Genomic DNA, 55,965 nt, shown 5'->3' on the forward strand with positions numbered 1-55,965 from the left:
TTCGTCGGCCATCTGCCGCAGGCGCAGGCGGCGCGCTGCGGCGAGCGAGATCTCGGCCATGGAGAAGAAGGCGCTGGCTGCAATCAGCAGTCCGATGACAAAGAGGCTTTGGGAGAGGGTCATGAATGGCGACGGAGCGTGGCGCTGCGGCACACCGGATGACTGAGTGTATCTGGGCGTTCCGCAGGCACCTACCCCAGGTGTGCACACACCGGGGGGGGGCTGGTGGGCCTTCGGGGTTGGGGCCCCGAAGGCCAGTCCTGCGGGCGAGCGCAGGACTGGCGGCGGGGGCCTTGTTATTGCACGAAACCGATGCGGCTGCGCCCTGACGCCGCCTTGGGCAGATCAGCAATCTCCACGGTGGACCGGCGGTCCAGCCGCGCATTGCCAAAGCCCGTCATCAGCGCACGCCGCATCTCACGGGGGGGCATCTGTGCCAGGTGGTCCAGCACGTCGTCCGTCGGCTCCGGATCCAGCAGGCGGCCCCAGTCGTGCCCTGCGCGGATGCCCTGGTACAGGTTGCGGGCAATGGTGCGCGCCTGCTCCAGCGTGGGCGCCTCCACCTCGAACACGTTCATGCGGTTCAGGATGGGGTCGGGGATGCCGCGCGTGTCGTTGGCGGTGGTGATCCAGATCACCTGGCTGGCGTCGATGGCCACCTCCGCAAACTCGTCGGTAAAGCTCTGGGCCGTGTCGTACTCCAGCAAGCTGTACAGCGCACCCAGCGGGTCGTACTGCGCATCGCTGCTGGCCTTGTCGATCTCGTCCACCACGATGACCGGATTGGCGTATTCGCCCTCCACCAGCGCCTCGAACACCTTGCCCGGGCGCGCGCCCTTCCACTGCGCCGACGAGCCCGACAGCAGCCAGCCTGCGGTCATGGAGCTCATGGGCAAGAGGTTCATGCCCGTGCCCAGCAGCTCGGCCAGGTGGCGCGCAAAGTGGGTCTTGCCGATGCCGGGCGGGCCCAGCAGCAGCATGGGCGTGACCTCCAGGCCATCGCTGCTGTCCTGCGCCAGCGCCACGTGGCGCTTGACGTCGTCCAGCACCTCGGTGAAGTTGGGCAACTGCTCATAGAGGCTGGCCATGTCGGGGATGCCCGAGGGCTTGACCTGAAAGCGCTCCGGACCACGTTCCAGCATGCGTTCGTACACGGTGCGCAGGGTTTCGTATTCGCGCTGGTTGCCCGACTCCTGCAACCGTGCGAGCTTGCGCTCGACGTCGCCGGGGTGGAACACATTGCGCATCTGGGCCACCGGCAAGCGCAGGGCGGGTGGCTGGGGAACAAGGCTATGGCTGGTCATTGCATGCTCCTGTGATGGTTACGTCACGCAACCATTCAAGCACACAACATGCCCGCTTCAGCACCGGAAAAGCCCCTGATTGGTGCCACTGTTGCGGGCAAACAAAAAGGCCGCCCGAAGGCGGCCTGGTTTGCACGGGGTAGTGGCCGCGTCGATCAGCCTTCGGTGCCCAGCACCTGCTTGAGTTCGCCCGACTCGTACATCTCCATCATGATGTCCGAGCCACCGATGAACTCGCCCTTCACATACAGCTGCGGGATCGTGGGCCAGTTGCTGTATTCCTTGATGCCCTGGCGGATTTCGTCGTCTTCGAGCACGTTGACGGTGACCACGCTCTTGGGGTCCACGCCGCAGGCCTTGAGGATCTGGATGGCACGGCCGGAGAAACCACACATGGGGAAGCTGGCGTTGCCCTTCATGAACAGCAGGATGTCGCTGGATTTGACGAGGGTGTCGATGCGTTGTTGGGTGTCGCTCATGGGAATACTCCTTGAAAGGGGCTGGCGGGCGTGAGGTTTTGAAAGCCCGCAATGGGGTGGATTATTTCACTGTCTGCGCCAGCGCCCACTGCCCGCCCGTGCAACGCGCAATGCCCGCGAGGTCATTGCGGCTTTGTACCAGGGCAAAACCCTGGGTGGCGAGCAGGGCCTGCACGGCTTCGGCCTGGTCGTAGCCATGCTCCAGCAGCAGCCAGCCGCCCGGCTGCAGGTGCGCGGGCGCCTGGGCGACGATGGTGCGGATGTCTTCGAGGCCGTCTGCGCCGCTGGCCAGGGCCTGCAGGGGTTCGTGCGTCAGCGCGGCCAGGTGGGGGTCGGTACTGGCGATGTAGGGGGGGTTGGAGATGATCGCGTCAAAAAAACCATCCACGCCTTGCAGCCAATCACTGCGCTGAAACCGCGCCGGCAAACCCAGCCGCTGTGCATTGGCCTGGGCCACGGCCAATGCATCGGCACTCGCGTCCACCCCCAGTACCCTGGCGTCAGCGCGCTGGCTTTGCAACGCCAGTGCAATCGCGCCGCTGCCGGTGCCCAGGTCCACCACGCGCGGCGATGTCAGCGGGGCGATCACTTCCAGGGCCCAGTCCACCAGGGTTTCGGTGTCGGGGCGTGGGTCCAGCACGCGGGCGTCCACCTGCAGCGGCAGGCCGTAGAACTCCTTGCGTCCGGTGAGGTAGGCCACTGGCTCGCCCGCCAAGCGGCGCTGGCACAGGGCGATGAACTGGGCATGTGCTGCCTCTTCCATCGCATCCGTGTCGTGCGCCAGCAGCCAGGCGCGGCCCGCGTCGTGGCGCGCCAGGGTGTGCAGCAGCAGCAGTTGCGCGTCGATGCGCGCCAGTCCCAGGGTGTGGGCTTGGTTCAGGGCCTGGGCGAGGGTGGGGGATGTGTTGGTCACTATTGATTTAATAGCGGCTAGCGCATGACAGATAAGCGCTAGAGGCCAATATTGTTCAAATTCTGAATATGGTTCAGCTTGCGGTACCCATCTCCAGCTCTTCGAGCTGCTCGGCCTCGCGGGCGTGGGCCAGGGCCTGCAGCACATCGCCCAGGTCGCCTTCCATCACCTGCAGCAGCTTGTACAGCGTGAGGTTGATGCGGTGGTCGGTGAGGCGCCCTTGCGGGAAGTTGTAGGTGCGGATGCGGTCGCTGCGGTCGCCGCTGCCGATCAGGCCCTTGCGCAGCGCGGCCTCCTTGGCGGCGCGCTCGCTGCGCTCCTTCTCCTGGATGCGCGCCTGCAGCACTTGCAGCGCCTTGGCCTTGTTGCTGTGCTGACTGCGACCGTCTTGGCATTCGGCCACGATGCCGGTGGGCAAGTGCACCACGCGCACGGCCGAATCGGTCTTGTTGATGTGCTGGCCGCCAGCGCCGCTGGCGCGGAAGGTGTCGATGCGCAGGTCCGCCGGGTTGAGCTTGATGGCCTCGTGCTCGTCGGGCTCGGGCATCACGGCCACGGTGCAGGCGCTGGTGTGGATGCGGCCTTGCGTTTCGGTGGCGGGCACGCGTTGCACGCGGTGGCCGCCCGACTCAAACTTCAGATGGCCGTAAACGTGGTCCCCCTCGATGCGCAGCACGATTTCCTTGTAGCCACCCAGCTCGGCTGCGTTCTCGCTGACGATCTCTACCTTCCAGCCCACGCGGTCGGCGTAGCGGGTGTACATGCGGGTGAGGTCGCCTGCGAACAGGGCGGATTCATCGCCGCCCGTGCCGGCGCGGATTTCGACAAAGGCGTTGCGCGCGTCGTCGGGGTCTTTGGGCAGCAGCAGGCGCTGCAGTTCGTCTTCGAGCTGCAGCAGCTCGGCCTCAGCGCCGGTGATTTCCTCCTGCGCCATCTCGGCCATGTCGGGGTCGGCCAGCATCTCGCGCGCACCCGCCAGGTCGGCCTCGCGCTGCTGGTAGCGGGCGTAGCGGCCTGCGACCTGCGTGACCTCGGCGTGCTCGACGGAGATGCGGCGGTACTGCGCCATGTCGCTCATGATGTCTTCGCGCGAGAGCAGGAAGTCGAGTTCGCCCAGGCGCTGTGCGTAGCGCTCCAGTTGGCTGCGGAGAAAGGGTTTCATGGAATTCTGGAAAAATGGTTTGCTACATATTTGGTAGCTGGTGGCGCTTGTGTATCAAGCGCTAGGGGCCGATTTTGATGAAAACCGGGGCGGCTGCGGAGCGGGCGAGCGCCGCTACAGGCCGTTGTTGCTGGGCGTCTTGCTTTGCGAGCGCAGGAACAGGCGCGAGACGGTCTGTGCCGTCTGGGCGCGCATCTCGGCGTCGCCCGCCCGCAGCTCGGCCAAGGTGCCGTGCAGCATCTTCTGCGTGAGGCCGCGTGAGAGGGCTTCGAGCACGGCGTCCACATCCTCGCCCTTGGCCAGCAGCTTCTTGGCGCGCGCGATTTCCAGCGCACGCCACTCGTCGGTCTGGGCGTTGAGCTGCTGAATCAGAGGTACCACACCACCGGCTTGGCCGACAGGGCTGCGCAGCTCCATCCAGTGCATGAAGCTCTGGACGCCCGCGTCGATGATGGCCTCGGCCTGGGCCACGGCGGCCTGGCGGTTGGCCTGTGCGGTTTGCACCACGGTGGCCAGGTCGTCCACGGTGTAGAGGTACACGTCGCCCAAGGCCTTGACCTCGGGCTCGATGTCGCGCGGCACGGCCAGATCGACCATGAACATGGGGCGGTGGCGGCGCTTCTTGAGGGCGCGCTCCACGGCACCCAGGCCGATGATGGGCAGGCTGCTGGCGGTGCAGCTGATGACGGCGTCAAACTCGTGCAGGCGCTCGGGCAGGTCGGCCAGGCGCATCACCTCGCCGCCAAAGCGGGTGGCGAGCTTTTCGCCGCGCTCCAGGGTGCGGTTGGCAATGGCGATGGCCTTGGGGTTCTTGGCGGCGAAGTGCGTGGCACACAGCTCGATCATCTCGCCCGCGCCGACGAACAAAATCTTGGTCTCGGAGATGTCTTCAAACAGCTGACCCGCCAGACGCACTGCGGCGGCGGCCATGCTGATGCTGTGCGCACCAATCTCGGTGCTGCTGCGCACCTCTTTGGCCACGGCAAAGCTGCGCTGGAACAGCTGGTTGAGCGTGGTGCCCAGGGCGCCAGCGGTTTCGGCGGCGCGCACGGCGTCTTTCATCTGGCCGAGGATCTGGGCCTCGCCCAGCACCATCGAATCGAGCCCGCTGGCCACGCGGAAGGCGTGGCGTGCAACGAGGCTGTCTTCGAGTGTGTAGGAGTGCGAGCGCAGCAGCGCGGGGCTGACGCCGCCGCTCTGGGCCAGCCAGCCCAGCGTATGGTCCATGGCTGCCTGCTCGCCCGCGCAGTAAATTTCGGTGCGGTTGCAGGTGGAGATGATGGCTGTTTCCACCCCGGGGTGGCGGCTGGTGGAGCCAAGCGACTGGCGCAAACCGTGCAACGTGGGGGCAATCTGGTCGAGCGCGAACGCGAACCGGCCACGCAGATCGAGCGGCGCGGTGGTGTGGTTGATGCCGAGGGCCCAGACTGCCATAAGCTGCGATTATAAAATTGTTGGCCCGAACAGGCGGCCTTGCTTGTTCAAGCCTTGATTTGGGTCAATTCCATGGGTCCACTGGACATCGCCAACCACCTTCTCAACTTTGTTGCACCCGCCGCCGCCATGGCGCTGGTGTTGGTGCTTTCGGGCCGTCTGGTGGGCTCCCGCAGTGCCTCGGCGATGTCGGTGTGGCTGCGCTGGGTGATTCTGTTTGCCGTGGGTGTGGCGGTGCTCGCAGCGGGGCTGGTGCTGTGGGGGCGTGACGGCAAGATGCTGACCTATGCCGCCCTGGTTGTGGCCTGCGCTACCTGCCAGTGGGTGCTGGTGCGGGGCTGGAAGGCTTGAAGCTTTCAGCAAGCCGTCACGTGTTTTGAGGGTTTGCGAGGGGTGGTTTTGGGGGCTCTGGCGCCCTTGTGTCTGATAGCCTTGGTGCCGCCCCTATGGCGTGCCATGTCATGGGTATTGGCGGTTTGACCCGCCGCTGACGAAGCCCCCTACACCGACTGCTGGAGACATTCCCCATGAAGCTGCTGCGTACCTGGATCACCCTGGCTGCGGGCTTGGCCCTTTCCGCTGCCGTGCACGCACAGGCTTTTCCGTCCAAACCCATACGTGTGGTCGTGGGCTTCCCGGCTGGCGGGCCTTTGGACCAGCATGCACGCCTGCTGTCCGATAAGCTGCAGGCCGTGCTCGGCCAGCCGGTGGTGCTGGACTACAAGGCCGGTGCCGGTGGCACCGTGGGCGCGCAGGACGTGATGAAAGCACCGCCCGACGGCCACACCATCATGCTGGCCAACACGGGTGTGATGGTGATCAACCCGGGGCTCTACAGCCGGTTGCCGTATTCGACTCTCAAGGACTTTGTGCCGATTGCGCGCACCGCCATGCAGCCACTGGCGCTGCTGGTGAACCCCAACGTGCCTGCCAAGAGCCTCAAGGAGTTCATGGACTACGCCCGGGCCAAGCCGGGCCAGGTCAACTTTGGCTCGGCGGGCAATGGTGGCATCAGCCACCTGGTGCCCGAGATGTTCAAGACCGCCACGGGTCTGTTCATGGTGCACATCCCCTACCGGGGCAGCGCCCCGGCGTTCACCGACCTCATGGGCGGGCAGGTGCAGTTCATGGCCGAGAGCATCCCGCAGGCCGCCGCGTACCACAAACAGGGCAAGGTGCGCGCCCTGGCGGTGACCAGCAAGGAGCGCAACCCCGCACTGCCCGATGTGCCCACGGTGATCGAGAGCGGCATCAAGGGATTCGAGGTGGTGGGTTTCTATGGTTTTCTGGCCCCGGCCGGCACGCCCAAGGAGGCTGTGAACAAGCTCAGCGAGGCCTTCGGCCAGGTGCTGCAGATGCCCGATGTGCGCAACCGCATGGTGAGCCAGGGGGCCGACCCGGCGTTTCTGGGCTCGGAGGACTTCGCGAAATTCCTGGCGTCCGAGATGCCACGCTGGGCCGAGGCGGTGAAAAAGTCGGGCGCGAAGCTGGACTGACCCCCTGAGGCGCTGCGCGCCTTCCCCCTGAAGGGGGACGCCACCCCTGGCCCGGCGAAGCCGGTTCCACGGTGGCACTGGCTTGGGGCGTGGATGGTTTGAAGGCGCGCCCTATGGCGTGGCGGGCGAAAAGAAGTCCACGCGGTCGGTGATGATGCCGTCCGTGCCGAGGGCGATGAGCCGCTGTGCGGCCCAGTCGTCGTTCACCGTGTAGCTCAGCGCGCGCAGGCCGTCGCCGTGGACGCGCGCAACCAGTGCCGCATCCCACAGCGCGTGGTTGCAGACGATGGCCACGCAGCCCAGCTCGCGGGCCGTGTTGTGCCAGCCGTCCCACAGCGTGTCCAGCAACAGGGCGCGGGGGATGTGGGGTGCTGTGGTGCGGGCGCCAGCCAGCGCTTCGGGTCGGAATGACGAGAACAGGGGCAACACCGCCTGGCCGTGCCACAGCCGCGCCGCATGCTCGCCCACTACCTGCCCAGTCTTTTCCTCCACGCCGGGTGTTGGCTTGATCTCGATGTTCAGCAAGAACCCGTTGGCAATGCAGTAGTGCGCAATGTTCTCCAGCGTGGGGAGCGGCTCGCCGGCGTAGCTGCGTGAATGCCAGGCGCCAGCATCCAGCTGTGACAGGGCCGCCCAGGGGTGATCGCCCCCGACCGCGCTGGCTGCCGAGCCCAGTGCCTGCGCGCCATTGGTCGTGCGGTCCAGCGTGGCATCGTGCATCAGAAACGGTACGCCGTCGGCACTCAGCTTGGCATCGCACTCGAACATGCGATAGCCATGCTGTGCTCCCAGCCGGAAGGCGGCCAGGGTGTTTTCAGGGGCGAGCTTGCCAGCGCCACGGTGGGCGATCCAGCGGGGGTAGGGCCAGAGGGCGAGGGCGGGCGAGGGTACGCTCATGCGGGTTCACCAAATTTCAGCAGGTTGCCGTGGGGGTCGATGACGAACATCTCCTTCATGCCCCAGGGCTGGACAACAGGTGGCGCCAGCTGCAGGCCGCGCGCCGTGAAATCCGCGTGCAGCGCTTCTGTGTCGGCACGCACATAACACGAGGTGTTCTCTGCAATGTGGCGCTCGGTGCAGGGCCAGAAGTGCAGCTCGCAGCCATCGCGCTGCAGGATCAGGTAGTTGTCCATCTCCAGCAGCGGATCAAAGCCCAGGTGCCTGGTGTAGAACCGCAGGGTTTCTGCAAGGTCCAGAGACGCCAGCACCGGGACTGTGGCCTGAACCTTGCCCCCGGCACTGGCAGCTGGCTTGGGTGGCATCGGCTCAGGCCGCGATGCGCTTGCCGGTGGTGGCATCGAACGCGTGCAGGCGATCTGCGCGGGGCTGAACATGGATCACGGAATCGGGCGCAGGGGAGTGCGTGCCTTCTTCAACGCGCACGATGATCTGCTCGCCATTGATGCGGCCATAGATCAGGCGCTCGGCGCCCAGCAGCTCCACCGTCTCGACCGTGACCGCCCAGCCTTCGCTGCGCACATCCAGGTGCTCGGGGCGGATGCCCAGGATGGTGCCGGGGGCGGCGCTCGGCGCGTTCTTGAGCAGATTCATGGGCGGCGAGCCGATGAAGCTGGCCACGAAGGTGGAGGCGGGCGTGTGGTAGACCTCTTCGGGCGTGCCGAACTGTTCCATGTTGCCGGCGTTCATCACGATCATGCGTTCGGCCAATGTCATGGCCTCGACCTGGTCGTGCGTGACGAACAGGCTGGTGATGCCCAGCTCGCGGTGCAGCTTCTGGATCTCCAGGCGGGTCTGGGCGCGCAGCTTGGCGTCCAGGTTGGACAGCGGCTCGTCGAACAGAAACACCTGGGGCTGGCGCACGATGGCGCGGCCCATGGCCACGCGCTGGCGCTGGCCGCCCGAGAGTTCGCGCGGCTTGCGCTCCAGCAGGTGGCCCAGTTCGAGGATCTTGGCGGCCTTGTCCACGCGCGCTTTGATCTCGTCCTTGGGCACCTTGGCGATCTTCAGGCCATACGCCATGTTGTCGAAGTTCGTCATGTGCGGGTACAGCGCGTAGTTCTGGAACACCATCGCGATGTCGCGCTGGGCAGGTTCCAGGTTGTTCACCACACGGTCGCCGATGCGCAGCTCGCCGCCGGAGATTTCTTCCAGGCCGGCGACCATGCGCAGCAGGGTGGATTTGCCGCAGCCCGAGGGGCCGACGATCACGATGAATTCACCGTCCTTGACCTCGGCGTTCACGCCGTGGATGACCTGGTTGGCCTTGGGGCCGTGCCCGTAGCGCTTGATGATGTTGCGAAGAGAGATGGATGCCATTTTGCTATTAAATATGTAGCTGCTAGCGCAGATGTATGAAGCGGTAGGGCCCGTTTTATCTTTATTTTTCAGTGTCCACCAGGCCCTTGACGAACCAGCGCTGCATGACCACCACCACAAAGGCAGGTGGCAGCATGGCCAGCAGGGCCGTGGCCATCACGATGTTCCACTCGTTGCCTGCGTCGCCGCCGGCCAGCATTCGCTTGATGCCGATCACCACGGGGTACATGTCTTCGGACGTGGTCACCAACAGGGGCCACAGATACTGGTTCCAGCCATAGATGAACTGGATCACGAACAGCGCGGCAATCGAGGTGCGCGACAGCGGCACCAGGATGTCCTTGAAAAAGCGCATCGGACCGGCGCCATCCACACGCGCGGCTTCGACCAGTTCATCGGGCACCGTGAGGAAGAACTGCCGGAACAGGAACGTGGCCGTGGCCGAGGCGATCAGCGGCACCGTGAGGCCCGCGTAGCTGTTGAGCATGCCGAGGTCCGACACTACCTGGTAGGTGGGGCCGATGCGCACTTCCACCGGCAGCATCAGCGTGATGAAGATCAGCCAGAAGCAGATGCCCTTGAACGGGAAGCGGAAGTACACGATGGCAAACGCCGACAGCAGCGAGATCGCGATCTTGCCCACGGTGATGACGATGGCGGTGACAAAACTCACCCACATCATGCGGGCCACCGGCGCCGTGGAGCCCGCGCCCGTGCCGCCGCCAAACAACGCGTCGTGGTAGGTCTGCCAGAAGTTGTCGCCGGGCAGCATGGGCATGGGCACCTGCACGATGTCCTGCGCCGTGTGCGTGGAGGCCACGAAGGCCAAGTACAGCGGGAAGCCGACGATGAGCACGCCCAGCACCATGATGAGGTGCGAGAGTGCGGTGAGGTAAGGGCTGCGTTCGACCATTTTTAGTATTGAACCTTTTTCTCGACGTAGCGGAATTGGATGACGGTGAGCACAACGACGATGGCCATCAGCACCACCGACTGCGCGGCTGAGCCTCCCATGTCCATGGCCTTGAAACCATCGTGGTAGACCTTGTAGACCAGGATGGAGGTGTCACGGCCCGGGCCGCCCTGGGTGGTGGCGTCGACGATGGCAAAGGTGTCGAAGAACGCGTACACGACGTTGATGACGAGCAGGAAGAACGTGGTGGGCGACAGCAGCGGGAACTGGATGCTCCAGAAGCGGCGCCAGGGGCCTGCACCGTCAATCGCGGCCGCCTCGATGAGCGACTTGGGGATGGACTGCAAGCCCGCCAGGAAGAACAGGAAGTTGTAGGAGATCTGCTTCCATACCGCCGCAATCACGATCAGCGCCATCGCGTGGTCGGCGTTGAGCATGTGGTTCCAGTCGAAACCCGACTGGCGCAGCATGTAGGCCACCACGCCCAGCGAGGGCGAGAACATGAACATCCACAGCACGCCCGCCACCGCAGGCGCCACGGCGTAGGGCAGCAGCAGCGCGGTCTTGTAGACCATGGCGCCCTTGATGATGCGGTCGGCAAAGATCGCAAGGAACAGCGACAGCGTGATGCCGCTCACCGCCACCAGGATCGAGAAGAAGGCCGTGGTCTTGAACGATGCCAGGTAGCCCGGGTCCTGGAACAGGTCCCGGAAGTTGTCGAAACCGACCCATTCCTTCGAAAACCCGAAGGAGTCCTGCATCTGGAACGACTGCACCAGGGCCTGGCCGGCTGGCCAGAAAAAGAAGACGCTGATGATGGCCAGCTGGGGTGCCAGAAGCACCCACGGCAGCCATGCAGAGCGGAATAAAACGCGTTTTTCCATGTCGAAACTCTCAAAAAGAAAACCCCGCCGCCCCGTGAACCAATAGGGTTGACGGGGCGGCGGGCTTTCGATGCCACCCGGCAGTGCTGCTGGGCGGTATCGGCAGATGTTCGGCAGTGTTTACTTATTGGCGCGGGCGAAGCGGCCCAGTTGCTCGTTGCCACGGGTCACGGCGGTGTCCAGTGCTTCCTTGGGCGACTTCTTGCCCGACCAGATCTGTTCGGTTTCCTCGTCGATGATGGCGCGGATCTGCACGAAGTTGCCCAGGCGGATGCCGCGCGACTTGTCCGTGGCCTTCTTGATCATCTGCGTCACGGCCACGTCGGTGCCGGGGTTCTTGGTGTAGAAGCCCGAAGCCTCGGTCAGCTGGTAGGCGCCCATGGTCACAGGCAGGTAGCCCGTGCGCTGGTGGCTCGCAGCCTGCACCTTGGTGTCGTTCAGGAAGTTCAGGAAATCGGCCACGCCCTTGTATTCCTCGGCCTTCTTGCCAGACATCACCCACAGGCTGGCACCACCAATGGCGGTGTTCTGGGGGGCACCCTTCACGTCAGGGTAGTAGGGCAGGGCCGAGATGCCGTAGGCAAACTTGGCTTCCTTGGCCACGCGGGCGTACAGGCCCGAGGAGCCCGTCATCATGGCGCACTCGCCCGAGGGGAAGGATGCGTCCGGCACGTTGCCACGGCCCTTGTAGACGAAGCTGCCGTCCTTGGAGGCCTTGGCCAGGTTCTCGAAGTGGCGCACGTGCAGCGGCGAGTTGACCTGCAGCTGGGCGTCGTTGCCGTCAAAGCCGTTGTTCTTGGACGCGAACAGCGTGTTGTGCCACAGCGAGAAGCTTTCAAGCTGCGTCCAGCTGATCCAGCTGGTGGTGAACGGGCAGCTGTGGCCGCTGGCCTTGAGCTTGGACGCGGCGGCAAACACTTCGGGCCAGGTCTTGGGCGGCTTGTCGGCGTCCAGGCCGGCCTTCTTGAAGGCGTCCTTGTTGTAATAGAACACCGTGGTGGAGCTGTTGAGCGGGTAGCTCAGCATCTGGCCATTGGGCGCGGTGTAGTAGCCAGCCACAGCCGACACGTACTGGGTGGGGTCGAACTTGAAGCCGCCGTCGTTCAATACCTTGGCGACGGGAACGATGGCGCCCTTGCTGGCCATCATGGTGGCGGTGCCCACTTCAAACACCTGCAGGATGTGGGGGGCGTTGCCCGCACGGAAGGCGGCGATGGCGCCTGTCATGGATTCGTCATACGTGCCCTTGTAGGTGGGCACGACCTTGTACTTGGTCTGGCTGGCGTTGTACTGCTTGGCCAGGTCATTGACCCAGTCGCCCAGCGCTGCGCTCATCGAATGCCACCACTGAATCTCAACTTGCTGCGCCTGGGCTTGCGCAGGTGCGCAGACCGACAGGGCAATGGCAGCGCAGACCGCCAGATGCTTCGTTTGCATGAATATTTCCTCCGAGGATGACGAAAAGCACAAAGGCTGGATGCTATGCAGCCGATGTGACATTGATATGTCGTTGTCGCATGACCCCAGCGCTTGCAACAACCGGGAAACCCCTTGGGTAACCCGCAAGGGGAGCGATTGTGACTCTTTTGTGACAAGGTGTGGCGCATTTGCCGAGGCTTGCAAGGTTTTGTGCAATGCACCATGCTGGTGACTGTTCGCGGGTCCCTGTCGCACCGGTTCGTTCGCGCCGCAGCGCGCCGGTTTGTTTTCTCCATTTCCTTCTTTCTTATTGCCATGGCCACCAATTCGCTGGACAAGAACAAGATCAAATTTCTGCTGCTCGAAGGCATCCACTCCTCTGCGGTGGACGTGATCCGTGCGGCGGGCTACACCCAGATCGAGACGGTGTCCGGCGCGCTGCCGGACGAGGAGCTCCAACGCAAGATCGCCGATGTGCACTTTGTGGGCATCCGCTCGCGCACCCAGCTCACCGAAGAGGTATTTGCCCAGGCCCACAAGCTGGTGGCCGTGGGCTGCTTTTGCATCGGCACCAACCAGGTGGACCTGAACGCGGCGCGCGAGCGTGGCATTGCCGTCTTCAATGCGCCGTACTCCAACACCCGCTCGGTGGCCGAGCTGGTGCTGGCCGAAGCCATCCTGCTGCTGCGCGGCGTGCCCGAGAAAAACGCTGTGGCGCACCGGGGCGGCTGGCTCAAGAGCGCTGACAACGCCTACGAGATCCGGGGCAAGACGCTGGGCATCGTGGGCTATGGCTCCATCGGCACGCAGCTGTCGGTGCTGGCCGAGGCGCTGGGCATGCAGGTGGCGTTTTTCGATGTGGTCAACAAGCTGCCGCTGGGCAATGCGCGCCAGGTGCAGCACCTGCACGACCTGCTGGGCCAGAGCGACATCGTGAGCCTGCATGTGCCCGAGCTGCCGTCCACCGAAGGCATGATCGGCGCGGCCGAGATCGCCGCCATGAAGCCGGGCGGCATCCTCATCAACGCCGCGCGTGGCACGGTGGTGGATATCGAGGCCCTGGCCGGGGCGCTCAAGGCTAAAAAGCTGCTAGGTGCGGCGATTGACGTGTTCCCCGTGGAGCCACGCACCAACAAGGACGAGTTTGTGTCTCCCCTGCGCGGGCTGGACAACGTGATCCTGACCCCCCACATCGGCGGCTCCACCATGGAGGCCCAGGCCAATATCGGCCTGGAAGTGGCCGAGAAGCTGGTGAAGTACAGCGACAACGGCACCAGCACCTCGTCGGTCAATTTCCCGGAGGTGGCGCTGCCCGCCCACCCCGGCAAGCACCGCCTGCTGCACATCCACCGCAACGTGCCGGGGGTGTTGTCCGAAATCAACCGCATTTTTTCGGACAACCAGATCAACGTCTCGGCCCAGTACCTGCAAACCAACGAGAAGATCGGCTACGTGGTGATCGACATCGACGCCGCCTCGTCCGACCTGGCGCTGGACAAGCTGGCCCGGGTCCCGGGCACCCTGCGCAGCCGCGTGCTGTTCTGACGCTGGCGCCGGGCATTGCCCGGCCGTTTGGCGTTGTGCGGCCTCCCCCTGCCGGCAGGGCGGAGGCCGGTGGCTTAAAATCGCGCCCCCACCCCAGGTAGACCCCCATGAATGTACCGATCGCGTTGGCGGCCTTGCAGACGCAAGCCGCCGAGCCTGCCCGTCTGCGTGAAATTCCCTATAACTACACCTCGTTCTCCGACCGGGAGATCGTGATCCGCCTGCTGGGGTCTTCATCCTGGGAGGTGCTGGACCAATTGCGCAAAGAGCGCCGCACCGGCCGCTCGGCCCGCATGCTGTATGAAGTGCTGGGCGATATCTGGGTCGTGCAGCGCAACCCCTACCTGCAGGACGACCTGCTGGACAACCCCAACCGCCGCAAGCTGCTGGTCGATGCCCTTCAGCACCGCCTGGGCGAGATCGAAAAGCGCCGCACCCCCGCCGATGACGCCGGACGTGACCGTCTGGTGGGTGAACTGGTCGTCGCTGCGCGCCGCGCAGTGGCCGAGTTCAATGCCACCTTCGAGCAGGCCGCGCAGCTGCGCCGCCAGATCCAGAAGACTCTGGGCCGCCTGACGGCCAAGGACAACATCAAGTTCGACGGCCTCTCGCGCGTGAGCCATGTGACCGATGCGACCGACTGGCGCGTCGAGTACCCGTTCGTGGTGCTGACCCCCGACACCGAGGTCGAGATGGCGGGCCTGGTCAAGGGCTGCATCGAGCTGGGTCTGACCATCATCCCGCGTGGGGGCGGCACCGGCTACACCGGCGGCGCGATCCCGCTGACCTGGAAGTCGGTGGTCATCAACACCGAAAAGCTTGAAGCCATGACCGAGGTGGAAATGCGCCGTCTGCCGGGCATGGACCGCGAGGTGGGCACGGTGTGGACCGAAGCCGGCGTGGTCACCCAGCGCGTGGCCGATGCGGCCGAGCGTGCCGGTTTTGTGTTTGCGGTGGACCCGACCAGTGCCGAGGCTTCCTGCATTGGCGGCAACATCGCCATGAACGCGGGCGGCAAGAAGGCCGTGCTGTGGGGCACGGCGCTGGACAACCTGGCCAGCTGGCGCATGGTCACGCCCGACGCCCAGTGGCTCGAAGTGACGCGCCTGGACCACAACATGGGCAAGATCCATGACGTGGAGACGGCCACCTTCGAGCTGCAGTATTTCGAGGCCGATGGCAAGACGCCCGTGCGCACCGAGCGCCTGAGCATCCCGGGCAAGACTTTCCGCAAGGAAGGCCTGGGCAAGGACGTGACGGACAAGTTCCTGGCGGGCCTGCCCGGCATCCAGAAGGAAGGCTGCGACGGCCTGATCACCAGCGCACGCTGGGTGGTGCACCGCATGCCCGAGCACACGCGCACCGTGTGCCTGGAGTTCTTTGGCAACGCCAAGGACGCCGTGCCCAGCATCGTCGAGATCAAGGACTTCATGTTCGCCGAGCAAAAGCGCAGTGGCGTGCTGCTGGCGGGCCTGGAACACCTGGATGACCGCTATCTGAAGGCAGTGGGCTACGCCACCAAAAGCAAGAAGGGCAACGGCGGCCTGCCCAAGATGGTGCTGATTGGCGACATCGCGGGCGACAACGCCGACGACGTGGCCCGCGTGACCAGCGAGGTCGTGCGCCTGGCCAACACCCGCAGCGGCGAAGGCTTTGTGGCCATCACGGCCGATGCGCGCAAGAAGTTCTGGGCGGACCGCAAGAAGACGGCGGCCATCAGCCGCCACACCAACGCCTTCAAGATCAACGAAGACGTGGTGATCCCGCTGCCGCGCATGGCCGAGTACACCGACGGCATCGAGCGCATCAACATCGAGCTGAGCCTGCGCAACAAGATCAAGCTGTGCGATGCGCTGACCGAGTTCTTCGAGCGCGGCAACCTGCCCCTGGGCAAGCATGACGCCGACGACGAAGTCCCATCGCCCGAGCTGCTGCAGGAGCGCGTAGCCCAAGCCATCGCCCTGGTGGAAGAGGTGCGCGCGCTGTGGCAAGGCTGGCTGCACGATGTGGAAACGCTGTTCCCCCAGCTGCAGGACCACACGCTGCGCGCCAGCTGGAAGACCCAGCTGCGGGCGCCGCTGCAAGGCATCTTCACCGGCGCGGCGTTCAAGCCCATCCTGGACGAGGCTGTGGCCATCCACAAGCGCGTGCTCAAGGGCCGGGTGTGGGTGGCGCTGCACATGCATGCGGGCGACGGCAATGTGCACACCAACCTGCCCGTCAACAGCGACGACTATGAGATGCTGCAGACCGCGCACGAGGCCGTGGCGCGCATCATGGTGCTGGCGCGCAGCCTGGACGGCGTGATCTCGGGCGAACACGGCATTGGCATCACCAAGCTGGAGTTTCTGACCGACGAAGAGCTGCGCCCCTTTGCCGAGTACAAGCGCAAGGTGGACCCGGAAGGTCGTTTCAACAAGGGTAAGTTGCTCCGAAATCAGGAGCTGCCAGCGATTGATGGACAAGCGCTGCAGGCCAAAAATGCTTCGAATGCTTCAAATGCTGCGTTGATGCACGCCGATTTGACGAATGCCTACACGCCCAGCTTCGGGCTGATGGGCCACGAGTCGCTGATCATGCAGCAGAGCGACATCGGCGCGATTGCCGACAGCGTCAAGGACTGCCTGCGCTGCGGCAAGTGCAAGCCCGTGTGCTCCACGCACGTGCCACGCGCCAATTTGCTCTACAGCCCGCGCAACAAGATCCTGGCCACCTCGCTGCTGGTCGAGGCGTTTTTGTACGAAGAGCAGACCCGCCGGGGTGTGAGCATCAAGCACTGGCAGGAGTTCGAGGACGTGGCCGACCATTGCACGGTGTGCCACAAGTGCGAAAGCCCCTGCCCGGTGAAGATCGACTTCGGCGACGTCACCATGAACATGCGCAACCTGCTGCGCAAGATGGGCAAGAAGACGTTCCGGCCTGGGAACGCGCTGGCGATGACCATGCTCAACGCCACCAACCCGGACACCATCAAGTTCATGCGTTCGGCCATGGTGGATGTGGGCTTCAAGGCTCAGCGCCTGGCCGTGGACCTGCTGCGCAAGGTGGGCCGCAAGCAGACGGCCAAGCCGCCTGCGACGGTGGGCACCGCTCCGATCAAGGAGCAGGTGATCCATTTCATCAACAAGAAGCTGCCGGGCGGCCTGCCCAAGAAGACGGCGCGCGCGCTGCTCGACATCGAAGACAAGGACTACGTGCCGATCATCCGCAACCCACAGGCCACCACGGCCGAGACGGAGGCGGTGTTCTACTTCCCTGGCTGCGGGTCAGAGCGCTTGTTCTCGCAGGTCGGTTTGGCGACCCAGGCCATGCTGTGGCACGCGGGCGTGCAGACGGTGCTGCCGCCTGGGTACCTGTGCTGCGGTTACCCGCAGCGCGGTTCGGGCCAGTTCGACAAGGCGGAGAAGATGATCACGGACAACCGTGTGCTCTTCCACCGCGTGGCGAACACGCTCAACTACCTCGATATCAAGACCGTGGTGGTGAGTTGCGGCACCTGCTACGACCAGCTGCAGGGCTACGAGTTTGACAAGATCTTCCCGGGCAGCCGCATCATCGACATCCACGAGTACCTGCTGGAAAAGGGCATTCAGCTGCAAGGCAAGGGCGCCTACCTGTACCACGAGCCCTGCCACAACCCCATGAAGCTGCAGGACTCGATGAAGACCGTGAAGGCGCTGGTGGGCGAGCAGGTCTTGAAGAGTGAGCGTTGCTGCGGCGAATCGGGCACGCTGGGTGTGACCCGGCCCGACGTGTCCACGCAGGTGCGCTTCCGCAAGGAAGAAGAGATCAAAAAGGGCGAAGCCCAGCTGCGTGCCAGCGGTGCTGTCGGCGCGCAGGACAACGTGAAGATCCTCACCAGCTGCCCCAGTTGCCTGCAGGGCCTGAACCGCTACGAAGGCGATCTGAACAACGGCCTGCTCGAAGCCGACTACATCGTGGTCGAGATGGCGCGCGAGATTCTGGGCGAGAACTGGATGCCCGACTACGTACAGCGTGCCAACAACGGCGGCATCGAGCGGGTGCTGGTCTAGAAATGAAGCCCCCCCCTGAGTCGCTTCGCGCCCTCCCCCTCTCTCGCTGCGCGGGAGGGGGGCGACACCCTCGCTGCGGGGCGGCCCTTGCTCGGTGTCCCTGGCTTGGCGCCGCGCCGGTTTCAATCGATGCGGATGGCAAGCAGCGCCATGGAGTCGTGCCAATGAGTTGCCCACTGTGCGCTGAAGATGGCGGTGCGCTAGTCTGGCGCGGTGAGCGCCTGCGTGTCATCCGTGCGCAGGAGGCGGGGTTTCCTGCCTTCTATCGCGTGGTGTGGAATGCACATGTGGCCGAGTTCTCGGACCTGGCCGCTGCTGACCGCGTGCATTGCATGGAGGCCGTGGCCCTGGTGGAGCAGGCCTTGCGCCAGCACCTGTCGCCCACCAAGGTCAACATCGCAGCGCTGGGCAACATGGTGCCGCACCTGCACTGGCATGTGATTGCGCGGTTTGGCTGGGACAGTCACTTTCCATCGCCCGTGTGGGCGGCGGCGCAGCGGCCCAGCCCGGCGGCGCAAGAGGCCGGCGTGCGGACCCTGCTGCCCGCGCTGGAGGCGCAGTTGCAATCGCGGCTGGCGCAGTTGCCTACCCGGTAACCCTGTTTGCGGTGTGCCCCAGAGCGGGTGGGACAATCGCAGAGGTCGTTTCTGACAACAGTTTTCTCACAGGTGAATCCATGGCAGGTTTGAAAGCGGGTGCGCCCACGCCGCAGGCAATCACGGTGCACGAGGCATCGCGGGTGCTCGAAGTAGGGTTCTCCGATGGCGCCACGTTCCGCATTCCGTTCGAGCTGATGCGTGTGTATTCACCGTCGGCCGAAGTGCAGGGCCATGGCCCAGGCCAGGAAGTGCTGCAGACGGGTAAACGGGAGGTCACGCTGGTCAACCTGGAGCCCGTGGGCAACTATGCGGTCAAGCCCACGTTTTCTGATGGGCATGACAGTGGCATCTTCACCTGGGACTACCTCTACGAACTGGGCGACAAGCAAGACGCGCTGTGGACCCAGTACACCGAGCGGCTGGCCGATGCGGGGGCGGACCGCGATGCGCCGATGGCGCCTCAGGGTGGTGCCGGTGGCCATGCCTGTGGCAGCCATTGAGGCTGCGGGCCGGGTGTATTTCTGGCGGAGCGCAGAACACGGCGGAAGCCCTTGTCTGTCAAGGTGCTATTGAAATAGTAGCTGTTGGTGCAATATGGAAAAGCGCTGGCGGCTGATTTCTTTTCAATAGCGTTGTCCAAATTGCGACAGATGCCCCATTTCAGTGCGGGGTTGTCGCTGTACCTCTGGCGTTCACGCGCCTAGCATGAATCTTATGAGCACCACGCATTTCGGTTTTCAGTCGGTGGACGAGCAGGAAAAAGCACGCCGCGTGCGCGGCGTGTTCGACTCCGTAGCCTCCAAGTACGACGTGATGAACGACCTCATGTCGGCGGGCCTGCACCGTGCCTGGAAGGCCTACACCGTGATGGTGGCCAACCTCAGCGAAGGCAGCCAGGTGCTCGACATTGCAGGGGGCACGGGCGACCTGGCGCTGGCGTTCTCCAAGAAGGTGGGCGCCACCGGCCGTGTGGTGCACACCGATATCAACGAAGCCATGCTGCGCGTGGGGCGCGACCGCCTGATTGATGCGGGTGTGGTGTTGCCCACACTGGTCTGCGATGCCGAGAAGCTGCCGTTCCCCGACGCACATTTCGATGTGGTCTGCGTTGCTTTTGGCCTGCGCAACATGACGCATAAGGACCAGGCGATTGCCGAAATGTGCCGCGTGCTCAAGCCCGGCGGCAAGCTGCTGGTGCTGGAGTTTTCAAAGGTCGCAAAGCCACTCGAAAAGGTGTACGACTGGTATTCGTTCAAGGTGCTGCCCCAGTTGGGCAAGCTGGTGGCGGGCGACGACGCCAGCTACCGCTACCTGGCCGAGTCCATCCGCATGCACCCCGGGCAGGAAGAGCTCAAAAGCCTCATGCAAAAAAATGGCTTTGGGCATGTGGACTATCACAACATGACAGGGGGCGTTGTGGCCTTGCATGTTGGAATCAAGTGCTGAGCGTTTCGCTCAGTCATTAACGGAGACGGAGAAGTCATGATGAAACTGTGGTCTGTGGTGTTGGTTGCGATGCTGGCGTTTGCGCACGCCGATGCCGACGCCCGGCGACTGGGCGGTGGTAAATCGACGGGGCAGCAATCGAGCAACGTTACGCAGCGTGAGTCGGCAGCGCCGGGTGCGCCCGCCCAGAATGCGACCAATGCGGCGGCTGCCAAGCCGCCTGCTGCGGGTGCAGCTCCGGCTGCAGCAGCGGCCAAGAAGCCTTGGGGCGCGATGCTGGGTGGCCTGGCCGCTGGCCTGGGCTTGGCCTGGCTGGCCAGCTCGTTGGGGCTGGGTGCAGGGTTTGCCAACATTCTGATGATTGCGTTGCTGGCCGTGGCCGCGTTTGCCATCTTCAAGATGGTGATGCGCGCACGCAGTGGCGGTGGCAACGGTGGCGCTGCTGCCGGTGGTGCGCCGTTCGCGTTCCAGGGCGCGGGTGCTGCCACGCCCGCCGCAGCGCAGGTGCCTCCGCAGTACAGCCCCAACAACGTGGGCAACGACGCCTCGGCGCGCCCCTGGGAGCGCAGCAGCATGGCGTTTGATGCCTCGCGCGCTGCACAAGGCGGTGCGGGTTCGGGCGTGGTGATCGGCTCGGGCCTCTCCGGGTCGCAGAACTGGGGGATTCCTGAAGGCTTTGATACCGAGGGCTTCCTATCTGCCGCCAAGCGCAACTTCGTCACGCTGCAAGCGGCCTGGGACCGTTCGGACATCGCCACCCTGCGCTCCATGATGACCGACAGCATGCTCGGCGAGATTCGCACCCAGCTCACGGAGCGCGAAGACCACCGCGGCATGCAGCCCAACCACACCGACGTGGTCATGATCGAAGCCCAGTTGCTGGGCATTGAAGACCTGGGCGACGGCTACATGGCCAGCGTCGAGTTCTCCGGCATGATCCGCGAAGAGCCCTCAGCCGGCCCGAGCCCCTTCCGCGAGGTCTGGAATATGACCAAGCCCAAGGCCGGCAGCAGCGGCTGGCTGGTGGCCGGCGTGCAGGCCCTGCAGTAATAAAGGAAATGCCCCGCTGTGGGGCTATCCCAGTTCAGGGAATAATCGGGGACTATGGCAACACCACAGTCCCCTTTTTCGTTTCTGGACGGCCTCTTTGAGCGTGTGGCCGCCGGCCCCCAACCCCCCCAGTGGCTCGTGCATGAGATGCAGCAGCGCATGGTGCTGTTCCTCAACCATGTACTGATGCAGGAAAAAGAGGCCATGGACCGCCTGGTGCGTCAGAAGGGCCGCATCGCCCGCGTGCAGTGGCGTGCGTATTCGATGGCCCTGGTCATCACGCCCGCTGGGCTGTTCAACCTGGCGCCCGAAACTGCCGCGCCCGATCTGCAGCTTCACGTCACCGAGACCTCTCCCTTTGCGCTGGCCCAGACGGCCCTGCGGGGTGACAAGCCTGCCATCCGCATTGAGGGCGATGTGCAACTGGCCGCCGAAATCAACTGGCTGGTCGATCACGTGCGCTGGGATGTCGAGGAGGACCTGGCGCGTGTGATTGGTGACGCTCCTGCCCACACTGTGGCGCAGGTGGCGAGCCGCGCTGCGCAAGCGCTGCGCCAGTTCGTGGGCACGCGCGTTGCACGAACGTCTTCAGCCGTCGCACCCATGCCATCCGGACCCTCCACGCCTTCCGCGCCAAACAGCGGTTCCGACCGGGCTGGCGCATGAAGCAGTTCCTGAGGGGCGGCGCCATCCTGTGGGTGGTGTTCCGGTACGGCCTGGACGCCATGGTGCTGGACAGTTTCCAGAAGCCCTGGCTGCGATCGGTGTCGCGCGTCCTGTCGTTCGGACGCAACCTGGATGCACCGCGCGGCCAGCGGCTGCGCCTGGCGCTGGAGCGCCTGGGGCCCATTTTCGTGAAGTTCGGCCAGGTGCTTTCGACACGCCGCGACCTGCTGCCGCCCGATGTGGCCGACGAGCTGGCCCGGCTGCAGGACCGCGTGCCGCCGTTCGACCCGGAGATCGCCATCGCCACGATCGAACGGGCATTCCGGCGGCCGGTGGATGAGGTTTTCACGTTCTTTGACCGCGTGCCGGTGGCCAGCGCCTCCATTGCGCAGGTGCATTTCGCCACGCTGCGGGACCGCCATGGCATCGAGCGCGAGGTGGCGGTCAAGGTGCTGCGCCCGGGTATGTTGCCCGTGATCGAGAAAGACCTGAGTCTCATGCGCATGATGGCCGGGTGGGTGGAGAGCCTGTCGGCCGACGGCAAGCGCCTCAAGCCCCGCGAGGTGGTGGCCGAGTTCGACAACTATCTGCACGACGAACTCGATCTGGTGCGGGAGGCCGCCAACGCCGCGCAGCTGCGCCGCAACATGACCGGGCTGGACCTGGTGCTGATCCCTGAGATTTTCTGGGACTTCTGCCACCCCGAGGTCATGGTGATGCAGCGCATGAACGGTGTACCCATCAGCCAGATCGAGCGCCTGCGGGATGCCGGGGTAGACATCCCCAAACTCGCGCGCGACGGCGTCACCATCTTTTTCACCCAGGTGTTCCGTGACGGCTTCTTTCATGCCGACATGCACCCCGGCAACATCCAGGTGAGCCTGGATCCGGCCACCTTTGGGCGCTATATCTCGCTGGATTTCGGCATCGTGGGCACGCTCACCGAGTCTGACAAGGAGTACCTGGCGCAGAACTTCGTGGCGTTCTTCCGGCGCGACTACAAGCGCGTGGCGGAGCTGCACATCGAAAGTGGCTGGGTGCCGCCCGAGACACGGGTGAACGACCTCGAATCGGCCATCCGCGCCGTGTGCGAGCCCTATTTCGATCGCCCGCTCAAGGAGATATCGCTGGGCATGGTGCTGATGCGCCTGTTCCAGACCTCGCGCCGCTTCCACGTTGAGATTCAGCCCCAGCTGGTGCTGTTGCAAAAGACCCTGCTCAACATCGAAGGCCTGGGCCGCGAGCTGGACCCTGAGCTGGACCTGTGGAGCACCGCCAAGCCCTTCCTGGAGAAGTGGATGCTGGAGCAGATGGGACCGCAGCGCCTGTGGCGGGAGCTGCGGGCCGAGGCGCCCCACTATGCCAAGCTGATTCCCGAACTGCCGCGCCTGCTGCACGACGCCTTGCGGCAGCGCCCAGCTGACCAGCAGCAAGCCTTGCGCGAACTGCTGGAAGTCCAGCACCGTACCAACCGGCTGCTCCAGTCCATCATTTATGGCGGCGTCGGTTTTGTGCTGGGCCTTCTGGCGATGCAGTTGTTTGTGCGGATGCGGATTTTCTGAAACGGTGCGAACGGCACGAAAGTTGCCTTCATAATCCGCTGCAACTTTTGTTACGAATTTTGTAGCAAAGTGGTCACCCCTGGATCTGCAGGGGCCTCGGCGTGTCGGCCCACGGCACGCCGGGCGCACACCTGCTTTTTGTAACCTTCCTTGGAGTTTCGGAGCGGCGCCATGCTGATCACATTCATCGTTCTGTACCTGCTGGTCTCGATTGGTATCGGCCTGTATGCCGCCACGCGCGTGCACAACACGGCCGACTATGCGGTGGCGGGCCGCAGCCTGCCCCTGGCTGTGGTGATAGCCACGACCTTTGCGACCTGGTTTGGATCGGAAACCGTTCTCGGCGTGTCAGCCCGGTTTGTGGATGGTGGGCTGGGTGCGGTGGTGGAGGACCCATTTGGCGCCTCCATGTGCCTGGTTCTTGTGGGGCTGTTTTTTGCCTACAAGCTTTATAAGAAGAACCTCATCACCCTGGGTGACTACTACCGCCAGCGTTACGGGCGTGTGATCGAGGTGGCTTGTTCAGCCATCATCATGTTCAGCTACCTGGGCTGGGTGGCAGCGCAGATCACAGCTCTGGGGCCGGTGTTCAACCTGCTGACGCAGGGGTATGTGTCCGTCACCATGGGCATGGTCATCGGTACGGTCATCGTTCTGGTCTACACCCTGTATGGCGGCATGTGGTCGGTGGCCATGACTGACTTTGTCCAGATGATTGTGATCGCCGTGGGGCTGCTGGCCATTGCCTGGTACGCGGCGGAACTGGCCGGAGGGGCGGGCAAGGTCGTGGAATATGCCGCGCGTGAAGGCAAGTTCCAGTTCTTTCCCACTGGTGGGCTCAAGGAGTGGACCTTTTTCTTTGCCGCCGCGATCACGATGATGCTGGGCTCCATACCCCAGCAGGATGTTTTTCAGCGCGTGATGTCGTCCAACAGCGCCGAGACAGCGCGCACCGGCCCGGTCATCGGAGGGGTGCTGTACCTGCTGTTTGCCTTCATCCCCATGTTTGTCGTTACGGCCGCCGTGTTGGTCATGCCCGAAACCGCCCAGGCGCTGCTCAAGGACGACCCCCAGAAAGTGCTGCCCACGCTGGTGATGGAACGCATGCCGCTGATTCTTCAGATCGCCTTCTTTGGCGCGCTGCTGTCGGCCATCATGTCCACCGCATCGGCCACGTTGCTCGCACCGTCCACCACTTTTGTGGAGAACATCCTGCACAACCTGCGGCCTGGCATGACCGATGCCCAGACACTGAAGGCCATGCGCATATCGGTGCTCGTGTTTACCGCCTGCGTGCTCACTTACGCGATCACCATGCAGGGAACGTCGATCTATGAACTGGTGTCGGGCGCTTACCAGGTACCGCTGGTGGGGGCTTTTGTCCCCCTGGTGTTCGGCCTGTACTGGAAGCGCGCGACCACCCAGGGCGCCATCCTGGCGGTGGCCATGGGCCTGGGTGTGTGGCTGCTGTTTGTGGCCAGCCCCATGCTGTCCGAAGCGTTCCCGCAGCAACTGGCTGGGGTGCTGGCGGCGTTGGTCGGCATGATCGGGGGCTCGCTGGCACCGCAGTGGATCGACGACCACAAAGGCCACGTCACCCACTACGAGGGCAGCGCAAGCTGATTGCATTGCCCCATGCCCAGTGCGTGGGGCTTGAGGATGGGCATGCCGCCTATAATTGAGGGTTTTGCACTTTCCCTCAACACACTGACATGCCTATTTACGCCTACAAATGCGGCTCCTGCGGCCATGCCAAGGATGTGCTGCAAAAAATCTCTGATGCGCCCCTCACGGTGTGCCCCGCCTGCGGCGCGGAAGCATTTTCCAAGCAGGTCACAGCGGCCGGCTTCCAGCTCAAGGGCTCGGGCTGGTATGTGACCGATTTTCGCGGTGGCAGCGGCGGCAGTTCTGCTCCTGCGACGGACAGCAAGACAGAACCGAAAACCGAGGCCGCGGCGCCGGCAAGTTCTGGTGATGCTCCTAAAAAAGAAGCATCTGGTGCAGCAGCATCAGGCGCTGGTGGCAGTTCTACCACTTCCACCTCCTCTGCGAGCTGAGTGACCCTCATGGCTGCCTTGCGCAAGTGGCTGTTGACCGGCCTTCTGGTGATTGTGCCGGGGGTTATCACGGCCTGGGTGCTCAACTGGATCGTGAGCACGCTGGACCAGACCCTGCAAATCCTGCCTGTTGCATGGCATCCCGACAAGCTGCTGGGCTTTCACGTCCCGGGCTTTGGCGTGGTTCTCACGCTGCTGATCCTGTTGGTGGTCGGTGCCGTCGCCAGCAACTTCGCGGGCCGCAAGCTCGTGCAGTGGGGCGATGCGGTGGTGCACCGCATCCCGGTGGTGCGTTCGATCTATTCCAGCGTTAAGCAGGTGTCCGACACGCTTTTTTCCGAAAGCGGCAATGCCTTTCGCAAGGCCGTGCTGGTGCAGTGGCCGCGCGAGGGCGTCTGGACCGTGGCCTTCGTCACTGGCGCGCCCAATGGCGAGGTGGCGGCATACCTGCGCGATGAATTCGTGAGCGTGTATGTGCCCACCACGCCTAACCCCACTGGCGGGTATTTTGTGATGCTGCGCAAGAGCGACTGCGTCGAGCTCGACATGAGCGTGGACGCCGCCCTCAAATACATTGTTTCGATGGGCGTGGTCGCTCCGGCTGACCCCACGCTTGTTTCCCACAGTAAGTAAATCCCTTTAACGCGCCCCTTGGGCGCCGGAAGTTTCTGCCATGGCCATGCGTTCCCACTATTGCGGTCTTGTGACCGAAGCCCTGATGGGCCAAACCGTTACCCTGTCTGGCTGGGTGAACCGTCGTCGTGACCATGGCGGCGTGATCTTCATCGACCTGCGCGACCGCGAAGGCTACGTGCAGGTGGTGTGTGACCCCGACCGTGCCGAGATGTTCAAGACCGCCGAAGACGTGCGCAACGAATTTTGCGTGCAGGTGGTAGGCCTGGTGCGCCCCCGCCCTGACGGCACGACCAACGACAAGCTCAAGAGCGGCCAGATCGAAGTGTTGTGCCACGAGCTGAACGTGCTCAACCCCTCGGTCACGCCTCCGTTCCAGATGGACGATGAGAACCTGTCGGAAACCACGCGCCTCACGCACCGTGTGATGGACCTGCGCCGCCCGCACATGCAGCGCAACATGATGCTGCGCTACAAGACCTCCATTCAGGTGCGCAACTTCCTGGACAAGGAAGGCTTCATCGACATCGAAACGCCCATGCTGGGCAAGAGCACGCCCGAAGGCGCGCGCGACTATCTGGTGCCCAGCCGCGTGCACGACGGCCAGTTCTTCGCGCTGCCCCAGTCGCCCCAGCTCTACAAGCAGATGCTGATGGTGGCTGGCTACGACCGCTACTACCAGATCACCAAGTGCTTCCGCGACGAAGACCTGCGCGCCGACCGCCAGCCCGAATTCACGCAGATCGACTGCGAGACGTCGTTCCTGGGCGAAGAAGAAATCCGTGCGATTTTCCAACGCATGATCACCGAGGTGTTCCAGCAGCAACTGGGCGTGGACCTTGGCGAATTCCCCATCATGACTTACCAGGAAGCGGCTTTCCGCTTTGGCTCGGACAAGCCTGACCTGCGCGTAAAGCTCGAATTCACCGAGCTGACCGAAGTGATGAAGGACGTGGACTTCAAGGTCTTCTCTGCCCCCGCCACCACCAAAGGCGGTCGTGTGGTTGCCCTGCGCGTGCCCGGCGGCGCACAGATCTCGCGCGGTGAGATCGATGCCTACACCGAGTTCGTGAAGATCTATGGTGCCAAGGGCCTGGCCTGGATCAAGGTCAATGAAGTGGCCCAGGGTCGCGAAGGGCTGCAGTCGCCCATCGTGAAGAACCTGCATGACGCGGCCATCGCTGAAATCCTCAAGCGCACGGGTGCGCAGGACGGCGACCTGCTGTTCTTCGGTGCCGACAAGGAAAAAATCGTCAACGACTCCATCGGCGCGCTGCGCCTGAAGGTGGGCCACAGCGAGTTCGGCAAGAAGAACGGCCTGTTCGAGAGCCGCTGGGCGCCTCTGTGGGTGGTGGACTTCCCCATGTTCGAGCATGACGAAGAAAACGACCGCTGGGCCGCAGTGCACCACCCCTTCACGTCGCCGAAGGATGGCCATGAAGACCTGATGGACACGGACCCTGGCAAGTGCATCGCCAAGGCCTACGACATGGTGCTCAACGGCTGGGAGCTGGGCGGTGGCTCGGTGCGTATCCACCGCGCCGATGTGCAAAAGAAGGTGTTCGATGCGCTCAAGATCACACCCGAAGACGCACAGGCCAAGTTCGGCTACCTGCTGGATGCCCTGCAGTACGGCGCGCCCCCACACGGTGGCCTGGCCTTCGGTCTGGACCGCCTGATCACGCTGATGACCGGTGCGGAATCGATCCGTGACGTGATCGCTTTCCCCAAGACTCAGCGCGCTCAGGACCTGCTCACGCAGGCACCTTCGCCCGTGGACGAAAAGCAGTTGCGCGAGCTGCACATCCGCCTGCGCAACATCGACGCTGTCAAGGCAGCCTGATCCGGGGCTTTCCCCGAACCCGGCGCGGATCCACTCTCGTGGCATCGCACGACAAAGCGGCAAGGGCTTGGCAGCCTGCGCCGCTTTTTTCTTGGCCAGCCCATGCCCACGGCGATGTGGCGCTGGCACTGAAAGGACACTTTCCATGCGTTCAATGACGACCCGGGCTTTGTGGATGGGCGCCGTGCTGCTGGCCCTGGCAGGTTGCGGCGAAAAGAAGACCGAACTGGGCCAGGGCGGCTCCGTGGTCACTGGCTCGGCAGGGCCGGCGGGGGCCAGCAACGCTGCGCGCGAACTGGTGCGCTGCGAGGCGCCCGTGGCCACGCTGGCGCTGGCAGAAAACCCCAGCGGCTACACCATGGGTTCGGGCTACAGCCTCCCGCCATCCCCCGTGCCCCTGGTCAAGCTGCTGGCCCAGCAAAGTGGCTGCTTTCGTGTGGTGGACCGGTCGGCCGGGCTGCGCGGAACCATCCAGGAGCAGGACCTCAAGGACTCCGGCGTGCTGCGCAAGAACAACTCCACCGTGGCAAAGGGCAAGGGCTACGAGGCGCAGTACACGCTCACACCCAGCCTCACGTTCAGTGAGCAGGACGCGGGACGGGGCCTTGCGGGCGTGATTGCCATGATTCCGGTGCTGCGCGACATCGCGGGCCTGGCCGGCATGGTGGAGCAGGTCAAATTCAAGGAGGCGCAAACGGCACTGCTGCTGTCCGACAACGAAACCACCGAGCAGGTTGCCGCCGCCACCGGGTCCGCACGCACCACTGACCTGGGCGTGGGCGGGCTCGTGTTCGGCAAGCTCGGGGGCGCAGCGGGTGCGGGCTGGAGCAATACCAACGAGGGCAAGGTCATTGCCGCTGCCTTCCTGGACGCGCACAACCAGTTGGTGGTGCAGGTCAGGGCGCTGCAGGCCAAGGAGCTGCCGCCGCCCGTTCCCACCACTTCAGCCCCGCGTTCCAAGGCCGGGTAGAGAGGGAAGGTGTCGCCCATGGTGCCGACAGCGCAGCACAGGCCCTACAAGCTTCCAGAGTCGGTGCTGGTGGTCATCCACACGCCCGCCCTGGAGGTGCTGCTGATCCGCCGCACGGGCGGTGATGGGCACTGGCAATCTGTCACCGGGAGCAAAGACCGCCTTGATGAGTCGTTTGAAGAAACCGCCCGCCGCGAAGTGGCCGAGGAAACCGGCATTGATGCGCGGGCGCCCGGCTGCCTGCTGACCGACTGGGCCTTGGAGAACGTCTACGACATCTGGCCGCAATGGCTGCACCGATACGCTCCGGGGGTCGTGCGCAATCGCGAGCGGGTGTTTGGCTTGTGTGTGCCAGCAGCTACGCCCGTGGTACTGAGTCCTCGTGAACACGATGCTTTCGAATGGTTGCCGTGGCAGCGCGCGGCCGAGCGCTGCTTCTCGGCCTCCAATGCTGAGGCCTGCTTACTGCTTCCTCGTTTTGTGTAGGCAGACGTTGGTGCGCGCCCCGCACTGCGCGCGGCGGCGCCGGCAGCTCACTTGCGCTGGGCGAGGATGCGGATCAGGTGGTCTGCGAAGCCCTCCGCTGCAGGCGAGGTGGCCCGCCGTGCGGGGCTGTAGAGGCACACGTAGCGCATGACTTCGGGCGACAGGATGCGGCGGCGCACCAGTCCGAGTGGCTTGGCCAGTGCACCCACATAGTCGGGCGCCAGCGTAGCGGCCACATCGGCGGCAGCCAGGCCCATGGCGGTGGAGATGTTGTCCACGATCTCTACGGGGGTCACACGCTGCTCGCTGGGCAGCCCGGTGTGCATCTGCGCCACGCTGCGTTCGTGATCCCGCCCGGCAGCCACCAGTGGGTAGGCGTGCAGCTGCGCCCAGGTCACGTTGCGTTTGTGGGCCAGGGGATGGGTGGGCGCACACCACAACACCCAGGGGCTCTCGAACAGCTGGGTACGCACGATGTCATCGCCACAGGCGCGATCCGGACCCAGGGCCAGATCGGCGTCGCCGCTGGCGACTGCATCGACGAGTTTTTCCACCGGCACGTCGCGAATGCGGATGTGCACCTTGGGCCTGGTTTGTGTATAGGCCTTGATGGCTTTGGGCAGGATCACGCTGGCGACGACCAGTGGTGCTGCGATTCGCACGATGCCCGCTGCGCGGTTGCGGACATCGCTGGCGGCCGACTGCGCTATGCGCAGGTGCTTGAGCACCGACTCTGCCGAGGCCAGAAACTCCCGCCCCGCGCTGGTGATGTCAACCCTGCGCGTGCTGCGCTCAAGCAGTTTGAAGCCGAGCGCGTCTTCCAACTCGCTCACGAGTTGGCTTACTGCAGACGGTGTAAGGGCCAAACGCTCTGCGGTGGCCGCGAAGCTGCGCAGTTCTGCCACGTTGACAAAGGCTTCGAGCTGGCGTGGCGTGAAATGGGGCAGAGACATGGCTGGTGCGATGGAATCGCTGGGATTCATGCCATTCATTAGAACATCTTCACAATCCGTCATAAAGCATTGATTGTGGTCAAGGAAGGCGCTGCAGATACTTCGCGACGGATCGGGCAAGGTTGCCCGGCTCTGTTGTCTGACTGGAGAACTCCCTTGAGCAATGACATGCTGAATGTCGCCGGCATCGCGGTGTCGCCCCACCACTACATCGACTGCCAGCGTGTTGCGTCCGAGATGCGGTTCGATCTGCACTCGCCCATCGACCAGGCGCTGCTGGGCTCCATCAGCGAAGGATCGCCTGCCCATGTGGACGCAGCTGTCACCGCGGCGGCGCGCGCCTTCCCTGCCTGGAGCGCGCTCACGGCGGCGGAGCGCAAACCCTACCTGGATCGTTTCGCCGCCGAGATTGGAAAACGCGCCGAGGCCTTCTGCACGCTCGAATCCAACGACGCTGGCGTGCTGCTCTCGCGCATGAAGCATGGCGTGGTGCCGCGCGCCGTGCTCAACATCAGCTGGTTCGCCGAGCATGCGCTCACGCTGCAAGACCGGCCCATCGAGACGGATCAGGCCACCCACCTCGTGCGCCACGATCCGGCCGGTGTGGTGGCCATCATCACGCCCTGGAATGCGCCGCTGATGTTGGCCACCTGGAAGCTAGGACCGGCCCTGGCCGCGGGCAACTGCGTCATCGTCAAGCCGCCGGAATGGGCACCGCTGACCAGCAGTCTGCTGGCCGACTGTGCGCACGCCGCCGGCCTGCCGCCTGGGGTTTTCAACATCGTGCAGGGCGGGGGCGCCAGCACCGGGGCGCGCCTGGTCAGCGACCCGCGCCTGGCGCGTATCTCGTTCACCGGATCGGTCCCCACGGCCAAGTGGATTGCCCAGTCTGCCGGGGCCAACCTCGTGCCTTGCAGCCTGGAGCTTGGTGGCAAGTCGGCCTTCATCGTGCTGGAGGACGCCGACATCGACAATGCCGCTGCCACCGGCGCTCTGATGTACCGCAACGCTGGCCAGGTGTGCCTGGCGGGCACGCGCTTCCTGGTGCACCGCAAGGTGCACGACGCCTTCGTAGCGGCCTTGCGCGGCCATGTGGAAAAGCTCACCGTGGGCGACCCGCGCGAGGATGCCACCGAGGTCGGGCCGATCATCCACCCGCGCCAGGTGGAGCGCGTGCACGGTTTTGTGCAGCGCGCCGTGGCCGATGGCGCCACGCTGCTCTGGGGTGGCGCGCACCATTCCTTCGGTGCGCAGTATTACCAGCCCACGCTGCTGGCTGGGGTGCGCCAGGACAGCGAGATCGTGCAGAACGAGGTCTTCGGACCTGTACTCACCCTGCAGGTCTTTGACAGCGACGAAGACGCTATCGCCCTGGCCAACGGCACGGACTACGGCCTGGGTGGCGTCTGCTACGGCGAGGTGGAGCATGCGAGCGCCGTGGCGCAGCAGGTGCGCACCGGCTTCATCTGGGTCAACAGCTTTGGCATCCGCGATCTGGCTGCGCCGTTTGGCGGCATCAAGCGCAGCGGTGTGGGCCGCGAGGGCGGGGACTGGAGCTTCGAGTTCTTCTGCGATGTCAAGGATGTGGTGCTGCCCAAAAAGCCGTTCCGCGCAAGTTTCAGCCACCGCTGACCCCACCCCAATCACATGCAGGAGAACACCACCATGGGAAGCATTGTTGGCGCAGCCATCGTCTCGCACCATCCCGGCCTGATGCAATGCGAAGAGTTTCGCGTGCTGCAGGGCGCGGGGGCCGACTCGGACCTTATCCCCGGCTATGCCCGGCTGCGCGCCAAGCTCGCCGAAGCCCGGCCTGACGTGGTCGTCATCTTCGATTCACACTGGTTCACCACGGGCTACCACCTGGTGGATGGGGCCTCACGCTATCAGGGCAACTACATCTCGGATGAGATGCCCTGGTATCTGCACGGCGTGCCCTACAACTACCGGGGCCATCCAGGATTGGCGCTGGAGATCGAGGCCGTCTCGCGCGAACTGGGGGGCTACAACCGCGTCATCAACCATCCCGAACTGGGCCGACAGTACGCCACCATCAACCTGGTCAAGCACCTGCGGTTGGAGCACAGCGACACGCCGGTTGTCACCGTGAGTTCATGCCAGAACTGCGACTGGATGCATTTCGTGAAATCGGGAGAGGCCATTGGCGAGGCCGTGCGCCGCAGCAACCTGCGTGTGGCGCTGCTTGCCTCCGGGGCGCTCAGCCACAAGTTCAACCCCATCGACTGGAAGCCCAACCACCCGCGTATCTTCCATGAGAGCAATGTCTCGCGCCCAGAGAACATCGCGAGTGACAAGGGTGCGATCGAGCTGCTGCAGCAGGGCCGCCACGGCACTGTGCTCGACCGTTGGCAAGACGAATACCGAAAGCTCCCCTGGGAGGCCTTTGGCGCCCACTACCTGCAGATGGTGGGTGCCATGGGGGGCGCGGACTGCCGCGCGCGGGGTGAGACGCTGTCCGCTTACGAGAACGCGCGCGGCACCGGCAATGTGCATATGTGGTTCGATATGCAAGAGGTGGCGGCATGAATTTCGAATTCCCGCTGAAAGAACTGCCCGCCGTGATGCGTGGACCGCGCATGGAGCGCCGCCGCGTTCTGGTGGGTGGCAGTGCCTGCTGGGGCAGCATTGTGGAAGAGGGCGCACAACAAGGGCAATTGCGCCTGGACGATGGCCGCGTGGTGGACTTGGCGACCGTGCAGCACCTGCCACCGGTGTCGCCCAGCAAGATCATCGCCGTGCACATCTCGTACAGCTCGCGCAGCTTCGAGACGCGTAACCAGCCCAGGCCGACCGAGACGCCCACCTACTTCACCAAGCCGCCGACTTCGGTCAACGGCCATGGCTGCGAGATTCACAAGCCCGCCGACAGCCAGTATCTCAACTACGAGGGCGAGTACGCCGTGGTCATTGGGAGGACCTGCCGCAACGTGCTGCCCGACGAGGCCTGGGACTACATCGAAGGCTTTTGCCCGGCGCTCGACATGGGCCTGCAAAACTACCGCGACACCGACCAGGGCAGCATGCTGCGCGTGAAGGGCGCGGATACGCTGCTGCCCATCGGGCCCGGCATCGTGCGCGGCGTGAACCTGTTCGAACAGACGCTGCGCACCTACCGCAACGGCCTGGTGGTGCAGGAGGCGCACATCGGCGACGAGACCATCTGGGGCCCGCACTACGTGGTAGCCGACATCGCGCGCCACATCACCCTGGTGCCGGGCGACGTGATCCTGATGGGCACGCCTTGCCACTCGCGCTCGGTGGATCCGGGCGACCTGGTGGAGTGCGAGATCACCGGCCTGGGCCGCCTGGCGGGCACCGTGGTCGCCATTGACGCACCGCGTGCCTCGGCGCTGGGCGTGGGCCACCAGCCCACCGACAGCCCCGAGGTGCGGCGCGTGGCCTGCGGCTTCGACGAGCGCGTGCCCGAGCACCTCAAGGCCAACTACCGGCAGGCCGCGCTAAAGAAGTGACAGACAACAAACACAGGAGACAACGCATGACGACACCATCACCCACCATCTCCCGCCGCGACCTGCTGCAACTGGCCCTGGCCGGCGTCGCGGGCAGCATGCCCTTCATGGTGCACGCCCAGGCCATCGACACCGTGAAGATCCTGGCCGGCTTTGCTGCCGGCGGCACGGTGGACACCCTGGCGCGCCGCGTGGCTACCCAGATCACGGGCGGCTATGCCAAGTCGGCCGTGGTGGAGAACAAGACCGGCGCGGGTGGGCAGATCGCCATCACCACGCTCAAGGCTGCCCCGGCGGACGGCGCCACGCTGCTGGCCACGCCCATGTCCATGCTGGGCATCTACCCCCACACCTACAAGAAGCTGCCCTACGACCCGGTGGCCGACGTGACGCCCGTTTCGCTGGGAGTGGTGTTCGACATGGGTTTTGCCGTGGGGCCGCAGGTGCCAGCATCGGTGAAGACCGTGCCCGAGTTCCTCGAATGGTGCAAGGCCCACCCTACTGGCGCCAACTTCGGCTCGCCAGCACCGGGCTCGGTGCCGCACTTCGTGGGCGAACTCATCAGCCGCGCGGGCAAGGTGGACATGCGCCACGTGGGCTTTCGCGGCTCGCAGCCCGCCATCCTGGACCTGCTGGGCGGGCAGATCGCAGCTGTCTCGGCGCCGGTGGGCGAATTTCTGCCGCACCTCCAGGGCGGCAAGCTGCGCGTGCTCGCTACCTCGGGCGCCACGCGCAACAAGTTCGTGCCGGGCGTCAGCACCCTGGTCGAACAGGGCTTGCAGGACATGGTCTACGGTGAGTGGTTCGGTTTTTTCCTTCCGGGTAAGGCCCCGGCCGAGGTGGTGCAAAAGGCCAATGCCGCCATCCGCGCTGCGCTGGCCGACAAGGACGTGGTCGCCGGGCTGGCCGCCATGGGGCTGGAGGCGCGCTCGTCGAGCCCGGCCGAGCTGGCGGCGCTGCTCAAGGCCGATGGCGAAAAATGGGGCCCGATCGTCAAGGCCATCGGTTTCACGGCCGAATCCTGAGGGCGCCCCGATGCTTGACGACGCACTGATCGAGCAGCTCGCCAGCGAGCTGCACCAGGCCGAGAAGACCCGCGTGCAGGTGGAGCATTTCTCCAGGCGCCACCCCGGTATGACGGTGCAGGACGGCTATGCCATCTCGCGCGCCTGGGTGGCGATGAAGATCGCGGAGGGGCGCACGGTGCGCGGCCACAAGATCGGCCTGACCTCGCGCGCCATGCAGGTCGCCAGCCAGATCACCGAGCCCGACTTCGGCACGCTGCTGGACGACATGTTCTTTGCCGAGGGCGGCGACATCCCCATGCAGCGCTTCATCCTGCCGCGCGTAGAGGTGGAGCTGGCCTTCGTGCTCAACAAGCCGCTGCGCGGCGAGCCGGGGCGCCCCCCGGTGAACATCTTCGACGTGCTGGCCGCCACCGAGTACGTGGTGCCCGCCATCGAGATCATCGACGCGCGCATCGAGCAGCACGACCGCCACACGGGCGTGATGCGCAAGGTGTTCGACACCATCTCGGACAACGCGGCCAACGCTGGCATCGTCACCGGCGGGCGCCCCGTGCGGCCCGATGCGGTAGACCTGCGCTGGTGCGGTGCGCTGCTCTACAAGAATGGCGTCATCGAGGAGTCGGGCCTGGCGGCAGCCGTGCTCAACCACCCGGCCACGGGCGTGGCCTGGCTGGCCAACAAGCTCGCACCCTATGGCGAGGGGCTGGCGGCGGGCGAGGTGGTGCTGGGTGGCTCCTTCACGCGCCCCGTGGCCGCCGCAGCGGGCGACACCTTCCATGCGGACTACGGGCCGCTGGGCAATATCGCTTTTCGCTTTGTTTGAGGGCTTGGGTATGCACACCCCTGTGAACACCTTCAAGGCAGCCCTGGCTGCGCGCACGCCGCAGATCGGTCTGTGGTTTGGCCTGGCCCATGGTTATGCGGCCGAGCTGGTGGCGGGTGCCGGTTTTGACTGGTTGCTGCTCGATGGCGAACATGCCCCCAACGATGTGCCGCTCATGCTTGCCCAATTGCAAGGTATTGCCAGCGCGCGTGCCCTGTTGGGCACCGGGCCCCACCCGGTGGCGCGCGTGCCCGTGGGCGACACGGCGTTGATCAAGCAGTACCTGGACATTGGTGCGCAGACGCTGCTGGTGCCCATGGTGGATACCCCCGAACAGGCCGCGCAACTGGTGCGCGCCATGCGCTACCCGCAAGACGACGGGCAAGGCGGCATCCGTGGCCTGGGTGCAGGCCTGGCGCGTGCTTCGCAGTGGATGCGCTACCCGGGCTACCTCACGGAGGCCAATGCTCAGGTCTGTCTGCTGGTGCAGGCCGAGAGCACGCTGGCCATTCAGAACCTGGATGCGATCGCCGCCACGCCGGGGGTGGATGGCGTCTTCTTTGGCCCGGCGGATCTGTCAGCCAGCATGGGTCACGTTGGCAATCCAGGCCATCCTGATGTGCAGGCCGTGATCGAAGACGGAATACGCCGCGTGCTGGCAGCGGGTAAGGCCCCGGGCATTCTGATGGCCGACGAGAAGCTGGCACGCCGCTATCTGGAGCTGGGCGCCGTCTTCGTCGCTGTGGGGGTGGACACCAGCGTTCTGGTGGCGGCTACGCGGGACCTGGCGGCACGCTACGGCAGGCCGGTGAGCCTGGCTCCCTCCCGCAATGCACGATCGGTGGCCGTGTACTGATCTTGGCAGGCGCAGGGCCAGCGACCGGGGGCCTACCCTGGTGGCCGCAGCCGAAGCTTGTCCGCTGGATTGTCTGGCGCAGCGCTGGCAGCGCTGGCAGGGGCCCTGGGATCGTCGCCCAGCGGCGGCCGGGCCGCTGAGGCTGGCTCGGCGGCGTTGCGCGAGCGGATGGCCACGCCCCCTGGGTGCCGCTCGCTGTCCTGCCCCAGGATAGCCCGTGCCGGGGTGGAGCCCACGCGGGCGCGCAGCGTGTCAATGGCCTCCTGCAATGGCTCGGGCGAGGCCATGCGTGCCCGGTGGCGCAGCAGCACCTGCTGGGACATGTCCACCAGCTTGGAGTTGAGCGTTCGCTCGGCCTCTGCCAGCAGATGATGGACGGCACCGGTCGGGTCTCCGTGCAGGCTTTGCGCGATGGCGGCCTCGGCGGTTTTGTTGATGTGGACCAGGCATTCGCGCACAAGGTCGCCATACGGCGTGTGCAGGTTGCAGGCGTTGGCCAGAAGCTCGGTCAGGCCGCGCGTGTTGGCATAGCGCATGCCCAGCGCACGCACCCAACCTTCGCCGTCGGCCAAATCAATCGACGTGACGGCCAGCACCGCCAGCAGGCTGCCCAGGTTGCAAGCGGCCTCGAAATCAAAGCTGCTGGCCGTGATCTCGCGTGCCATGCTGCGCACCGACTCCACTGCTTGCGAGAACTGCCGCTGCTGGATGAGCTGCAGCGTGCGGGCCACCTCGGCAAAACGCTGCACGCGGGCGCTGCCCTGGTGGCGCTCCAGAATGCGGCCAAAGTCGGCCATGCAGCGTTCGATGCCCTTGCGGTCGTTCTCGGCAAAGTACGAGAACGTGAGCAGCACCAGCGACTGGAAGTCAAACAGCTTGGAGTCGATGCCCAGGATGGCAGCCCGCGCCAGCACCTTGGTGGCGGTTTCGCGGTCGCCCATGTAATACGACATCATCCCCAGCTTCTGCAGCCGCACCACCGAATCCGGGGTCAGCCCGCTGGCCGTGCGGTAGGTTTCGATGGCCTGCGAGAAATTGCCCAGCTCCACCTGCGCCCGGCCCAGCACGTCGTAGGCATCGGCAAACGAGGCGTCTTCGCCAATCAGCTCCTGCAAGGTGGTCACGGCGCGCGCCGCCTGGCCCGACTCGATCTGCGCGCGGGCCACGCCCAGTTTGGCCCAGGGCAGGGCGCGCGCGGCGATCACGGCTTCAAACAGCGTGCGGGCCTCGTCGTGGCGGCCCAGGCGCAGCAGCAACTCGGAGCCAATGCGCGCGGCATACAGCCAATAGGGTTGGCGAGACTCAAATCGCTCCACACACAGTTGGGCGGCACGCTCAAAATCTTCGGCTTCGATGGCGTCAAAAATGGGGCGCAGATGGATCTTGCGCAGGCGCGCCAAGCTCAGCCGCTCAAACAGCGCGCTGGGGGTGAAGGGCTTGAGCAGATACCCGTCCAGCGCCGACTCGGCGGCCTCGGCCACGGCGGCATACGACGCCTCGGCCGTGACCATGAAAAACACGGTGGAAAACGGCAGCAGCTGTGCGCGCCGCAGATCGTCCAGCAAGGTCTGGCCCGAGTAGCCGCCTTCGCCAAAGTATTGTTCGCACAGCACGTAGTCAAACACGGTGTGCTCCAGCCGGTTGCGTGCGTCCTGCACACGGCTGCATTGCACGATGCGGGTCACGCCGTACTCACGCAGCTGCCCCACCAGAATGCTGCGTGATGTGGCATTGCTGTCAACAATCAAGGCCAGCACCTGGGGTGGGGCGGATTGTTCTTTCTCGGTTGCCATCGGTGGTGTGTACCGGCCCTGCTGCTGGCGTGGATAGGGGAAGCCCCCAGTGTAAGGGCGACCAGCACGGCGCAAATGCCGGGCAAACCCGCTGCGTGCGCGGCTTGCGACACAATCCCCCATCGCAGGCCCGGCATGGGGACTGGCAAGCGCGCTCAACTACTCCGATGAGGCTCATGGAACACGACGACATTCTGCGGGTGGCCACCTACAACATCCACAAGGGCGTACAAGGCATCGGCCCGGCGCGCCGGCTGGAGATCCACAACCTGGGGCTGGCGGTGGAGCAGCTCGACGCCGACATCGTCTGCCTTCAGGAGGTGCGCAAACTTCACCGGCGGGAACAGGCGTATTTCCAGCGCTGGCCCGAGTTGCCCCAGGCCGAGTTCCTGGCCCCCGAGGGCTACGAGGCGGTGTACCGCACCAACGCCATCACCAAACACGGCGAGCACGGGAATGCCCTGCTATCGCGCTGGCCCGTGATCGGCCACCAGCACGAAGACATTTCCGACCACCGCTTCGAGCAGCGGGGGCTGCTGCATGTGGAGGTGGACGCCCATGGCCGCCGCGTGCATGTGATCGTGGTGCACCTGGGGCTCATCCCGGGCAGCCGCATCCGCCAGATCGAACGCTTGCAGCGTTTTATCGAACGCGAGGTGCCCGGTGGCGCCCCGTTGGTGGTGGCCGGAGACTTCAACGACTGGGGCCAGCAGATCAAGCGCATGCTCGCGGGCTATTTTCTGTACGAGTTTGATGCACCGCGCACCTTCACCTACCCGGCTCGGCTGCCGCTGGCGCAACTGGACCATGTCTATGTTCGGGGCCTGACGCCGCTGTCCCTGCACGTGCCCAAGGGCCGCATCTGGTGGCGCATGTCCGACCATTTGCCGCTGATTGCTGAGTTCAGGCTGTGATGCTCCCCCCCTGTGTCGCCTTCGGCGCCTTCCCCCTGAGGGGGACGACACCCACGCTGCGGGGCGGCCCTTGCTTGGTGTCCCGCGCCTTGGCCGCGCCAGTTTCGCCGCGAGGTGGTGGCGGCCTGCAGAGATGAGAAGAAAGTCTTCCGCCACGCTGCGTGGATTCGAGTTTGCCGATGACCACCAGGTGCGCCTGCTGCAAGGGGCCGAGGAGCTGTTCCCTGCCTTGATCCAGGCCATGGATGCGGCCTTGTCGGACATCCAGTTCGAGACCTACATTTTTGATTTCACCGGTGCCGGTGCGGCGGTGGCCGAGGCCCTGATGCGCGCGGCGCAGCGCGGCGTGCGCACCCAGCTGGTGGTAGACGGCGTGGGCACCGGCGCCTTGCCGCACGACTGGGCGCAGCGCCTGCAGGCGGCCGGCGTGCAGTACCGCGTGTACTCGCCGCTCGGCCCGCTGGGGTTGCTGCTGCCGCACCGGTGGCGCAGGCTGCACCGCAAGCTGTGTGTGGTCGATGGGCGCATGCTGTTTTGCGGCGGCATCAACGTCCTGGATGATTTTCACGACCCCAACTACGGCACGCTGGATGCGCCGCGTTTCGACTTTGCGGTGCTGGCCACGGGCAGCCTGGTGGCGTCGGCCAGCGAGACCATGGACCAGCTGTGGTGGCGCATGCAGGCCGTGCGCGACGCGCGCCAGCGCCGCCTGCCTGAGGCCTTGCAGGCCCTGCGCGCGGCCAGCGCCGCCCAGCACGCGGCCCGGGTCGCCCAGGCAGGCCCGCCCATGCGGGCTGCGCTGGTGCTGCGCGACAACGTGCGCAACCGCAGCCGCATCGAGAAGGCCTACCGCAAGGCCATTGGCGCGGCGCGGCACGAAGTGATCATCGCCAACGCGTATTTCATGCCCGGCGGCAAGCTGCGCCGTGCGCTGGTGATGGCAGCGCGCCGGGGCGTGCGCGTGCGCCTGCTGCTGCAGGGGCGTTATGAATACTTCATGCAGTACCACGCGGCGCGGCCGGTGTATGGCGCGCTGCTGGAGGCGGGGGTGGAGATTCATGAATACGCGCCCAGCTTTTTGCACGCCAAGGTGGCTGTCATCGACGCGCTGGGCGACAAACCCTGGGCTACCGTGGGCTCGTCCAACCTCGACCCCCTGAGCCTGCTGCTGGCGCGCGAGGCCAACGTGGTGGTGGAAGACGCCGCCTTTGCCACCGACCTGCGCCAGCGCCTGGTGCATGCCATGCAGCATGCTGGCCGGCGCATGGACCCGGCCCGGTACGCAGGCCGCCCCCTGCGCCAGCGCGTGCTCGACCGCGTTGCCTTTGGCCTCATGCGGCTGGCGTTGTGGGTTACCGGAAACAGGTATTGAGGAGGCCCCCATGGGGCGCTGCGCGCACCGGACGCGCCATTTGCCTGCGCCTGGGCCGTGGGCAGGTGGCATGAACGACGGAATCCTGCAGGGCATTGTGCTATTGTTTTGATAGCTTTTTGCGCTTGTCCATCAAGCGCTGGATGCCTAAAACCCTTGAAATCCATGCGCCAGCGTTCGCTGTTACGATTCTGGCCATGTCCAGCCAACCCGCCGCCGATATGACGCCCACCCCGCCGGATGATGAAGGCACGCCTGTCTCCGTGAAGATTCGCGAACGCCTTGCCGCCGCCCGCAAGCGCTTTCACGCCAATGACAACATTGCCGAATTCATCGAGCCCGGCGAGCTGGAAAAGCTGCTCGACGAGGTCGAAGTCAAGATGCAGGGCGTGCTCGACAGCCTGGTGATCAACACCCAGGGCGACCACAACACCAACAACACCGCGCGCCGCGTGGCCAAGATGTACCTCAACGAGGTGTTCAAGGGCCGCTACGTGGCGCAGCCGCCCATCACCGAGTTCCCCAACGCCGAGCACCTGAACGAGCTGATGATCGTGGGCCCGCTCACCGTGCGCAGCGCCTGCAGCCACCACTTCTGCCCCGTCATCGGCAAGATCTGGATCGGCGTGATGCCCAACGAGCACACCAACGTGATCGGCCTGTCCAAGTACGCGCGCCTGGTGGACTGGATCATGGGCCGCCCCCAGATCCAGGAAGAAGCCGTGGTGCAGCTGGCTGACCTGATCATGGAAAAGACCCAGCCCGACGGCCTGGCCATCGTGATGGAGGCCAGCCACTTCTGCATGTCCTGGCGCGGTGTGCGGGACAACGACAGCCGGATGATCAACTCGGTCATGCGCGGCGTGTTCCTCAAGGACAGCGCTCTGCGTCGTGAATTTTTGTCCCTCATTCCTGGAAAGAACTGACCATGCTGGTACGCCTGCTTTACGCCAGTCGCGCGGTCGATACCTCGCCCGCCGCCATCGAAGCCATCCTGACGCAGTCGCGCCAGCACAACCCAGGCTCCGGCATCACCGGCGTGCTGTGCTACGGCGGCGGCGTGTTTCTGCAAGCCATCGAGGGCGGGCGCTCTGCGGTGAGCGAGCTGTATGGCCACATCCAGAAGGACCCGCGCCACAAGAACGTGGAACTGCTGCACTACGAAGAAATTGCCGAGCGCCGCTTTGGTGGCTGGACCATGGGGCAGGTCAACCTGTCCAAGATCAACCACTCGATCCTGCTCAAGTATTCAGAGAAGCCCGAACTGGACCCGTATGCGGTGTCGGGCAAGGTGTCGTTTGCGTTGCTCGAAGAGTTGATGGCCACGGCCTCCATCATCGGAAGAGCTTAGAGATCACCCCCCTGAGGCGCTGCGCGCCTTCCCCCCGCTCTCGCACCGCTGGGCGGTGCGGGCAGGGGGACGCCACCAGTGCGGCGGGGCGGCCCTTGCACGGTGGCTCCCGGCTTGGGTCGCGCCAGTTGCAGATGCCTTGAGCGATATTCAGCCCTTCAATCGATCGACCCTTTCGCGCCCTCCAAGCCGCAGCCGCTACAGCGCTGCGGCTTTTTGCATTCAAAAGCCCTCTCTCTTTCTGAACCGTGACCTTCACCGCCTTCGCCCTCATCATCCTCGCCGGCCTCATCCACGCGTGCTGGAACATCGTGGCCAAGAAGGCCGGGGGGGACTCGCGGTTCGCGTTCTTCACCTCGGTGATCATGATGGTCGTCTGGGCGCCGCTGGGCTGGTGGCTGGGGCGCGATGCGGTGCCGCAGTGGGGCGCGGTGGAGTGGGGTTTTGTCGCCGCCAGCGGGCTGCTGCATGTGGCGTATTTCGTCATCTTGCTGCGCGGTTACCGCGTAGCGGACCTCACGGTGGTGTACCCGCTGGCGCGCGGCTCGGGGCCGCTCTTGTCGTCGCTGGTGGCCATCACGCTGCTGGGCGAGCAGATCTCTGCGCTGGGCGCTTTGGGCATCGTGGGTGTGGTCGGGGGCGTGTTTCTGATCGCGGGTGGCCCGGGCCTGCTGCGCGCCGCGCACGACCCCGCTGCGCGGGCTCGGGTGCACAAGGGCATGTTGTATGGCTTGCTTACGGGCGCTTTCATTGCCAGCTACACGGTGGTCGATGGCTATGCCGTCAAGTTCTTGCTCATGTCGCCCATCCTGGTGGACTACATGGGCAACTTTGTGCGTGTGGGCCTGCTCGCACCCGTGGTGCTGCGCGACCTGCCCACGGCCCGCACGCTCTGGCTGGCGCAGTGGCGTTTTGCGCTGCTGGTGGCGGTAGTGAGCCCGGTGGCCTATGTGCTGGTGCTGTACGCCATGCAGCAGGCGCCCCTGTCGCATGTGGCCCCGGCGCGCGAGGTCTCCATGCTGTTTGCGGCGCTGATTGGCGGGCACCTGCTGGGCGAGGGTGACCGCGTGGCGCGCATCTTCGGGGCGCTGTGCATTGCAGCTGGCGTCACGGCGCTGGCACTGGGATGACGGCCGCCGCACCACAATCCCTGCTGTTGGGCTGCGACTTCTCCAGCAGCCCCACGCGGCGCAAACCCATCGTGCTGGCGCTGGGCCAGCGCCAGGGCGCGCGCGTGTCGCTCACCACGCTGCAGCCGTTCGACGCCCTGGCCGCGTTCGGCCAGTGGCTGGCCCAGCCCGGCGACTGGGTGGGTGGCTTTGACCTGCCCTTTGGCCTGCCGCGCGAGCTGGTGCAGGCGCTGGGGTGGCCCACCGACTGGCATGCCTGCATGCTGCACTACCGCAGCCTCAGCCGCGAGCAGATCCGCGCGCAGTTTGCGGCGTTCTGCGATGCGCGCCCCGTGGGCGGCAAGTTTGCCCACCGCGCCACCGACGGGCCTGCAGGCTCCAGCCCCTCGATGAAATGGGTGAATCCGCCCGTGGCCTACATGCTGCACGCAGGCCTGCCGCTGCTGCTGGATGCCGGGGTGCACCTGCCCGGCCTGCACCCTGGCGCCCCTCACCGCGTGGCGCTGGAGGCCTACCCCGGCCTGCTCGCGCGTGAGGTGCTGCAGCGGCGCAGCTACAAAAGCGACGACCGCGCCAAGCAGACGCCGGACCGCCTCATTGCCCGCAAGGACCTGGTCAACGCGCTGGAGCTGGGCCAGACCCGCCTGGGCCTGCGCCTCAAGCTCAGCCATGCCCAGCGCGATGCGCTGGTTCAGGACGCCAGCGGCGACAGCCTGGATGCCGTGTTGTGCCTGCTGCAAGCCGCCTGGGCCGAGCAGCGCCATGCCGAGGGCGATGCGCTCTATGGCCTGCCTCCAGGGCTGGACCCGCTCGAAGGCTGGATCGTGACGGCTGAAAAGCCTTAACCAACCATTCCACCGCTTTTCCCGGCATCGGCCCGGCGCAGGCTGCGTAGCATGGGCGGTACACGCTGGATGCTTTGTTTGCCCATGCCTTTTGCCCCCCGCCTTTTGTTCGTGCTGGTCCTGCTGGCCCCGCTGTTGGTGCAGGCCGCCCCCGCGCCCTGGTACTACTGGCGCAGCTTGGTCGATGGCCAGCGCGTGTGTGCACAAACCTCGCCCGGCCACGGCTGGGAGCGCGACAGCGCTGCCTATGAAGGCCCTGGCTGCCAGCCCCGGCGCAAGGTGCTCATCGTGCCCATGCGGTAGCTGTGGCTGTCCGCCTATGGCTTCTGGTGATTGCGGTGCTTGTTATAAAAATAATAGCTGCTAGCGCTTGCTGGATAAGCGCTAGAGGCCAAAATTGCTTGCATTAATGTGTGTACATTCGATAATGACATGCATGACCGAACTCATCCTGATCCGCCACGGAGAGACCGACTGGAACCGCGAGCTGCGCTTTCAGGGCCATGTGGACGTACCCCTCAACGCCACTGGCCACGAACAGGCCCGCCGTCTTGCAGAGCGCCTGGCTGCAGAGCGCCCCGTGGTGCACCACCTCATCTGCAGCGACCTCATCCGCACCCAGCAGACTGCCACGCCGAGCCTGCAGGTGCTGTTCCCCCAGGCCCGCATCGACACCCTCACCGACAGCGCCCTGCGCGAGCAAAACTTTGGCGTGGTGGACGGCAAGCGCGTGGACGACGTCAAGCTGGAGCACGCCGACGCATGGAACCAGTGGCTGCGTTTTGAAGCCGACTACGGCATGCCCGGCGGCGAGACCACCCGCCAGTTCCACACCCGCGTGATGGACGCTGTCTACCGCATCGCGCAGCAGCACAGCGGCCAGACGGTGATGGTGGTCACCCATGGCGGCGTGCTCGACATGATCTGGCGCACTGCGCGTGGCACCGGGCTGGACGGCCCGCGCCAGAGCGACATTCCCAACGCGGGGCTCAACCGCGTGCGGGTGAGTGGCGATGCGGTGGAGGTGCTGGACTGGGCCGACGTGCGGCACCTGGCGGATTTGCCGGAGCAGCCGGTGTATGACCAGACGAAGTTGGTGGTGCGGTGAGGTCGAAGTTCAGCGACCGTCAATGGGTGCTCTGAAATGAGCTTGCGGGCTTTCTATGGCAAGAGGAGATCAGCCGTCCAAAGCGCGCCAACAACTGCCATCTGGTGATTCGGCGCCTTCGGCGTACCAGCGACCACCATATTCCATAGAAGACTGACGTCGCTTACCAAGGCAGGATTCTGTTTCAGAAGATCCATGGCTATTAGTGCGTATTCCTTGTTCTTCTTCGACCGTGTGTAGGTTCCGGCTGGTACGCCTTTCACCCGCCCACTTTCGCAGAGGCCTAGGAAGGCGCTGCGAGGACAACCTTTTTCCTGCGAGGACTTGCTGTGTGGGAAAGCTTCCACTACCGCGGTGTCCCACGCGCGAACCGGTGATTGATCATCGCCCTGACGAACGAGCGCCACCGCTCTTACAGCGGCATCTCCATAGCAAGCCATATTTTTTCCAAGCAAAATTTATCTACTAGCAAGTGGTGTGCGATGTGAACGAGACCAGCATTCGCATTTATGGGCGGTTGTCCGCAAAGCCTGCAGACGCCCTCTCGAACAGACATTGAGGCGCCAAAGCATGCCTTGATGAGTCATTGAAAGGCCCGTCCGCCGCAACCCTCCGGCAATCCCAACACCCCATTCACCACCCCCACCTGCCGCGCCAGCCTCTTCGATTCCGGCTGCCCATTCACCAACGGCTGCAACAAATTCTGCACCGCCGCCCACTGCCCATTGCGCTGCAGTGCATCCAGCCAGATCTGGTGAAACAAATCCCGCTGCGCGTGGCTGCCGCCAATCTCCACCAGCCGGGGCAGGGCCGCGCCCAGTTGCTCCGCTGCAGTCGCCCAGTCGCCCTGCGCATGCGCCAGCAAGCCCTGCGCTGCGGGTACACACACCTGTTGCCACACGGTGCGTTCATGCGCCTCGGTGCGGGTGGCGGCGTGGGCTGCGATGTTGTTGTGCAGCGTGTGCACGGCCTCCATGCGCCCGGCGCGGGCCAGGCCGTAGAGGTATTGCAGGTCCAGGAATGGCAACACGTGGTCGGCCAGACGCAGTGCCAGGTGGTCGGCCACATCGGCCCAGCGGTTGCCCACGTCTACGCCCGCCAGCTCCAGCCGAGCGAGCAGTGACACGGCGCCGATCTGGTCCTGCGTGTATTCCTTGACCACCCCCCAGACTTGGCTGTCATACAGCGCCAGCACTTCGGCGTGCCGGTCCTGCTCCAGCAGAAAGAGCGCCTGGTGCCACCAGTTGTGCGTGACCATGAAGGAGTTCAGGCCCGTCCAGGTGTCGCTCATGCTGGCCATGAAGTCGGTACCTTCGCGGATGCGTCCCTGCGTCAGCATCACGTGGGCCAGGGCGTGGTGGGCCCAGGGCTCCTTGCGGCAAAGGGCGATGGCGTGGCGGGCGGAGGCCTCGGCGCGGTCGAGCAAATGGCATTGCTCCCAGCCAAAGGCCAGCATGCCGTGCAGGTAGGGCACATCGGCGGCGGCAGGCACAGCCTGCAGCGCCAGGCGCAGCATGCCGGGCGAGTCGCCCCGGTTGAACAAATGGTATTGACCGAGCTTGAGCGATGCCAGGTCGCGTGGAAACAGGCGTGCCTGCTCCTCATGCAGCGCAATCGCACGGGGCAGGTCGCCATCCACCCAGGCAGCCACGGCAGCGACAAAACGTTGCTCGCGGTCACTGGCTTGTGGGGCGTTGGCCAGCGCCTGGTTGATGAAGGGGCGTGCGTTGCGCGGTGCGTCGGCCGATTCGGCAAACATGTGCAGCGCCGCGCAACTGGCTTGCACGATGGGGCTGGTGTCTGCGGCTGCGTTCAGCACATTCACCGCGCGGGCTTCGCAGGCGATGAAGCCTTCGACAAAGTCATTCAAGGCCGCCGCGCTGGCGGTGTCCTGCAAGGTGACGGGGTTGCCCAGGCTATCGGTCGTGCGGGTGTGCGTGGAGGATGGCATGGGGCATTGTTAGGGGTGGTGGATCAGCCGCCCTTGATCAGCGTCAGATAGGCTTTGCGGGTGTCGGCAGACGCCGAGGCCACGAGCTGCTCGTGCGGCGTCTGGTGGCGCGCCAGCATGCGGGCGGTGGCAATGGTCTTGGATTTGCAGAACCAGTGGCAGGTGTGCTGCATGAGGAACAGTTCTGCCGTCATCATGAAGGCCCGGTCCTTGGGCGCGAGGTGGCTGGTGTTCTGCACCACGTGCGCAATGCCGCGCGCGTGGATGGCCAGGGCCTTGCGCATGTCGAAGGTGAAGCTGGGCAATATCTTCTCGGCAAAGGGGATCGCCATTGCCAGGCGGCTGACGCGTGTGGTGGCCTCGGGCTCCTTGGCAAAGTCGGCGGCAAACCGGCTGAATTGCTCGGTGAGTTGCGCCTCGGTGGTGCTCAGCAGACTCCAGATCTGCTGGCGGCGCTCGTCCGTGCTTTCGCCCAGGGCGCGCAGGTAGCCGTCGGTCAGGGCCTCCATGAGCTTTTCGATCTGGTAGTTGGCCAGGTGGCTGCCCAGCAGCGCAATGCGCTTGCGCTGCTCTTTGGCGTTGAGCATGTAGGTGCCGGTGGCAATCAGGATCGCCAGGATGAGGATGTCCATGCGGTGTGGTGCGTTCGTACAGGGGGTGGGAGAGTGGTGGCCCAGGGTGGCCCGGTGTCTGCCAACAAACCCCCAAGGTTACCAACAACCTCCGGCCATGCTTTCAGCCCGCTGGCGGCTGGGGCCATGCCCGCTGGGGTTCACGGATCAGCTCGAACGCGTGTGCCACCTGCAGCACGCCCAGGTCGTCAAAACGTGCACCCGCAATCTGCAGGCCAATGGGCAGGCCGCTTGTGGTGTAGCCGCAGTTGACCGACGCGGCGGGCTGCTCGGACATGTTGAAGGGCACGGTAAACCCGATGTGCTCCAGCGGGCGCAGCGGGTCGTTGGTGGGCGAGGGCAGTTCGGCCTGGAAGGCGGGCATGGGCGCCACGGGGGAGATCACATAGTCAAAGGCACTGCAGGCCTTCACGGTGTTGACCCGCGTCAGGTGGAACTGGTGGCTGGCGTTGAAGACTTCGGTGCCGCTCATGCCCGCTGCGCTGTCGGCCCAGGTGCGGATGTAGGGCAGCACCTTGTCGCGCCGCGCGGCGGGCAGGGCCTGCAGGTCGATGTGCGAGCGCATGCGCCAGAAATGGTCCATGCCGTTGAGCATGGCCTGGGTCATGAAAGGCGCCATGGGCACGATGGTGGCGCCCGCGGCCTCCATGAGTTTTGCTGCGCGTTCTACGGCGGCTTTCACCTCGGGCTCCACCGGCAGGCCGCAGCCCGCATCCAGCAGCAAACCAATGCGCAGGCCGCGCAAGCGTTCGGCGCCCTTGTTGAACTGGCTCCACGCGATGTCCTGGTAGGGCAGGCTCATGCTGTCGCGCGCGTCGGGCTGGCTCAGCACCTGCATCATCAGCGCGGCGTCGGCCACGGTGCGGGTCATGGGGCCTGCGGCGCGGCCGGTGTAGGGTGGATCGATCGGAATGCGGCCCAGGCTGGGCTTCAGGCTGAAGATGCCGCACCAGCTGGCGGGCAGGCGCAGCGAGCCGCCGATGTCGGTGCCAATGTGCAGCGGGCCGTAGCCTGCGGCTGCGGCAGCGCCACCGCCGGCGCTGGAGCCGCCGGGGCCCTTGCGGGTGTCCCACGGGTTGCGCGACAGGGGGTGAAAGGTGGACAGGCCCGAGGACAACATGCCGTAGTCGGGCATGGTGGTCTTGGCCACGATGACGGCGCCCGCCTCGCGCATGCGGGCGGCGGGCGGTGCATCGGCAGCGGCGGGCACCAGCTCGACGGCGGCCGTGCCCAGGGGCGTTGGATCGCCTTCGGTGGCGATGTTTTCCTTGATGGTGCTGGGCACGCCATCCAGCGCGCCCTTGGGCTCACCACGCAGCCAGCGGGCTTCCGATTCGCGGGCTTGCGCCAGGGCCATCTCAGGGCGCAGCAGGTAGGTGGCGCGGATGTGGGGCTCCCACCGCTCAATGTGGGCCAGCACGGCCTGCGTGACCTCGACGGGGGACAGCGTGCGCTGGCGGTAGGCGGCAAGGAGGTCGTGGGCGGGCAGGTCGTGCAGGGCTGTCATGGCGGGGTTTGGGGAGTTTTATCAATAAAAAAGGCTGCTAGCGCTTATTGGTAAAGCGCTGGCAGCTATTAGTTTAGGAGCTTTCTGCTTCTGCGGGCTTCAGCTATTCACTGCGCTGTGCGCTGCCCGCGAAACTGGCGCGGCCCAGGCGCGGGCAGCCGAGCAAGGGCCGCCCCGCAGCGAGGGCTGCGTTCCCCTGCCCGCATTGCGCAGCAATGCGAGAGCGGGGGGAAGGCCCGAAGGGCCTCAGGGGGGAGCCCATCTCAAGACCAGGACAGCGCGGAGATGTCGTTCACGAACACAGGCATGTCTTTCCACAAGCCCTTGAGGTTCTTGTTGGCCACCGTGATCCATTGGTTGGAGTACAGGAAGGCGTGCACTGCGTCGTTGGCCAACAGGCGCTGGGCATCGCCCAGCAGCTTGGCGCGGTCGGCGGGGCGGGCGGCGTTCTTGATCTGGGTGAACAGGTCGTTGAACTTGGGCGAGTTGTAGGCCCAGTAGTAGTCGGGCTTGGCAAAGTTGCCCAGGTCGAAGGGCTCCACGTGGCTGATGATGGTCAGGTCGTAGTTCTTGCTGCCGTAGGTGCCGCTGAGCCACTGCGCCCATTCCACGTTCTGGATCTTGGCGATGATGCCGACCTTGGCCAGCTGGGCAGCCACCACCTCGCCGCCCTGGCGGGCGTAAGGCGTGGGGGGCAGCGTCATGGTCAGCTCCAGCGGCGTCTTGATGCCGGCTTCGGCCAGCAGCTTCTTGGCCTTCTCGGGGTCGTAGGGGTTCACGCCCGTGGTGTCCACATAGCCAAAGGCGCCAGGCACGTAGTGGCTGCCAATGGGCGCACCGTAGCCGTCGCCCGCGCCTTCGATCACGGCCTTGCGGTCAATGGCTGCGGCAATGGCGCGGCGCACGCGCACATCGTCCAGCGGCTTCTTGCCGTTGTTGATGGCCAGAATGGTCTTGGCGCGCGAGCCTGCCACGATCACCTGGTACTTCGGGTTGGCCTTGAACTGTGCCACGCTGCGCGGTGTGACGCGCGGGAAGGCGTCCACGTCACCGGCCAGCAGGGCGGCCACCTGGGCGGCGGGGTCGGAGATGAAGCGGAACGTGGCGCGCTTGATCTTGATGGCCTTGGCGTCGCGGTAGCCGTCCCACGCGGTCAGCACCACGGATGATCCCTTGTTCCAGGCCTGCAGCTGGTAGGGGCCGGTGCCCACGGGCTTGTTCGCGTTGGTGTCGGCGCTCTTGGGCTCCACGATGATGGAGGTGGCCTGGCCGAGGATGAACAGCAGGTCGGGGTCGATCTCCTTGTTGAGCAGCACCACGGTGTAGTCGTCCACCACCTGGGTGGTGATGCCTGCAAAGGTGCGCTTGTCCTTGTTGGTGCTCTTCTCACCGCCCGCGCGGTCGTACGAGAACTTGACGGCCGCAGCGGTGAAGGGCTCGCCGTTCTGGAACTTCACGCCACGGCGCAGCTTGAAGGTGTAGGTCTTGAGGTCGGGCGAGACCTCCCAGCTTTCGGCCAGCAGGGGCGACACGCTGCCGTCGGGGTTGATCTTGGTGAGCGTCTCGAAGATGTTGTATTGAACGATCTCGGCGATGGCAGATGCCGCACCGGCGGTGGGGTCCAGGCCTGGGGGCTCCAGCGTCATCGCCAGCGTCACCGCATCTTTGCGGCTTTGCGCCATGGCGCCAAGCGAGGTGGACAGGGGCACAGCGGCGATGGCGCCAGTGGCAAGGACGGTACGGCGGTTCAGCATGTTCGGACTCTCCAGACAAAAAACCAGACGAAGACCCCGGCGCCTTTGCAATGGGTTGCCGGGGAGCACAAAAGCTTTTTACACCATCACATCGGTATTTGGTTACACGATTTTTGCTGCGGCCGCAGCAGCGGCACGGCGCGCCCTTGCACGGCCCGGCAGCACCTGCGGCACCGCACCCACCAGCGATTGCGTGTACGGGTGCTGCGCGTTGCGGAACAGCTCTCCGGGAGAGCCCCGCTCTACGATGCGGCCCTGGTACAGCACCACCACCTCGTCGCACAGGTGATTCACCACGGCGAGGTCGTGGCTGATGAGCATGTAGGTGATGCCGAACTGCTGCTGCAGGTCCTGCATCAGGTTCAGCACCTGGGCCTGCACCGACACGTCGAGCGCGCTCACGGGTTCGTCCGCCACGATGAGGCGGGGCCGGGTGATGAGGGCACGCGCTATGGCGATGCGCTGGCGCTGGCCGCCAGAAAATTCGTGCGGGTACTTGCCCAGGTCGTTGGTGCGCAGGCCCACCTGGGCCAGCACCTGGGCGGCCTGCTCGCGCTGCTCGGCGCGCGTGGTCTGTCCTTGCGCCTGCAGTGGCTCGGTCACGATGCGCTCGACCGTCTGGCGCGGGTCCAGTGATCCATATGGGTCCTGGAACACCATCTGAAAGTCGCGCCGCGCCTGGCGCAGTTGCTCGGCGGGCAACTGGTGCAGGTTGCGGCCCAGCAGCTCGACCGTGCCGGAAGTGGGGGTATCGAGCGCCATTACCAGCCGTGCCAGGGTGGACTTGCCCGAGCCCGATTCGCCAACGATGCCCAGGCTGCGGCCCGATGCAATGGAGAAGTTCACGCCGTTGAGGGCATGCACCTTGCCGGGTGGCTTGAACAGATGGTCGCGCGGCAGCGTGTATTCACGCACCAGGTCTTTGACCTGCAGCAGCGGCGTTTCTGCGGGATGGGTGCTGTGCAGCGCCTGGGTCATGCGGCCACCTCGACGATGTTTACCACCTGGGCACTCTGGGCTTCGGCAATGGCCTCGCGCCGCAGACAGCGCACCTTGTGGTCGCCATCGGCATCGGTGGCCACGAGCGTGGCCTCGGGCTGGTTGTGGTGGCAGGCATCCACCGTGTAGCTGCAGCGGCCCGCAAAAGGGCAACCTGAAGGCAGGTCGACCAGCTCAGGCACCGTGCCCGGAATGGTGGACAGGCGCGGGCGCTGGCCGGGCGCGTGCACGGCGCCCAGGTGAGGCCGGGCGGCAAACAGGCCGCGTGTGTAGGGGTGGGCCATGGCCGAGAAGACCGAGGCGGTGGAGCCGCTTTCGACCACGCTGCCGCCGTACATCACCATCATGCGGTCCACGTTCTGCGAGATCACGCCCAGGTCGTGCGAGATCAGGATGAGCGCCATGTTGCGCTCGGCCACCAGATCGCTGATGAGGTCCAGGATCTGCTGCTGGATCGTCACATCGAGCGCCGTGGTGGGCTCGTCGGCAATCAGCAGATCAGGCCCGCAGGCCAGCGCCATTGCGATGGTGATGCGCTGGCGCTGCCCGCCGGAGAACTGGTGCGGATAGGCGTCAAAGCGCTGCGCGGCGTTGGGGATTCCCACGCGGTCCAGCAGGGCAATGGCTTCGGTGCGTGCGGCTGCCGCATTCATGCCCCGGTGCAGGCGCAGCGGCTCTGCCACCTGGCGGCCGATGGTGTGCACGGGGTTCAGGGCCGTCATGGGCTCCTGGAACACCATGCCAATGCGGTTGCCGCGCATCTGGCACATCTGTGCATCGGTGCGGCCCACCAGCTCTTGGCCATCAAAGCGAATGCTGCCGGTGACCTGCGCGCTGTCAGGCAGCAGCCCCATGAGCGACATGGCGGTGATGGATTTGCCACAGCCCGATTCACCAATCAGGCCCAGGGTTTCACCGCGCGCCAGCGAAAAGCTCACGCCGCGTACGGCATCGGCCGGGCCACGGTGCGTCTGCAGGCGGATGCGGAGGTTGGAGACTTCGAGCAGGAAAGACATGGAGAACAGTTCGTGCAAGGTTCGGCGGAGGTTTCAGCGCTTGCGCGACAAGCGTGGGTCCAGCAGGTCGCGCAGACCATCGCCCAGCAGGTTCAGCCCCAGCACGGCCAGCGCAATCGCCACACCAGGCCAGACGGCCAGCAGCGGGGCCTGGAACATCAGCGTCTGTGCTTCGCTGAGCATGCGGCCCCAGGAGGGTTGGGGCGGCTGGGTGCCCAGGCCCAAATAGGAGAGGGCGGCTTCGGCCAGGATGGCAATGGCGAACTGGATGGTGGCCTGCACGATGAGCACCGACAGGATGTTGGGCAGCACATGCTCCAGCGTGATGCGCAAGCTGCCCTTGCCGCAGGCGCGCGACGCCAGGATGTATTCACGCGACCACACTGCATTGGCCGATGCCCGGGTGACGCGCGCAAACGTCGGTATGTTGAAGATGCCGATGGCAATGATGGAGTTGACGATGCCCGCGCCGAACACAGCGGTGAGCATGATGGCGGACAGGATGGCCGGGAAGGCAAACGTAAAGTCGGCCAGCCGCATGATGAGTTCTTCAACCCAGCCGCGCTTGGCCGCTGCCAGCAGGCCCAGCGCCGTGCCAACAGTCAGCCCGATGCCCACGGCGATCACGCCCACCAGAATGGAATTGCGCGCACCCACCAGCAACAGCGACGCCACATCACGCCCAAAGGCATCGGTGCCCAGCCAGTGTGTGCCGGTGGGCGGCTGCAGCTTGGAGGCCAGGTCCATCTCGTAGGGCGACCAGGGTGTCCAGACCAGCGACAGTGCAGCGGCCAGCAGGAGCAGCAGCGACAGGACGGCGCCGATCACGAAGCTGCGGTGGCGCAGCGCGCGGTGCAGCCAGCTGGGGGCAGAGGTGACAGAAGGCGAAGGAATGACAGCGTTCATGGGGGGATCAGATGTCGGAGGCCTTCACGCGCGGGTCGATCACGGCGTAAAGGATGTCCACCACGAAATTCACGATGACCACCATGGCGGCGAGCAGCATCACGCAGTTGCGCACCACGATCAGGTCGCGGTTGGAGATGGACTGGAAGATCAGCCGCCCCAGGCCGGGCAGGTAGAACACGTTCTCCACCACGATGGTGCCGGCCAGCAGGTTGGCAAACTGCAGCCCCATCACGGTGATTACCGGGATCATGGCGTTGCGCAGCACATGGCCCCAGAGCGCCGCGCGCTGCGACAGGCCCTTGGCGCGGGCAGTGCGCACAAAGTCTTCGCGTAGCACCTCCAGCACGGCCGAGCGCGTGATACGCGCGAGGATGGCGGCCTGCACCACGGCCAGCGCAATGGCGGGCAGCAGCAGGGCCTTGAGGGCTTCGAGTGGACTACCGCCAGCGTCTTCGGTCCAGCCGGGGAAGCCACCGGCCGAGAACCACTGCAGTTTCACGGAGAACAGCAGGATCAGCAGGATGGCGAACCAGAAATTGGGGATGGCAATTCCGATCTGCGCCAGCCCCATCACGCCGACATCACCGATCTTGTTGTGGCGCGATGCTGCATACACACCTGCCACCAGGGCCAGCACGGTGGTGATGACCATGGCCATCAGTGCCAGGGGCACGGTGAGCGCCAGACGCTCCAGCACCAGGTCCAGCACAGGCGAGCTGTAGGCGTAGCTGTCGCCCATGTTGCCCACCACCAGCCCGCTCACCCATTGCCAGTAGCGCAGGCTGGCGGGCTGGTCCAACCCCAGCTTGCTGGCCAGCGCAGCCACGGCTTCGGGCGAGGCGTCGGGTCCCATGAGCATCTGGGCGGCGTTGCCCGGCAGGATCTCGAGCACCAGAAACACAACAATGGACGCGCCGATAAGCGTGGCCAGGAGGGTAATAAACCGCTTGAGAAAAAACAGGCCCATGGGTGAGGTGGGTGAGGAGAGGGGTAGGGCGCGCGGGCGTCAAAATTAATGTGTATACACAGCATAACGGTAAAAACATCCCCGTCAGCGGTGGTGGGTTGCAGTGTGGCATGCAAGGCACATGCCACCAGCGCGGGATAATACGGAGCATGAACCGCGCCGCGTACCCCTTCTCCATTGTTTTTGGCCCTGTGCCCAGGGAGGTCGTATGGCGCTGATGATCACCGACGAGTGCATCAACTGTGATGTGTGCGAGCCCGAATGCCCTAACCAGGCCATCTATCTGGGGCAGGAGATCTACGAGATCGACCCGAACAAGTGCACGGAATGTGTGGGGCACTTTGACGAGCCCCAATGTGTGCAGGTCTGCCCCGTCGCCTGCATCCCCGTGAACCCGCAGCACGTCGAGAACCGCGAGACGCTGTGGCAGAAGTTCCAGTGGTTGCAGGCGCCAGCTTCGAGTTAATTTGTAGTGTTTTTTGGCTCTAGCGCTTATCCATCAAGCGCAAGAAGCTATAAAAATAATAGCTATTGACCGAAGGGGATGCGACGGACCGTCGTTACCCTTATTCCAGCCGCGCCGCTCAGTCTTCTGCAGGGCGGGGGGGCTTGGGGCGCGGCGGTTTGGTGGTGTGGATGAGCAAGGTGGCCTTGTCCATCTCGCCCGCCAGCATGGCCGGGTAGGCCTTCAGCGAATGGACGATGCTGTCTTCGATCAGCGTGCGCTGGTCGGGGGAGGGCTTTTTGAGCACCCAGTTGGCGACTTCGCTTTTCACGCCCGGGTGGCCGATGCCCACGCGCAGGCGCCAATAGTCGGGGGAGCCGAGCTGGCCGTGGATGTCCCGCAGGCCGTTGTGCCCTGCATGGCTGCCGCCGCGCTTGAGCTTGACCTGCCCTGGCGGAATGTCCAGTTCGTCATGCACCACCAGGATTTCTTCGGGCTGGATCTTGAAGAAGCGCGCCAGCGAAGCCACCGACTTGCCCGAGAGGTTCATGAAGGTCTGTGGCTGCAGCAGCCAGACGCTTTGCCCATGCACCGTCGTGCGCGCTACCAGCCCGTGGTAGCTGCGCTCGGGCACCAGCGTGGCCTTGAGTTCGCGCGCCAGCGCATCAATCCACCAGAAACCGGCGTTGTGGCGGGTGGCTTCGTAGTCTGGCCCGGGGTTTCCAAGGCCTACAAACAGCTTGATCATTGGCGGGATTATCGGTGGGTGTGGGGTGGTTAGAGCCAGACGGTTTGCAGATGCGAATGGCTTTGCGCCAATGAAAACGGCCCACACAAGGTGGGCCGTTGGGGGTCAACGCCGCAGGGCGGGCTGACCGGGTGAAGTGATCGAGGTCGTTGACCGGCGAATTACTTCTTGCCCTTGCCCTTGCCCTTGGCGTCGGCAGCA

At 64.9% G+C, this 55,965-nt stretch carries 56 protein-coding genes (2 of these 56 cut by a window edge); 31 read left to right on the top strand and 25 right to left on the bottom strand.

Annotated elements, in window-relative coordinates; translation table 11 throughout:
- The 6 genes from paeA to hemA all read right to left on the bottom strand — a co-directional run.
- On the bottom strand, window positions 1-123 hold the 5' portion of the coding sequence (gene paeA, locus NFX52_RS00565) for a polyamine export protein PaeA (protein ID WP_252635346.1). The gene continues 1,236 nt to the left of window position 1, outside the view; 123 of the gene's 1,359 nt are visible here — the first part of the coding sequence; the start codon lies at window positions 121-123; the stop codon falls past the left edge of the window.
- 173 nt (window positions 124-296) lie between these two features.
- A complete protein-coding gene (locus NFX52_RS00570; RefSeq protein ID WP_055399161.1) occupies window positions 297-1,304 on the bottom strand; it encodes an AAA family ATPase in 1,008 nt (335 codons plus the stop codon).
- A 155-nt stretch (window positions 1,305-1,459) separates the two neighbouring features.
- The gene (grxD, locus tag NFX52_RS00575) at window positions 1,460-1,783 is read right to left on the bottom strand and encodes a Grx4 family monothiol glutaredoxin (RefSeq protein ID WP_055399159.1); all 324 of its coding nucleotides are present in this window, start codon (window positions 1,781-1,783) and stop codon (window positions 1,460-1,462) included.
- Between the two features lie 61 nt (window positions 1,784-1,844).
- Window positions 1,845-2,696 (bottom strand): peptide chain release factor N(5)-glutamine methyltransferase, encoded by an 852-nt coding sequence (gene prmC / locus NFX52_RS00580; protein WP_055399157.1) that lies wholly within the window; start codon window positions 2,694-2,696, stop codon window positions 1,845-1,847.
- Window positions 2,697-2,769: 73 nt separating this feature from the next.
- Complete coding sequence (gene prfA, locus NFX52_RS00585) at window positions 2,770-3,858, bottom strand: peptide chain release factor 1 (RefSeq protein ID WP_055399155.1); 1,089 nt, start codon at window positions 3,856-3,858, stop codon at window positions 2,770-2,772.
- A gap of 114 nt (window positions 3,859-3,972) precedes the next feature.
- On the bottom strand, window positions 3,973-5,292 hold the full coding sequence (gene hemA, locus NFX52_RS00590) for a glutamyl-tRNA reductase (RefSeq protein ID WP_055399153.1): 1,320 nt from the start codon (window positions 5,290-5,292) through the stop codon (window positions 3,973-3,975).
- A 72-nt stretch (window positions 5,293-5,364) separates the two neighbouring features.
- Between hemA and NFX52_RS00595 the strand changes: the two genes are divergently transcribed.
- A complete protein-coding gene (locus tag NFX52_RS00595) occupies window positions 5,365-5,643 on the top strand; it encodes a hypothetical protein (RefSeq protein ID WP_121422462.1) in 279 nt (92 codons plus the stop codon).
- 176 nt (window positions 5,644-5,819) lie between these two features.
- Window positions 5,820-6,788 (top strand): Bug family tripartite tricarboxylate transporter substrate binding protein, encoded by a 969-nt coding sequence (locus NFX52_RS00600; protein WP_055399149.1) that lies wholly within the window; start codon window positions 5,820-5,822, stop codon window positions 6,786-6,788.
- Between the two features lie 111 nt (window positions 6,789-6,899).
- Here the strand turns inward: NFX52_RS00600 and ugpQ are convergent, their stop codons facing one another.
- From ugpQ to ugpB, 6 genes are all read right to left on the bottom strand, one after another.
- Window positions 6,900-7,685: a glycerophosphodiester phosphodiesterase gene (gene ugpQ / locus NFX52_RS00605; protein WP_055399148.1), complete on the bottom strand. Its 786-nt coding sequence runs from the start codon at window positions 7,683-7,685 to the stop codon at window positions 6,900-6,902.
- Complete coding sequence (locus NFX52_RS00610; RefSeq protein ID WP_055399146.1) at window positions 7,682-8,050, bottom strand: bleomycin resistance protein; 369 nt, start codon at window positions 8,048-8,050, stop codon at window positions 7,682-7,684. Before NFX52_RS00610 ends, ugpQ begins: the two co-directional genes overlap by 4 nt.
- Before the next feature lie 4 nt (window positions 8,051-8,054).
- Window positions 8,055-9,065, bottom strand: a complete 1,011-nt coding sequence (locus tag NFX52_RS00615) for a sn-glycerol-3-phosphate import ATP-binding protein UgpC (RefSeq protein ID WP_055399144.1) — start codon at window positions 9,063-9,065, stop codon at window positions 8,055-8,057.
- Window positions 9,066-9,126: 61 nt separating this feature from the next.
- Window positions 9,127-9,978, bottom strand: a complete 852-nt coding sequence (gene ugpE / locus NFX52_RS00620) for a sn-glycerol-3-phosphate ABC transporter permease UgpE (protein ID WP_055399142.1) — start codon at window positions 9,976-9,978, stop codon at window positions 9,127-9,129.
- A gap of 2 nt (window positions 9,979-9,980) precedes the next feature.
- Complete coding sequence (gene ugpA / locus NFX52_RS00625; RefSeq protein ID WP_055399140.1) at window positions 9,981-10,862, bottom strand: sn-glycerol-3-phosphate ABC transporter permease UgpA; 882 nt, start codon at window positions 10,860-10,862, stop codon at window positions 9,981-9,983.
- A gap of 120 nt (window positions 10,863-10,982) precedes the next feature.
- Window positions 10,983-12,299, bottom strand: a complete 1,317-nt coding sequence (gene ugpB, locus NFX52_RS00630) for a sn-glycerol-3-phosphate ABC transporter substrate-binding protein UgpB (RefSeq protein ID WP_055399138.1) — start codon at window positions 12,297-12,299, stop codon at window positions 10,983-10,985.
- A 297-nt stretch (window positions 12,300-12,596) separates the two neighbouring features.
- Here ugpB and serA point away from each other — a divergent pair, with 297 nt between their 5' ends.
- From serA to nudB, 14 genes are all read left to right on the top strand, one after another.
- The gene (serA, locus tag NFX52_RS00635; RefSeq protein WP_055399365.1) at window positions 12,597-13,826 is read left to right on the top strand and encodes a phosphoglycerate dehydrogenase; all 1,230 of its coding nucleotides are present in this window, start codon (window positions 12,597-12,599) and stop codon (window positions 13,824-13,826) included.
- 107 nt (window positions 13,827-13,933) lie between these two features.
- A complete protein-coding gene (locus NFX52_RS00640) occupies window positions 13,934-17,860 on the top strand; it encodes a DUF3683 domain-containing protein (RefSeq protein WP_055399135.1) in 3,927 nt (1,308 codons plus the stop codon).
- A gap of 164 nt (window positions 17,861-18,024) precedes the next feature.
- Window positions 18,025-18,456 carry an HIT family protein gene (locus tag NFX52_RS00645; protein WP_055399132.1) on the top strand — a complete coding sequence of 144 codons (432 nt, stop codon included), beginning with the start codon at window positions 18,025-18,027 and terminating at the stop codon, window positions 18,454-18,456.
- 80 nt (window positions 18,457-18,536) lie between these two features.
- Complete coding sequence (locus NFX52_RS00650; protein WP_055399131.1) at window positions 18,537-18,959, top strand: gamma-butyrobetaine hydroxylase family protein; 423 nt, start codon at window positions 18,537-18,539, stop codon at window positions 18,957-18,959.
- Window positions 18,960-19,173: 214 nt separating this feature from the next.
- On the top strand, window positions 19,174-19,905 hold the full coding sequence (ubiE, locus tag NFX52_RS00655; RefSeq protein ID WP_055399129.1) for a bifunctional demethylmenaquinone methyltransferase/2-methoxy-6-polyprenyl-1,4-benzoquinol methylase UbiE: 732 nt from the start codon (window positions 19,174-19,176) through the stop codon (window positions 19,903-19,905).
- Between the two features lie 36 nt (window positions 19,906-19,941).
- Entirely contained in the window at window positions 19,942-20,955 is a 1,014-nt protein-coding gene (locus NFX52_RS00660) for a Tim44 domain-containing protein (RefSeq protein ID WP_055399128.1), read from the top strand.
- A 54-nt stretch (window positions 20,956-21,009) separates the two neighbouring features.
- On the top strand, window positions 21,010-21,621 hold the full coding sequence (locus NFX52_RS00665) for a ubiquinone biosynthesis accessory factor UbiJ (protein ID WP_055399126.1): 612 nt from the start codon (window positions 21,010-21,012) through the stop codon (window positions 21,619-21,621).
- Window positions 21,618-23,183, top strand: coding sequence for a ubiquinone biosynthesis regulatory protein kinase UbiB (gene ubiB / locus NFX52_RS00670; RefSeq protein WP_055399124.1), 1,566 nt, complete (start codon window positions 21,618-21,620; stop codon window positions 23,181-23,183). The genes NFX52_RS00665 and ubiB overlap by 4 nt, the downstream gene beginning before the upstream one ends.
- A gap of 171 nt (window positions 23,184-23,354) precedes the next feature.
- Window positions 23,355-24,806, top strand: a complete 1,452-nt coding sequence (locus NFX52_RS00675) for a high affinity choline transporter 1 (protein ID WP_252635347.1) — start codon at window positions 23,355-23,357, stop codon at window positions 24,804-24,806.
- Window positions 24,807-24,895: 89 nt separating this feature from the next.
- Window positions 24,896-25,240 (top strand): FmdB family zinc ribbon protein, encoded by a 345-nt coding sequence (locus NFX52_RS00680; RefSeq protein WP_055399120.1) that lies wholly within the window; start codon window positions 24,896-24,898, stop codon window positions 25,238-25,240.
- Between the two features lie 9 nt (window positions 25,241-25,249).
- Window positions 25,250-25,873 (top strand): DUF502 domain-containing protein, encoded by a 624-nt coding sequence (locus NFX52_RS00685; RefSeq protein ID WP_055399363.1) that lies wholly within the window; start codon window positions 25,250-25,252, stop codon window positions 25,871-25,873.
- 40 nt (window positions 25,874-25,913) lie between these two features.
- On the top strand, window positions 25,914-27,716 hold the full coding sequence (aspS, locus tag NFX52_RS00690; RefSeq protein ID WP_055399118.1) for an aspartate--tRNA ligase: 1,803 nt from the start codon (window positions 25,914-25,916) through the stop codon (window positions 27,714-27,716).
- A 154-nt stretch (window positions 27,717-27,870) separates the two neighbouring features.
- On the top strand, window positions 27,871-28,686 hold the full coding sequence (locus NFX52_RS00695) for a CsgG/HfaB family protein (RefSeq protein WP_369801375.1): 816 nt from the start codon (window positions 27,871-27,873) through the stop codon (window positions 28,684-28,686).
- Window positions 28,687-28,704: 18 nt separating this feature from the next.
- Entirely contained in the window at window positions 28,705-29,172 is a 468-nt protein-coding gene (nudB, locus tag NFX52_RS00700) for a dihydroneopterin triphosphate diphosphatase (protein WP_055399114.1), read from the top strand.
- A gap of 47 nt (window positions 29,173-29,219) precedes the next feature.
- On the opposite strand, the gene NFX52_RS00705 is transcribed toward nudB, so the two are convergent.
- Window positions 29,220-30,125 (bottom strand): LysR family transcriptional regulator, encoded by a 906-nt coding sequence (locus tag NFX52_RS00705; RefSeq protein ID WP_055399361.1) that lies wholly within the window; start codon window positions 30,123-30,125, stop codon window positions 29,220-29,222.
- Between the two features lie 156 nt (window positions 30,126-30,281).
- Here NFX52_RS00705 and NFX52_RS00710 point away from each other — a divergent pair, with 156 nt between their 5' ends.
- Genes NFX52_RS00710 through NFX52_RS00735 form a run of 6 tightly spaced genes read left to right on the top strand, consistent with a single transcriptional unit; the run spans window position 30,282 to window position 36,323 of the window.
- Window positions 30,282-31,757 (top strand): aldehyde dehydrogenase family protein, encoded by a 1,476-nt coding sequence (locus tag NFX52_RS00710; protein ID WP_055399112.1) that lies wholly within the window; start codon window positions 30,282-30,284, stop codon window positions 31,755-31,757.
- A 33-nt stretch (window positions 31,758-31,790) separates the two neighbouring features.
- Window positions 31,791-32,672, top strand: coding sequence for a DODA-type extradiol aromatic ring-opening family dioxygenase (locus NFX52_RS00715; protein ID WP_055399359.1), 882 nt, complete (start codon window positions 31,791-31,793; stop codon window positions 32,670-32,672).
- Window positions 32,669-33,616 (top strand): fumarylacetoacetate hydrolase family protein, encoded by a 948-nt coding sequence (locus NFX52_RS00720; RefSeq protein WP_055399110.1) that lies wholly within the window; start codon window positions 32,669-32,671, stop codon window positions 33,614-33,616. The genes NFX52_RS00715 and NFX52_RS00720 overlap by 4 nt, the downstream gene beginning before the upstream one ends.
- Window positions 33,617-33,642: 26 nt before the next feature.
- Window positions 33,643-34,641: a Bug family tripartite tricarboxylate transporter substrate binding protein gene (locus NFX52_RS00725; protein WP_055399108.1), complete on the top strand. Its 999-nt coding sequence runs from the start codon at window positions 33,643-33,645 to the stop codon at window positions 34,639-34,641.
- 10 nt (window positions 34,642-34,651) lie between these two features.
- Window positions 34,652-35,467, top strand: coding sequence for a 2-oxo-hept-4-ene-1,7-dioate hydratase (gene hpaH / locus NFX52_RS00730; protein WP_055399106.1), 816 nt, complete (start codon window positions 34,652-34,654; stop codon window positions 35,465-35,467).
- Window positions 35,468-35,477: 10 nt separating this feature from the next.
- On the top strand, window positions 35,478-36,323 hold the full coding sequence (locus NFX52_RS00735; RefSeq protein ID WP_055399105.1) for an aldolase/citrate lyase family protein: 846 nt from the start codon (window positions 35,478-35,480) through the stop codon (window positions 36,321-36,323).
- Between the two features lie 32 nt (window positions 36,324-36,355).
- Here the strand turns inward: NFX52_RS00735 and NFX52_RS00740 are convergent, their stop codons facing one another.
- Entirely contained in the window at window positions 36,356-38,116 is a 1,761-nt protein-coding gene (locus NFX52_RS00740; protein ID WP_055399103.1) for a tetratricopeptide repeat protein, read from the bottom strand.
- A 176-nt stretch (window positions 38,117-38,292) separates the two neighbouring features.
- On the opposite strand from NFX52_RS00740, the gene NFX52_RS00745 reads away from it, so the two are divergent.
- The 8 genes from NFX52_RS00745 to NFX52_RS00780 all read left to right on the top strand — a co-directional run bounded on the left by NFX52_RS00745 (window position 38,293) and on the right by NFX52_RS00780 (window position 44,836).
- Window positions 38,293-39,030 carry an endonuclease/exonuclease/phosphatase family protein gene (locus tag NFX52_RS00745; RefSeq protein WP_055399101.1) on the top strand — a complete coding sequence of 246 codons (738 nt, stop codon included), beginning with the start codon at window positions 38,293-38,295 and terminating at the stop codon, window positions 39,028-39,030.
- A 133-nt stretch (window positions 39,031-39,163) separates the two neighbouring features.
- On the top strand, window positions 39,164-40,402 hold the full coding sequence (gene clsB, locus NFX52_RS00750) for a cardiolipin synthase ClsB (RefSeq protein WP_055399099.1): 1,239 nt from the start codon (window positions 39,164-39,166) through the stop codon (window positions 40,400-40,402).
- A 197-nt stretch (window positions 40,403-40,599) separates the two neighbouring features.
- Window positions 40,600-41,328, top strand: coding sequence for a GTP cyclohydrolase I (gene folE, locus NFX52_RS00755; protein WP_055399357.1), 729 nt, complete (start codon window positions 40,600-40,602; stop codon window positions 41,326-41,328).
- A 2-nt stretch (window positions 41,329-41,330) separates the two neighbouring features.
- Window positions 41,331-41,753 (top strand): BLUF domain-containing protein, encoded by a 423-nt coding sequence (locus NFX52_RS00760; RefSeq protein ID WP_055399097.1) that lies wholly within the window; start codon window positions 41,331-41,333, stop codon window positions 41,751-41,753.
- A gap of 248 nt (window positions 41,754-42,001) precedes the next feature.
- Window positions 42,002-42,883 (top strand): EamA family transporter, encoded by an 882-nt coding sequence (locus NFX52_RS00765; protein ID WP_055399095.1) that lies wholly within the window; start codon window positions 42,002-42,004, stop codon window positions 42,881-42,883.
- Complete coding sequence (locus NFX52_RS00770; RefSeq protein WP_055399093.1) at window positions 42,880-43,728, top strand: DUF429 domain-containing protein; 849 nt, start codon at window positions 42,880-42,882, stop codon at window positions 43,726-43,728. The genes NFX52_RS00765 and NFX52_RS00770 overlap by 4 nt, the downstream gene beginning before the upstream one ends.
- An 84-nt stretch (window positions 43,729-43,812) precedes the next feature.
- A complete protein-coding gene (locus NFX52_RS00775) occupies window positions 43,813-44,031 on the top strand; it encodes a hypothetical protein (protein ID WP_055399091.1) in 219 nt (72 codons plus the stop codon).
- Between the two features lie 133 nt (window positions 44,032-44,164).
- A complete protein-coding gene (locus NFX52_RS00780) occupies window positions 44,165-44,836 on the top strand; it encodes a histidine phosphatase family protein (RefSeq protein WP_055399089.1) in 672 nt (223 codons plus the stop codon).
- Window positions 44,837-44,889: 53 nt separating this feature from the next.
- On the opposite strand, the gene NFX52_RS31315 is transcribed toward NFX52_RS00780, so the two are convergent.
- The 9 genes from NFX52_RS31315 to NFX52_RS00820 form a co-directional block, all read right to left on the bottom strand.
- The gene (locus NFX52_RS31315; protein ID WP_082437491.1) at window positions 44,890-45,276 is read right to left on the bottom strand and encodes a DUF6979 family protein; all 387 of its coding nucleotides are present in this window, start codon (window positions 45,274-45,276) and stop codon (window positions 44,890-44,892) included.
- A gap of 143 nt (window positions 45,277-45,419) precedes the next feature.
- Complete coding sequence (locus NFX52_RS00785; RefSeq protein ID WP_055399087.1) at window positions 45,420-46,787, bottom strand: tetratricopeptide repeat protein; 1,368 nt, start codon at window positions 46,785-46,787, stop codon at window positions 45,420-45,422.
- Between the two features lie 23 nt (window positions 46,788-46,810).
- Window positions 46,811-47,419, bottom strand: a complete 609-nt coding sequence (locus NFX52_RS00790) for a hypothetical protein (protein ID WP_252635348.1) — start codon at window positions 47,417-47,419, stop codon at window positions 46,811-46,813.
- A gap of 103 nt (window positions 47,420-47,522) precedes the next feature.
- The gene (locus NFX52_RS00795) at window positions 47,523-48,926 is read right to left on the bottom strand and encodes an amidase (protein ID WP_055399083.1); all 1,404 of its coding nucleotides are present in this window, start codon (window positions 48,924-48,926) and stop codon (window positions 47,523-47,525) included.
- A 263-nt stretch (window positions 48,927-49,189) separates the two neighbouring features.
- A complete protein-coding gene (locus NFX52_RS00800; protein WP_055399081.1) occupies window positions 49,190-50,680 on the bottom strand; it encodes an ABC transporter substrate-binding protein in 1,491 nt (496 codons plus the stop codon).
- A gap of 102 nt (window positions 50,681-50,782) precedes the next feature.
- Window positions 50,783-51,658, bottom strand: a complete 876-nt coding sequence (locus NFX52_RS00805) for an ATP-binding cassette domain-containing protein (protein ID WP_055399079.1) — start codon at window positions 51,656-51,658, stop codon at window positions 50,783-50,785.
- On the bottom strand, window positions 51,655-52,695 hold the full coding sequence (locus NFX52_RS00810; RefSeq protein WP_055399355.1) for an ABC transporter ATP-binding protein: 1,041 nt from the start codon (window positions 52,693-52,695) through the stop codon (window positions 51,655-51,657). Before NFX52_RS00810 ends, NFX52_RS00805 begins: the two co-directional genes overlap by 4 nt.
- 33 nt (window positions 52,696-52,728) lie before the next feature.
- Window positions 52,729-53,601: an ABC transporter permease gene (locus tag NFX52_RS00815; protein WP_055399077.1), complete on the bottom strand. Its 873-nt coding sequence runs from the start codon at window positions 53,599-53,601 to the stop codon at window positions 52,729-52,731.
- A 7-nt stretch (window positions 53,602-53,608) separates the two neighbouring features.
- Entirely contained in the window at window positions 53,609-54,571 is a 963-nt protein-coding gene (locus NFX52_RS00820; RefSeq protein ID WP_055399075.1) for an ABC transporter permease, read from the bottom strand.
- A 208-nt stretch (window positions 54,572-54,779) separates the two neighbouring features.
- On the opposite strand from NFX52_RS00820, the gene NFX52_RS00825 reads away from it, so the two are divergent.
- Window positions 54,780-55,037, top strand: coding sequence for a YfhL family 4Fe-4S dicluster ferredoxin (locus NFX52_RS00825; protein ID WP_252635349.1), 258 nt, complete (start codon window positions 54,780-54,782; stop codon window positions 55,035-55,037).
- A gap of 118 nt (window positions 55,038-55,155) precedes the next feature.
- Here the strand turns inward: NFX52_RS00825 and pth are convergent, their stop codons facing one another.
- Both pth and NFX52_RS00835 read right to left on the bottom strand, forming a co-directional pair.
- The gene (gene pth, locus NFX52_RS00830) at window positions 55,156-55,764 is read right to left on the bottom strand and encodes an aminoacyl-tRNA hydrolase (RefSeq protein ID WP_055399071.1); all 609 of its coding nucleotides are present in this window, start codon (window positions 55,762-55,764) and stop codon (window positions 55,156-55,158) included.
- A gap of 161 nt (window positions 55,765-55,925) precedes the next feature.
- Window positions 55,926-55,965: the end of a 50S ribosomal protein L25/general stress protein Ctc gene (locus NFX52_RS00835; RefSeq protein WP_055399069.1), read on the bottom strand. Its footprint extends 596 nt past the window's final position; the window shows 40 of its 636 coding nt (coding positions 597-636); the start codon falls outside the window, past its right edge; its stop codon occupies window positions 55,926-55,928.

Origin of the sequence: Acidovorax facilis, assembly GCF_023913775.1 — a bacterium.
Taxonomy (GTDB): domain Bacteria; phylum Pseudomonadota; class Gammaproteobacteria; order Burkholderiales; family Burkholderiaceae_C; genus Acidovorax; species Acidovorax facilis.

Coding starts and splice junctions, on each gene's coding strand:
- NFX52_RS00570 (WP_055399161.1), bottom strand. CDS start 1,304: ATGACCAGCCATAGCCTTGTTCCCCAGCCACCCGCCCTGCGCTTGCCG.
- grxD (WP_055399159.1), bottom strand. CDS start 1,783: ATGAGCGACACCCAACAACGCATCGACACCCTCGTCAAATCCAGCGAC.
- prfA (WP_055399155.1), bottom strand. CDS start 3,858: ATGAAACCCTTTCTCCGCAGCCAACTGGAGCGCTACGCACAGCGCCTG.
- hemA (WP_055399153.1), bottom strand. CDS start 5,292: ATGGCAGTCTGGGCCCTCGGCATCAACCACACCACCGCGCCGCTCGAT.
- NFX52_RS00595 (WP_121422462.1), top strand. CDS start 5,365: ATGGGTCCACTGGACATCGCCAACCACCTTCTCAACTTTGTTGCACCC.
- NFX52_RS00600 (WP_055399149.1), top strand. CDS start 5,820: ATGAAGCTGCTGCGTACCTGGATCACCCTGGCTGCGGGCTTGGCCCTT.
- ugpQ (WP_055399148.1), bottom strand. CDS start 7,685: ATGAGCGTACCCTCGCCCGCCCTCGCCCTCTGGCCCTACCCCCGCTGG.
- NFX52_RS00610 (WP_055399146.1), bottom strand. CDS start 8,050: ATGCCACCCAAGCCAGCTGCCAGTGCCGGGGGCAAGGTTCAGGCCACA.
- NFX52_RS00615 (WP_055399144.1), bottom strand. CDS start 9,065: ATGGCATCCATCTCTCTTCGCAACATCATCAAGCGCTACGGGCACGGC.
- ugpE (WP_055399142.1), bottom strand. CDS start 9,978: ATGGTCGAACGCAGCCCTTACCTCACCGCACTCTCGCACCTCATCATG.
- ugpA (WP_055399140.1), bottom strand. CDS start 10,862: ATGGAAAAACGCGTTTTATTCCGCTCTGCATGGCTGCCGTGGGTGCTT.
- ugpB (WP_055399138.1), bottom strand. CDS start 12,299: ATGCAAACGAAGCATCTGGCGGTCTGCGCTGCCATTGCCCTGTCGGTC.
- serA (WP_055399365.1), top strand. CDS start 12,597: ATGGCCACCAATTCGCTGGACAAGAACAAGATCAAATTTCTGCTGCTC.
- NFX52_RS00640 (WP_055399135.1), top strand. CDS start 13,934: ATGAATGTACCGATCGCGTTGGCGGCCTTGCAGACGCAAGCCGCCGAG.
- NFX52_RS00645 (WP_055399132.1), top strand. CDS start 18,025: ATGAGTTGCCCACTGTGCGCTGAAGATGGCGGTGCGCTAGTCTGGCGC.
- NFX52_RS00650 (WP_055399131.1), top strand. CDS start 18,537: ATGGCAGGTTTGAAAGCGGGTGCGCCCACGCCGCAGGCAATCACGGTG.
- ubiE (WP_055399129.1), top strand. CDS start 19,174: ATGAGCACCACGCATTTCGGTTTTCAGTCGGTGGACGAGCAGGAAAAA.
- NFX52_RS00660 (WP_055399128.1), top strand. CDS start 19,942: ATGATGAAACTGTGGTCTGTGGTGTTGGTTGCGATGCTGGCGTTTGCG.
- NFX52_RS00665 (WP_055399126.1), top strand. CDS start 21,010: ATGGCAACACCACAGTCCCCTTTTTCGTTTCTGGACGGCCTCTTTGAG.
- ubiB (WP_055399124.1), top strand. CDS start 21,618: ATGAAGCAGTTCCTGAGGGGCGGCGCCATCCTGTGGGTGGTGTTCCGG.
- NFX52_RS00675 (WP_252635347.1), top strand. CDS start 23,355: ATGCTGATCACATTCATCGTTCTGTACCTGCTGGTCTCGATTGGTATC.
- NFX52_RS00680 (WP_055399120.1), top strand. CDS start 24,896: ATGCCTATTTACGCCTACAAATGCGGCTCCTGCGGCCATGCCAAGGAT.
- NFX52_RS00685 (WP_055399363.1), top strand. CDS start 25,250: ATGGCTGCCTTGCGCAAGTGGCTGTTGACCGGCCTTCTGGTGATTGTG.
- aspS (WP_055399118.1), top strand. CDS start 25,914: ATGGCCATGCGTTCCCACTATTGCGGTCTTGTGACCGAAGCCCTGATG.
- NFX52_RS00695 (WP_369801375.1), top strand. CDS start 27,871: ATGACGACCCGGGCTTTGTGGATGGGCGCCGTGCTGCTGGCCCTGGCA.
- nudB (WP_055399114.1), top strand. CDS start 28,705: ATGGTGCCGACAGCGCAGCACAGGCCCTACAAGCTTCCAGAGTCGGTG.
- NFX52_RS00705 (WP_055399361.1), bottom strand. CDS start 30,125: ATGTCTCTGCCCCATTTCACGCCACGCCAGCTCGAAGCCTTTGTCAAC.
- NFX52_RS00715 (WP_055399359.1), top strand. CDS start 31,791: ATGGGAAGCATTGTTGGCGCAGCCATCGTCTCGCACCATCCCGGCCTG.
- NFX52_RS00720 (WP_055399110.1), top strand. CDS start 32,669: ATGAATTTCGAATTCCCGCTGAAAGAACTGCCCGCCGTGATGCGTGGA.
- NFX52_RS00725 (WP_055399108.1), top strand. CDS start 33,643: ATGACGACACCATCACCCACCATCTCCCGCCGCGACCTGCTGCAACTG.
- hpaH (WP_055399106.1), top strand. CDS start 34,652: ATGCTTGACGACGCACTGATCGAGCAGCTCGCCAGCGAGCTGCACCAG.
- NFX52_RS00735 (WP_055399105.1), top strand. CDS start 35,478: ATGCACACCCCTGTGAACACCTTCAAGGCAGCCCTGGCTGCGCGCACG.
- NFX52_RS00740 (WP_055399103.1), bottom strand. CDS start 38,116: ATGGCAACCGAGAAAGAACAATCCGCCCCACCCCAGGTGCTGGCCTTG.
- NFX52_RS00745 (WP_055399101.1), top strand. CDS start 38,293: ATGGAACACGACGACATTCTGCGGGTGGCCACCTACAACATCCACAAG.
- clsB (WP_055399099.1), top strand. CDS start 39,164: ATGAGAAGAAAGTCTTCCGCCACGCTGCGTGGATTCGAGTTTGCCGAT.
- folE (WP_055399357.1), top strand. CDS start 40,600: ATGTCCAGCCAACCCGCCGCCGATATGACGCCCACCCCGCCGGATGAT.
- NFX52_RS00760 (WP_055399097.1), top strand. CDS start 41,331: ATGCTGGTACGCCTGCTTTACGCCAGTCGCGCGGTCGATACCTCGCCC.
- NFX52_RS00770 (WP_055399093.1), top strand. CDS start 42,880: ATGACGGCCGCCGCACCACAATCCCTGCTGTTGGGCTGCGACTTCTCC.
- NFX52_RS00775 (WP_055399091.1), top strand. CDS start 43,813: ATGCCTTTTGCCCCCCGCCTTTTGTTCGTGCTGGTCCTGCTGGCCCCG.
- NFX52_RS00780 (WP_055399089.1), top strand. CDS start 44,165: ATGACCGAACTCATCCTGATCCGCCACGGAGAGACCGACTGGAACCGC.
- NFX52_RS31315 (WP_082437491.1), bottom strand. CDS start 45,276: ATGGCTTGCTATGGAGATGCCGCTGTAAGAGCGGTGGCGCTCGTTCGT.
- NFX52_RS00785 (WP_055399087.1), bottom strand. CDS start 46,787: ATGCCATCCTCCACGCACACCCGCACGACCGATAGCCTGGGCAACCCC.
- NFX52_RS00790 (WP_252635348.1), bottom strand. CDS start 47,419: ATGGACATCCTCATCCTGGCGATCCTGATTGCCACCGGCACCTACATG.
- NFX52_RS00795 (WP_055399083.1), bottom strand. CDS start 48,926: ATGACAGCCCTGCACGACCTGCCCGCCCACGACCTCCTTGCCGCCTAC.
- NFX52_RS00800 (WP_055399081.1), bottom strand. CDS start 50,680: ATGCTGAACCGCCGTACCGTCCTTGCCACTGGCGCCATCGCCGCTGTG.
- NFX52_RS00805 (WP_055399079.1), bottom strand. CDS start 51,658: ATGACCCAGGCGCTGCACAGCACCCATCCCGCAGAAACGCCGCTGCTG.
- NFX52_RS00810 (WP_055399355.1), bottom strand. CDS start 52,695: ATGTCTTTCCTGCTCGAAGTCTCCAACCTCCGCATCCGCCTGCAGACG.
- NFX52_RS00815 (WP_055399077.1), bottom strand. CDS start 53,601: ATGAACGCTGTCATTCCTTCGCCTTCTGTCACCTCTGCCCCCAGCTGG.
- NFX52_RS00820 (WP_055399075.1), bottom strand. CDS start 54,571: ATGGGCCTGTTTTTTCTCAAGCGGTTTATTACCCTCCTGGCCACGCTT.
- NFX52_RS00825 (WP_252635349.1), top strand. CDS start 54,780: ATGGCGCTGATGATCACCGACGAGTGCATCAACTGTGATGTGTGCGAG.
- pth (WP_055399071.1), bottom strand. CDS start 55,764: ATGATCAAGCTGTTTGTAGGCCTTGGAAACCCCGGGCCAGACTACGAA.